The following is a 57,671-nucleotide window of genomic DNA, read 5'->3' as shown; positions in this document are numbered from 1 at the left end:
GATCGCCCGCGGGCTTCTGGTCCCGCCACGCACCTTTACCATCGATCTTGGCGTCGATGATGAACTGGCAGGTCTGGCCAGCACGGCCGGTGACTATGACATGCGCCAGGCTGATAAGGTCCTGAACCGGTCTGTCCTAAACGAAGCCGTGGTCGAGCATTGGAAAGACAAAGCGTCTGACCGACGTACAATCTTTTTCTGCGCCACAGTCGCACATGCCGAAGCCGTGGCAGAGGCCTTCATGGCTGAGGGGATTTCAGCTGCTGTCATCTCTGGTGACATGGCCAGTTCTGAGCGCAGCAATCTCATCGCGCAATTTGATCGCGGGGACATTCAGGTTCTCGCGAACTGCATGGTCCTGACAGAAGGTTTCGACAGCCAGCCCGTGGGCTGCATCGGCATACTGCGCCCCATGTTGCACAAGGGGACATTCATCCAGGCCGTCGGCCGCGGTCTCCGCCGTGTCGATCCTGAGCGCTATCCCGGCATCATCAAGACTGATTGTATTGTGCTGGATTTTGCCGGTGCTGCACTCCGCCACGGGTCCTTGGAACAGGACATCTCTCTCGACGAGGATGAAACGCCCGCAGGCGCACAGCCCTGGAAAACCTGTCCCTCTTGCGAGGCGGAACTGCCCCTTGGCGCTTCGATCTGCGATTTTTGTGGCCATGAATTTGCCCGTGCCATCAGCGAAGCACAGGTTCTGACTTCGTTCGAGATGACAGAAATTGCCCTGCTGGATAGATCGCCGTTTTCCTGGGTCGATCTGCACGGTGACGGTCAGGCCCTGATGGCCAGCGGCTTTGAAGGATGGGCGGGTGTCTTCCATGATGGAACGCTCTGGCATGCGCTTGGACGCCCTAAACACCGCTATATCCGTACCTTGGCTGTCGGCACCCGCATCCAAGCGCTCGCAGCAGCTGATGATTTCCTTCGGGGAACCGAAACCAGCAGTGCGGCCGCCAAGAGCAAGCGTTGGATCAACGATCCTGCCAGCCTGCGTCAGGTCGAACTTCTGCACAAAGCCGGGCTAACCGCCAGCGGCCTCGACTTCGGCCTCTCGAAATATGCCGCCAACTGCCACCTGAACTTCCGCTGGAACCAGGCGGCAATCAAAGCTGCGGTCCTGCAAGATATGCCTCGGAGCGCGGCATGAAACGCCCCAACCCACTGTCACCAGACATGATGTCGGCCGCCGAACGGCGCGCGGAACTCTGCCGCTTACTGGCAGTAGGGCTGGTCCGCCTCCGGCAGCAGAACATAGTGCAAATATCTGACGCAAATGGAGAAAGTTCGCTACACAACTCAGCCGACCAGAGCGTTCATGCAACTCCCACAAACAAGGAGATTGCATGACACAGCACGATCCCATCCCTGCCCGCTTGGTAGCGCTGAAGACCACGCCGACGCCCGACCTCAAGGCACAATGGCGCGAGTTGTTTGACACCGACCCACCGCCGTTCAACCGGCGCTACCTTGAGAGCCGCCTCGCCTACCGCATCCAGGAACTCGCCTATGGCGGGCTGAAGCCCGAGACGATCCGGCGACTTGAACGGCTCGGTGAGGAACTAGATGGCGGTGATCGCAAAAAAAGCCGCATCCGCGCCGACATGATGCCGATCACCGGCACGCGGCTGCTGCGCGAATGGCAGGGTGTGGAACATGTTGTGACAGTTACGATGGATGGGTTCGAATGGCAGGGGCGCCCCTATAAGTCGCTTTCGGCCATCGCGCGCGCCATCACCGGCACACGCTGGAACGGCTGGGTGTTCTTCGGCCTCAAGAGCCACAGGGGGCGGTCATGAACAAACCCGTTATTCGAAAACTCCGCTGCGCCGTGTACACGCGGAAATCCTCCGAGGAAGGGTTGGAGCAGGAGTTCAACTCACTCCATGCCCAGCGCGAAGCCTGCGAGTCCTACATCGCCAGCCAACGGTCCGAGGGCTGGGTGCTGGTCCGCGATCAGTATGACGATGGCGGCATCTCGGGTGGCACCTTGGAACGGCCGGGGCTGAAACGGCTGCTGGCCGACATCGAGGATGGGCTGGTTGATGTGGTGGTCGTCTACAAGATCGACCGCCTGTCCCGCTCGCTGATGGATTTCTCCAAGCTGGTCGAGGTGTTTGATCGGAACGGCGTGACCTTCGTCTCGGTCACCCAGTCGTTCAATACCACCACCTCCATGGGGCGGCTGACGCTGAACATCCTTCTGTCCTTTGCCCAGTTCGAACGCGAAGTGACGGCCGAGCGCATCCGAGACAAGGTGCGCGCCAGCCGGATGAAGGGCATGTGGATGGGGGGCTGCCCGCCGCTGGGCTACGAGGTCAAGGACCGGAAGCTGGTCGAGAACCCCGGCGATGCCGATCATGTCCGCTGGGTCTTTGCCCGCTTCATCGAGATCGGATCGGGCACAGAGCTGGCGCGCGAACTGGCCGAGCGGGGCGTCACGACCGCGCGCGGCCATCGCATCGACAAGAAGTTCATTTACCGGATGCTGAACAACCGGGTCTATATCGGCGAGGCGGTCCACAAGGGGACCAGCTATCCCGGCGAGCATGATGCCATCATCGACAAGGGTGTCTGGGACAAGGTCCACGCCATCCTGACCGAAAGCCCGCGCAAGCGCGCAGCGCGCACCCGTGCCGACACGCCCGCGCTGCTGAAAGGGTTGCTGTATGGCCCGGATGGCGCGGCCTTCTCTCCAACCCACACGCGCAAGGGCGGGCGGTTGTATCGCTACTATGTCAGCCAGACGGTGCTGAAGCACGGTGCAGGGTCATGCCCGGTCAGCCGCGTGCCTGCTGGCGAGATCGAAGCTGCCGTCATCAACCAGCTGCGCGCCGTGTTCCGCCAGCCCGAAATCGTCGCGGGCACATGGAAAGCGGCACGCGCACAGGACGGCGAGATCACCGAGGCCGATGCCCGTGACGCACTGACCCGCCTCGATCCGCTTTGGGATGAACTCTTCCCGGCAGAGCAGGCGCGCATCGCAGCACTCTTGGTCGAGCGCGTGGACATCGGCACGGATGGGCTGAATGTTCGCCTTCGCATGGACGGTCTGACCGGGCTGGCGCGCGAAATGATGGCTGATCTAGGTACGGCGGCATGACCCGCGCGAAGCCAGTGCCGGAAACGGTGACAGTGCACGTCCCGTTCCGCCTTGTTAAACGGGGTGGCCGCAAGGAGATGCAGCTGCCGGATGGGGCATCCAGCCACCGAAAGATGGACAACACGTTGGTCAAGGCGCTGGCGCGGGCGTTTCGCTGGAAGCGGATGCTCGAATCCGGCGAATTCACGACCATAGCCGAGCTCGCAGAACGCGAAGGCATTGCACCGACCTACATGACGCGCGTAATGCGGTTGACCCTGCTCTCGCCAGACTTTGTTCAGGTGATTCTCGACAGGACGCAGGGACCGGGTGTGACGCTGGCGCGGCTTCTGGAGCCATTTCCGATGGACTGGCGACAACAGCTGGAACACTTTGGCTAGCGAAACAATCTGGCGGCCACGATTGCGTTCGTGCCGCGCTGCATTTTTAAAAAGTGAGCGTTGCTGCATTTCAGCACAACTCCAAGTCAACCCGTGTGTTCACCGATCTCTGAAAGTCCGCCGCTAGAACGACTGACTTTCGAGACTGGCCGTGGCAGAATAGATTCTATGACCACACAGATGTTCACGCTTTATTCCGTGAATCTTGTTATTCCATCTAGATCGAAAGCTAGATATGGTACCATCAGAGAGGGTCAGCTCATGCACAAAACGCCGAGTAGTTTTAGTTTCATCGATCTGTTTGCCGGTATCGGAGGTTTGCGCGTTGGTTTCGAAGCTGCCGGAGGAACCTGTGTATTCACTAGCGAGTGGAACCGCTTCTCACAAGAAACCTACTCCGCAAATTTCGGCAACGAGCACGCGCTCACTGGTGACATCACGGAGATTCGGGAAGCGGAAATTCCTGCTCACGATGTCTTGCTTGCTGGCTTCCCATGCCAGCCTTTCAGCATCGCCGGGGTAAGTAAAAAGAACTCACTAGGCCGCGCTCATGGCTTTCTGGATGAGACCCAAGGAACGCTCTTTTTTGATGTCGTGAGAATCATTGCCCATCATCGCCCGCGCGCCTTCCTCTTGGAAAATGTCAAGAACCTGCTGTCTCACGACAAGGGTAACACCATGAGGGTCATCCTACATGCGCTTGACGAACTCGGCTACGAGGTGGATCACAAGGTGATAGACGCACGCTCATGGGTGCCACAACACCGTGAGCGCATCTTTATCTCGGGCTTCCGGCGCGATGTGCCTACGCGTTTCTGCCTCGACGATGTGGTGATCCCTCCAGGACCGAACCCGCGGCTTTCAGACATCCTTCACCCCGAAGACGGGTCCGAGATCGCCGAGCCTCCCTATACAGAAGGTCGGCTAGGACGGGTTGCGGACAAGTACACGCTGTCTGACAAGCTTTGGGCCTACCTCCAGAACTACGCCGCAAAACATAGAGCAGCCGGTAACGGCTTCGGCTTCGGCCTTTGTACTCCTGAAAGCGTCGCCCGGACACTCAGCGCAAGATACTACAAGGACGGATCCGAAATTCTGATCGCACAGCCAGGAAAGAATCCTCGGCGATTGACGCCACGCGAATGCGCACGCCTCATGGGCTTCGACCGCCCCGGCTCCAACCGTCCATGGGTCATCCCGGTTTCCGACGCACAGGCTTACCGTCAATTTGGCAATGCGGTTGCAGCACCGGTCGCGATTGCAATAGCTCAAGCCATGGCACCTTGGATCGAGAATACTGTCGCATTGAGGCCACGGAGAAACCAGAGTGCCTGAGAGACGATCACCGATGACGAGATCGGAAATGATGGCTGGGATTGGGCCAAAAAATACAAAGCCCGAGATGATTGTTCGCACGGGATTGCATGGTCTGGGGTTCAGATTCCGCCTCCACAGCCGCCATCTTGTGGGCAAGCCCGATCTCGTGTTGCCGAAATACGGGGCAGCAATTTTCATTAACGGTTGCTTCTGGCATGCCCACAAAGGTTGTTCCTATTTCAGGTTGCCGAAAACCCGGACTGAATTCTGGCGGGAGAAATTGGCAAAGAACGTCGAACGCGATCAGAAGACTACACAGGCGCTCATCGCGTCAGGGTGGCGAGTACTGACAGTTTGGGAATGTGCGACAAAGCGATTTTTCTCGGAGGATCTCTTGACTGAGATCGCCGAATGGCTGCGCGGTAAAGAATTCTCTGGCGAGCTGCCGAATAAAAGAGAGACTATTTGATTGAAAATTCCGGATTGCCGGAAGGACGCTACAGAGAGGAAGAGCGGGATGGATGATCTGATAAATGAACCGGATGCCCCGCGCCTAATATTCGGGCTGCGCGACACAGGTTACAATGTAAAGACCGCCGCTGCTGACATTATTGACAATTCAATTGCTGCCAAAGCCGACCACATCAATGTCGAGATTGTTCTTCACGAAGACGGAAGAAAACTGGTCTATTTTGGCGACAATGGTATCGGGATGGATGAAGAAACGATCCATCGCGCCATGCGATACGGCGCGCCTGTGCGCGAGAACCCTGAAAGCCTGGGGAAATTCGGCCTCGGGCTGAAGACGGCTTCAAGTTCGGTCTGCCTGAAATTCACTATTGTTTCGCGGGCGGCCACGGAGCAGCCCTTGGCAAAACTTGCGTGGGATCTCGACCATGTGAAGGCGCGCGGCAGGTGGGAAATGCTGCGCGAGCCGGTAACGACCGATGAAGAAGAAATGTTCGAAGAGCTCTGTGGAGAAACGGGAACCCTCGTAATCTGGGAAAAATGTGACCGGATCCTTTCCAAAGAGTACGAAGCTGGGGGGACAAAGGAACAAGCTGCAATCAAAAGGCTGTCTGACACCCTCAGCAAACACCTCTCTCTGGTCTACCACCGCTTTACCGACAAATCCGACAAGCGCGAGCGGGATATAGATATTTTCATCAACAGCTGCCCGGTCGTGCCATGGAATCCATTCTACCCCAAAAGGTCCGAGCAGGTTCTTCCAGAAAAGAAACAGACGCTATTGGTTGAGATGCCTGACGGATCGGAAGAACGTGCCACGATCCGCGCCTGGATCCTTCCCCACCGTCGCGACATGACGAAGGATGAGGAACGTGAATACGCCCGTATCTCGAACCGGGCTCAAGGCTTCTACGTATTCCGCGAGGGGCGATTAATCCAAGACGGCGGCTGGATGGATGTCTTCGGCGCGCCCGAACCTCACACTTCCCTTTTGCGGATCGAATTCGATTTCGGGCATGAGCTCGACGACGCTTTCAGAATTGATGTGAAAAAGTCCCGTATTCTTTTCCACCCTGATCTCGAGGACGGGCTCCAAACGCTTCTCCAGCCGATATACCGCGAGGCAGGGAACCGTTATCGGCGGCAGAGTCGAGCGCAGGCCAATGCGAAAAACAAGGTGGATCACGGTAGTTCCAATAAGAACATCGCGGCGACGACGAATGCAGCGAAGGCACTGGTGACGTCGGTGGACCCAGAAGGCCAATCTGCTGAGATATCCAACAACATGGGTCCGAAGATCCGGATCAAGTCACCGATCCAGAACAATGTAAGCCCCGATTACGTGCATGTTGAAGCCGTTGAATCGATCAATAGCGGGGAACTCTGGCAGCCAGCTTTCCGGAGCACCGGCAACGACGGGCATGTGCCCTCCGTTCTTCTGAACAAGCATCACGACTTCTACCAGAAAATCTATCAACGTGCCGCTGCCAACGGCTATGCAGTGGAAGGCATTGACCTTTTGCTTTGGGCATTCGCAGCGGCCGAACAGAACAATACAAATGATGAACTTGAGCCCATTTTCGAGGATATCCGCACAGAAATATCAAACAATCTCCGCAAGCTTTTGCGGAACCTGCCGGATCCTGAGCCAAGCGAACTGGCAGAAGATGATGGCGACTGATGCTGGCAGCGAAGCAGGAACTAATTGTCCGCGAACTTGAGGAAGGCACAGGCGCTGTAATAGCGGTAGCCATAGACAATGGCGGGCTGCGATCTGGTATGAAAATATGGTTCGCTGACCTTGACCAGCAGCACGGTCCCGTTGCCGAAATTAGACCCCGCGGCCTCAAAGCGCACCACGTCAATCTGACATTCGGAAATTTCTCTGGGCCCATTATCCGCCAGATTCGTCAGGCATCGGCCGAGGATCGACAGCTGGCTATGGCGCTTGTAGCATCCATTGACCAAGCTGCGGCACTTTCTTTGGGAGAGCAGGCGCTTGAAGATTGGACTGTCACCGATGGCTCCTTCCGTATGGATGCTACCATACGGCACGACGTTCGACCCGACACAGATGAAGCGGTCTCACTTACCTGCCGTGAAGTCATCGTACCCATGATGGCGGCGATGGCCGAACTCATCGGGTACGACATGGTCGAGGACGACGCGGTTGACGATGAGCCGGCTTTCGAGGGGGCAATAAAGCCTTCCGTCATCAATCGCCGTGAGCGCAACCCTCGCAACCGGCTTCTCTGCATTCGCTTGCACGGCGAGAGTTGCGCGGCTTGTGGACTCGAGCCCCGTCTGCGCTATGGCGAAATCGCTGGCGGCATAATCGAAGTGCATCACCTGGAGCCATTGGCAAATGTCGCGGCTCCCAGACCCTACGACCCCGCAACCGACCTCCTGCCTCTATGTCCCTCCTGCCATCGGGCGGCCCACACGCGGCGACCGGTACCTTGGGATATCGAAGACATCAGGTGCATGTTGGAGGAACACGGTGGTTGACTACACGAAACTCCCCGAGTCGTTTGCAAGTCTGAAAGAGGCTCCTCCTGGTGGTCATTCTATTTCGGAAAGACTTCTGGAACCGATCGTCCGCCTCGAGCGTGAGGAGAACCGAATCGTCGCGCGGTTGGGCGGCGTTAGGATAGTACGGGGCGAGCGGCATGAGTTCATGGCCCCTACCAACCGCCATAGCTGGGTGGTCGATGGTACGATACTTCGGCCCCTCCCACGCGATGCAACGCAATTGCTCGTGCAAAAAATCGGCGATGTCGATCCCACTGATATTCCATTCAGCACTGCAATCCGACTCATGAGGTCCGATGAGGACGGCATCGCTACCGAGCCGTCGGAAGCGATTATGAAACCGGGCAAGGAGGCTGCAGATTTAAAAAGCGATACGATCGGTATCGCGGGCTTGGAGGCGAAGCTATTTCCCTATCAGGCGAGGGGCGTTCAATGGATGTGGGAAACGGTCTCCCGAACTGGCGGACTGATTCTCGCCGATGAGATGGGCCTCGGTAAGACACTCCAAATCATCGCGCTGCTCATGATCGATCGGCCCGGGACCCAGGCACCGGCACTGATTGTCTGTCCCACCAGCCTCATTGCCAACTGGGTACGCGAGATTGCCAGGTTCGCGCCGACATTGGGTGTAGCTGTTCATAGAGGAGCGCACAGGACTGGGGTGGTTTCAGGGCTGCAAGGGTCCCAAGTGCTGATCACAACCTACGATACTATGGTAAATGATATTGCCATTTTTTCGAGCCTTGAATGGTCTTGGGTGATTTGCGATGAGGCCCAAGCAATCAAGAACCCACACTCGAACCGTCGCCAAGCAATCGCAACCATCCCCCGGAAACGGGCCATTCCTATGACCGGGACACCCGTCGAAAATAGCTTGGTCGACCTTTGGTCTTTGACGGATTTCGCCATTCCAGGGCTTTTGGGCAGCCTATCGGAGTTCGAGAGCAGTTTTCCCGATAGTCTCGACTCAGGTCAACGGTTGCAGCGTCTCACCGACCCAATCGTCCTAAAACGCCGGGTGGCGGATGTCGCCAGCGATCTGCCGGAAAGGATTGACGTGGATGTTCCGCTCGAACTCGACGACCGGCTGATCGACCACTATCGCGATGTACGTGACGCCACTATGGAGAGGTATCCCGTCGCGGGCGCCCTTGTTGCTACTCTACAGTTGCAGCTCGTTTGCGCTCATCCGTGGTTGCGCAACTCGGCGGAAACCGAAGAGGATGCGGCCATTGTCTCAGCCGCAGACATGCCTCTTATGACACCCAAGATGGAGCGAGCAGTCGCCCTTCTTCGTGAGGCGTTTGCCAATGGTCGAAAGGTCATTGTTTTCTCTCTTTTCAATCGGATCGGTGACCTCCTTAAGCAAGCGTGTTCCCATATGCCCGATACCCATTGGGGGGCCATAAACGGTTCAACCCCTCAGGAGGACAGGCAAACCATCATCGATTTATTCGCAGCTCACGAAGGATCGGCCTGCTTGGTCCTCAACCCAAAAGCGGCGGGGGCAGGTTTAAACATTACTGCAGCAACCGTTGTGATCCATTTCACCCCGGTGTGGAATCCCGCGCTTGAAGCCCAAGCGAGTGCACGGGCACACCGAAGAGGGCAGACCGAACCGGTCACTGTCTATCGGCTCTTCTATTTGGATACCGTGGAGGAAGTTATGATCGATCGGTCCGCCTGGAAAAACGACCTTGCGAACGAGACCGTGCCAGTCTCGACCCGTGACGCCGATGATCTCAAACGTGCCCTCGAAATTATGCCGGTGAAGTCATGAGCAGTGAAAAATTCAGAAAGCGACTGAGTGCCAATGATGTCGGAACGACCGGTGGACACCAAGGCGGCGTCTTGATCCCCAAAGGCGAGAAGGAACTTCTCGCAATGCTGCCGGCTCTTGATCAGGACGTAAAGAACCCTGACGCATGGATCGAGTGCATCGACGAAACCGGACACACTTTGAAATTCCGTTTCGTCTACTACAACAACCGCCTTCACGATCCGGGCGGCACCAGAAATGAGTACCGGATTACACACATGACGAGCTGGTTTCGGGACGTTGGCGCTAGGGAAGGTGACGAGTTCGAAATATCACGGGCTAGCTTCGGCAACCGGTATTCGATCGGGATCAGACCGAAAGACGCTGAAGAGCCTGAACCTGATCAAGGCGTTCGAATCCGTTTGACGGCCTGGCGGCGGGTCCATTGAAGGTGGCAGTCCTATCTTAGTGCTGTCGTGACAAGGAGGATATCCGGACCCTTGGAGATTCGTCCTCGTCCGCGTAGCCTTCCTCTCGGGCCCGCTCAAGAAGATCGAGTGCGATGACCGATTGTTTTTCCGACGGCAGCTTGGACGGGAAGAGGCTGCAAACCTTTAGTATGCCATCCTCCTTTGGACTGAATATCCTCTTGCCTCCGCCCCATTCCCTAAGCTGGTTCCAGAATTCACCTCCGGCCTCAATCACCGAAGTCTGGGCTTCGATGCCAGAAATTACTGCTTCTTCGCGACGGCCATCTCTCTGAACAGCGCGCGCCTGCTCTGGCTCGACGAGACAGTTCATAAACTCAGGCCCATAGTCGATATCAGCCCGCTGCAAGGTCGCCCAACACGCCTGTTTCTTTCCCCATTCCGTTATATTGTTCACGCCCGCTTCGGGGTGGGTGATTACTTCCACTGCCGCTTCGGCCGCGATCAATAATGCGTCACCTAGATCCCGCGATACCGATTGGCGCCGCCATACGGCATCAAGATCAATAACCTGGTCCCTTTCATCCGCGTCCGAGACCAATTTAGCGATAGAATAGGTAACAATGTTCGCGCGATATCCACCGGGATACCACGACTGTTTCGGAATTGTCTTTTCGAGATGCCGGAAGATTATCAGTTTAGAGACTAGGCGCCGATACCATGTCTCATCGAACTTCTTGTCACTCCGGTTCCATTCCGCCCCGATCATCTGGGCAAACTCGCCGAAGTTTTTCTGCGCGCCCTTGCTGACCGTATCAGGCCGCATGCGGAAACTCATCTCGACCTTCGCAAGGTCGGTTTTGACGAAGTATTGCGGTTTCGGGTTTTCAAGATCAAAACGCCGACGTTCAGCTTGGGATTTCTTGGCGCGTTCGACAAGGTACTGACCCCTTGCGCGCTCGTAGAACCATTTTGTCTCCCGGTTTGTACCTTCGGCGGCCGGAGCCAAAACTCGTCTCGAGTATTCTTCCATCCTCATATGGAACGGGTGGTTCGAGAAGAAATCCGCCGCGCTGACCTTGTTCTGACTGTTGGCGTATTTCGAGATGAACGGGACGACCTCTTCGGAAGCATCCGACGGAACAACTGTCAACTTCATTTGCACGTGGACCTGTTCGAGCGTTTCTGGCGAGATTTTCCGAGCCGCGTGGAGAGAAGCTGTGGTTTGACCACCATTTACTACCTGCAGGTTTGTCGCGGACACGATCCTGAGACCGTTCGATGTCTTCTCTACCTCGACACTGTCGGCCGTTGCCGACAGCCCGTTGTTATAGCTGAAGAACATTGCCGGTTCATCCTTGATGGTGTCCCGAATACCCCGGTTCACAGCGCCGCGCGCCTGAAGGAAGCTCCGAACGTTCGACTCCAAAAGCCGCGCCCCCCATTTGTCATAAATTTCAGCCAATTGATGGCCGCTGATCACAACAAGATAACTGTCGAGGTGTTCGCCGCTGCTCGAAGCAGCCAGTGCCGGGATGCTTGCGCCGAAATCTTCCCGAAAATTGACGATGATCTTTTCCCGAGCGTGTCCCGACGTCTCGTAACGATGGAAGCGTGTAAGATCCCAGATGTTGTAGGTGACTGGAATGCCATCAATCTTGCCCGCAAGAACCGCGTCTGTCCTGGCACTATAGGTCGCGTTGGTCATGAGAATGAGTTTGATCTTCGTAATAGATGACCACGCCGATGTAATAATCGAGGCGGCACCTGCTTCAGCACTCCCTTCGATCAGGTCCTCCCGGAAGGCTGCTCGACGCGCGGCAGCGACAAAGTTGATAAGGTGGCCGAAGGCCTTCTTGGCATCGCTTGCATTGATCTTCTCCGCCGCGTCTCCATCATGAAAATCGCTGACGATGACGCTAAGGATACCCTCGGACTCACGGGGGTCTCCGCCAATCCCGTCGAGCCTTACGGTCTTGCCCTGACTGCTGGCGAGAAACGTAACTCGGTCAGCGGTCGCAATTTCACCTTCTGCTTCCAGGAGGGCCGCCATCCGCTCGAAAAAGGCGTCAGCCTGTGAAATGCCACTTGCTGATGCTTCTGCGGCGACTTCCTCAATCAATGAATTATTGAATTCGACCAGTTCATCCAATTCGTTTCATCTCCCAATAACCGTCGAAGTTCGGCGCACCGGTTTCATTGCACACCGGAGACAAGCGCCTGTATGCAGGTTCCTGCATTCCCACTAAAATATCGTCGGCTTCAATATAGGGAAGGTCAAGCGTCGGATCCAACATCTACCAAGAAGGTGACCACCTCCCGAAGTCGCCTTGGCATCACAAAATTGCTTTGGACCATCCCATGGATAGAGCTTGCCAGAGTTCAGTTTTGTTTCCAAGAAACCTGAATGCAAGCGGCTGGAGAAACTGAACAAAAAGGTAGGTGGGGCGCTGTCGTCCTCCCTCCTTTGCGGATCTTGCGAGCGACCTGACCACAACGTCGAATTCTGCTCTTATTTTGACATCGTCACAACTGGCGAGGTTCGAACCGGGTCGCTTTAATGCGGTAGAGACCGAAGTCGAAGTGCTTAGCCGCACTTTAGGTAAACCATTTTGTATCAGAGACTTATAACCTGAACACCAAATCAGCGGAGTCATGAGGTCCGGAGAATACCGGCCCGGAGAGACCGCTTCTGACCATTCCTCCCCACCGGCCAGTGCTCAGCCCCTCCCGCATAACCCTCGAAAACAACGGAAAAATCCGGCCGCAGCCGGATCGGGAGAAACGTTTCTCAAGGGCAAGTGGCGGAGGAGGTGGGATTCGAACCCACGGTACGCTTTCACGCACGCCGGTTTTCAAGACCGGTGCATTCGACCACTCTGCCACTCCTCCGGGCGGGTCTGGACACCGCGATACTGTGGCAAGTGTGATTCTGAAACCCACTCTGCGCAGCGTTCTGCACAAGGCGGCTTTTCAGATGCGAATCGGTGATGTAACGTAACGGTAATACAGGCGCGGTCCATGCAACCGGATCGCACTCCGGCAACGTCCGGGATCGCAATAAAAACACCTGCGCGCATGACGCGTGGGGACAGAGTGCAGAGATGAGCAGTATGACCCCAATCCGCCAAACGTCCCGAATCCGCGCGTTAACCTTCGCGCTTGTTCCAGTCATCGCCCTTGCGGGCTGCGTCGAAGAAGGCGGAGGCGGGCTCTTCAGTTCCCGCAATGCCGATGCCGACGGTCCGGCCCCCATTGGCGCCACGCGCCTTGTGGAGCGCGACGTCGAAGCGCCCGAGATCTTCGAGGCCACGACCGAGGGCCTCTGGGACGGTCGCCCGTCCCTTGGCGGTGTCTGGGTCGCGCACCCCGATGTCACGGACCCCGAGCGGGTGATCATCCGCAACGACGAAAACGGCCGCTTCGTGATCGGCGCCCTGTTCCGGCGCGAGCGTGACAACCCCGGCCCCGACCTTCAGATCTCCTCGGATGCCGCCGCCGCGATTGGTGTGCTGGCAGGCGACCCCACGATGCTGAACGTCACGGCGCTGCGCCGCGAAGAAGTGGCCGCGACGGCGGATGCCGCCCCCGACAGCTTCGCGCCCGGCGCGGATATCGCTGCCTCTGCGGCGGCGGACACCATCACCTCGACACCGCTGGAGGGAGCCGACAGCACCATCGCAACTGCCGCCGCCGCTATTGATGCCGCAAGCCCTGCCGCGCAACCTGCGGTCGCACGCACCCCTGCGGCCAACGCGCCCGAGCAGGCCTATATCCAGATCGGCATCTTCTCCGTGCAAGAGAATGCGACCAACACCGGGCAAGCGCTGCGCAGCGTGGGCCTTGAGCCGACGATCTACGACCAGACCACCAATGGCCGACAGTTCTGGCGTGTCGTCGTGGGCCCCGCCGACAGCGCGGAAACCCGCGAAGCGATCCTGGCCAACGTCCGTGACCTTGGCTTTGACGACGCCTTTTTCGTTAGACGTTGACCCGTCCCGCGAAAAGCCTGCGTAAGCAGATTTTCGCGAGGCGCGGTATGGCACCTTGATGTTGCGCAGGTTTCGCCTTTAGCTGGACCCCTGTTGCACTTGAAACGCTTGAGGGGCCCATGCACATCGCATCTTTGACAAAACCCGCCGCGACCTTCCTCGCGGCGGTTTTCGTTTGTCTCTCTGCCCTTGTCGCCCCCGCGGTGGTTCAGGCGCAAGGGTACGAGACCCAGGCCCGCGCGGCCTATGTTTATGACCACGCCTCGGGCCAGGTGCTGCTGGCGTTGAACGCCGATGAGGCGCTGCCGCCCGCGTCGATGTCCAAATTGATGACGCTTCTGATGGCGTTTGAGGCGCTCCGCGATGGCCGCCTGTCGCTGGACACCCGCGTGCCGGTGTCCGAGCATGCCATGAGCTTTGGCGGCTCGACCATGTTCCTCAACACGCAGGACCGCCCCACGATCGAGGATCTGATCCGCGGGATCGTGATCGTGTCGGGCAATGACGCCTCTGTGGCCTTGGGTGAAGCGCTGTCGCCCGACGGCACCGAAGAGGGCTTCGCCACGATGATGACCCAACGGGCGCAGCAGTTGGGGATGATGAATTCCACCTTCAGGAATGCCTCGGGGTGGCCCGCCGAGGGCCACCGCATGTCGATGCGCGACCTGGGTATTCTGACCGTGCGACTTATCGAGGAGTTTCCCGAGTATTACGCCTACTTTCAGGAAACCGAATTCGATTATGAAAACCGCAGCCCCGCCAACCGCTTCAACCGCAACCCGCTTCTGGGCCTTGGCGTCGGCGCAGATGGCTTGAAGACAGGCCACACGCAAGAGGCCGGGTATGGGTTGGCCGGGTCGGCCATGCAGGGGGACCGGCGCGTAAGCTTTGTGATCACCGGCCTCAGCTCGGCCGAGGCCCGCGCGGCAGAAGCCGAGCGGATCGTGACATGGGCGTTCCGTCAATTCGTCATGCGCGACGTGGTAGAGCCGGGCGTGGAACTTGCCCGCGCGCCGGTATTCCTGGGCAGCCAGCCAACCGTGGGCCTCGCGCCTTCAGAAGGGATCGAGATGTTGCTTCCCGCGCTTCTGGATCCTGAGATCGAGGCGACATTGACCTACACCAGCCCCCTGCCCGCCCCGATCAGCGCCGGCGATGTCGTGGGCGAACTGCACGTCGTGCAAGGCGTGCATGGGTTCGAGGCCCGCGTCCCCGTCGTGGTGATGGAGGACGTCCCGCGCGGCGGCCCCATGGTGCGCATCGGCGCGGCCTGGTCCAACGTGATGGGGCTGATGTCCCGCAGGGGCGACGAAGCGCCCGCCTCCTGACGCGATCACCCAGCCCTGATCCCAGACACTCCCGTGCTGGCCCCGCGCCCTGCGGGCGCTTGCCTGCGCTTTGGGCGCTCCCCCTCTGACGTGGGACATGAGCGGCATCAGCGTCGCTTGCCCTCTCCCGTGCAGCGTGCAAAACCTACGTCACACACAGCAAGCCGAAGGCACAGAACCCGGATGCCCCCTCTTTTCATCAGCCTCGAAGGCATCGACGGCTCTGGCAAATCCACCCAAACGCAGGCGTTGGTTGAATGGTTGCGCGCCCAGGGCCGTGATCCTTTGCGCACGCGAGAGCCCGGCGGCTCGGACGGTGCCGAGGAAATCCGCCGCTTGCTGGTTGAGGGCAACCCGGACCGCTGGAGCGCCGAGACCGAGATCTTGCTGTTCACCGCCGCCCGTCGCGATCATCTGGAGCGTACAATCCGCCCCGCCCTGGCCGCCGGACGGGATGTTGTGACCGACCGCTTCGCCGACAGCACCCGCGTCTATCAAGGTGCCACACGTGGAGAGTTGCGTGGCTTGGTCGACCGCATCCACGCCGAGGCGATCGGGGTGGAACCAGACCTAACCCTGATCCTCGACATGGACCCGGAACTGGCCCTGTCGCGGGGCCTTGCCCGTGATAGCGGCGAGGACCGGTTCGAGGACTTCGGCCTGGCCTTCCAACAAAAGCTCCGCGCCGGGTTCCAGGCCCTGGCAGAAGAGGCACCAGGCCGCTGCCACCTCGTCGATGCCTCCGCCGAACCCGACAGCGTCGCCCGGGCTCTGGCCCAGATCGTCGCCTCCCACCTCACGCAATAGCCTTCCCGCTTTCGGCAACTCTCGCTCTCTTCATCTTGCCCCATGCAACTCAACGCCATTGCCCGGAAGGCGGCCAAGCCGCCGAAAGCAGGGCGTCCCACGCTCTCCGCACGCGTCACGGATTGAAGGCGGGCGCGACACCTCCCTCCCAAAATTGATATACCATTGATCTACCCTGCACCCCGCCCGCGCCCCATGCTACACCTGCCCCATGGCCGATGATGCGCTTCCCGAATCCGACCGCCTCGACGGCGCGCCGCACCCCCGCGACGCCGCCCGTCTCTTCGGCCATGCGGCCCCCGAGGCAGAGTTCCTGAGCGCCGCCACCTCGGGCCGCCTGCCCCACGGCTGGCTGCTGACCGGCCCCAAAGGCATCGGCAAAGCCACCTTCGCCTGGCGCGCGGCGCGGTTCCTTCTGGCCACCCCCCCGCCCGAGGATGACGGCATGTTCGGCGCGCCACCGCCGCCCGAAACCCTTGATATTGCAGCGGATCACCCTGTCGCCCGCCGCATGGCCGCGCTCAGCGAGCCCGGCCTGTTCCTTCTGCGCCGTCCCTGGGACCATGACGCCAAGCGGCTCAAGACCCAACTGACCGTGGACGAAGTGCGGGGCTTGAAAGGTTTTTTCCAGATGTCAGCGGGGGATCACCGCCGCGTGGTGATCGTGGACAGCGCGGATGAAATGAACCCCTCCGCCGCCAATGCGCTGCTCAAAGAGCTGGAAGAGCCGCCCGAGGGCGCGGTCCTGTTCCTGATCTCTCACCGCCCCTCGGGGTTGCTTCCCACGATCCGGTCGCGCTGCCGCACGTTGCGGTTCAACCCGCTCGGGGACGCCGATCTGGCCAGCGCCCTGCTACAAGCGGGTGCCGAGCCGCCCGAGGGCGTGGCGCTGGCCACGCTGGCCCAAGGCTCTGTCGGGGACGCGATCCTGCTGGCCGAACAGGGTGGGCCACAGCTTTACGCGGATATCGCCAAGCTACTGGGAACACTTCCCAATATGGACCGCCAGCTGGCGCTGCGCCTGGCGGAAGGCACTGCGGGCAAGGCCAATGAAGCGCGTTTCACGCTGACCCTCTCGCTGCTCGAAACCGCGCTGGCCCGTGCCGCGCGCGTCGGTGCCACCGGTCACTTGCCGGTCGAGATCGCCGGCAATGAAGCCGCCATGCTCACCCGCCTCGCGCCCACTGCGCACCACGCCCGCGAATGGGCCTCCCTCGCGCAGTTCCTGACTGCCCGCGCCCGGCGCGGCAAGGCCGTCAACCTTGACCCTGCGAGCCTTGTGTTTGATATCTTCCTCGACCTGGACCGGATGGCGGCCCGGCTGGCCGCATGAGACCCGAATGACACCTCCACAGATCGTCGACAGCCACTGCCACCTCGATTTCGACAGCCTCGCGGATGAGCTGCCCGATGTCGTCGCGCGCGCCGTGGACGCGGGCGTCACCCGAATGGTGACGATCTGCACACGCCTGAAGAACGCCCCCCAGGTTCAGACAATCGCGGAGGCCCATGCGCCCGTCTTCTGGGCCGGGGGCACCCACCCGATGTCCGCCGCCGAAGAGCCGATGGCGACCCTCAACCAGTTGGAAACGCTGGCGCAGCACCCCAAATTCGTCGGCATCGGAGAGACCGGGCTGGACTATCACTACACCTCTGACAGCGCGCAGATCCAACAAGACAGCCTGCGCCTGCATATCGAGGCCGCGCGCCGGACGAACCTGCCGCTTATCATTCATTCCCGTGACGCCGATGACGACATGGCCCGCATCTTGACAGAAGAGCATGCCAACGGTGCCTACACCTGCGTCATGCATTGCTTCAGCTCGTCCGCCGCGCTGGCCAGAACCGCCCTCGACCTTGGCTTCTACCTGTCGATGTCCGGCATCACCGCCTTCCCCAAGTCGCAAGCCCTGCGCGATATCTTCGCGCAAGCCCCGCTGGACCGCATTCTGGTGGAAACCGACAGCCCCTACCTTGCCCCCCCACCCCATCGCGGCAAACGCAATGAGCCCGCCTTCACGGCCCATACCGCCGCCAAGGCCGCCGAGACCTTTGGCCTCAGCTATGAAGAGTTTGCCGCGCAAACCACGGCCAATTTCGACCGTCTGTTCTGGAAGGCTGCCTGATGGCCGAGCTGCGCTTCACCATCCTTGGCTGCGGGTCGTCGGGCGGTGTCCCGCGTCTGGGCGGGCATTGGGGGGACTGCGACCCGACAAACCCGCGCAACGCGCGGCGGCGCTGTTCGTTGCTGGTTGAAAGGCAGGATGAAAACGGCACGACGACGGTGCTGATCGATACCTCCCCCGACCTGCGCGCGCAGCTTCTGGATGCGGGCATTGGGCGGCTGGATGCGGTGCTTTACACCCATGCCCACGCCGATCATGTCCACGGCCTCGATGACCTGCGGATGATCGTCTTCAACATGCGCGCACGCCTGCCCGTCTATGCCGACGGGCCGACCACGAACGATCTGCTCAACCGCTTCGGATATGCCTTCGTGCAGCCGCCCGGATCGGCCTATCCGCCGATCCTCGACATCAACGGGATTGACGGCGACGTGACCATCGAGGGCGCGGGAGGGGCGATCACTTTCACGCCCTTCGAAGTGACCCACGGCAACATCGACGCACTCGGTTTCCGCATCGCAGACGTCGCCTATTTGCCCGATGTCTCTGGCATCTCCGAGGCTGTCTGGCCCATTCTCGAAGGCCTCGACACCTGGATCCTTGACGCGTTGCGCCGCACCCCGCACCCAAGCCATAGCCATCTGGAGAACTCTCTGGCGTGGATCGCACGGGCCAAGCCGCGCCGGGCAGTGCTGACCAACATGCATATCGATCTGGATTATCAGACGGTTGCCGACGAGACGCCAGCGCATGTCACCCCGGCTCACGACGGCCTGACCCTGACCTACAGCATCTAGATGGGCGATCTACTTACCGTTGTCCTGCCAGTCTTCCTTGTTGTCGGCGCGGGCTACGTCGCGGTCTGGCGCGGCCTTTTCGCCGACAGCGCTGTGGATGGCCTTATGGTCTTCACCCAGAAGTTCGCGATCCCCTGCCTGCTGTTCACGGCGATTGCGACGCTCGACCTCGGTGCCGAATTCGATCTGACGCTGCTGGCCGCCTATTATGGCGGCGCGGGGGCGTGCTTTGTGCTTGGCATCTTCGGCGCTCGGCTGTTGTTTGACCGCCCGTGGCCCGACTGCGTTGCCATGGGTTTTGCCGTCATGTTCGCCAACACCGTCCTTCTGGGCCTGCCGGTGATGGAGCGTGCTTTCGGCCCCGCTTCGCTGGCGCCCAACTATACGATCATCGCCTTCAACGCGGGATTCTGCTTCCTGATCGGCATTACCACGATGGAAATCGTGCGGGCCGAGACGAGGGGCCTTGCGTTGGCAAAAACGGTAGCCGACGCGATTTTTCGCAACTCCCTGATGATCGGGATCATGGCGGGCTTTGCGATAAACCTCTCGGGGCTGAGCATCCCGGCAGTGGCTCAGGATGCGCTGGATCTGATGATCCGCGCCGCACTGCCCGCAGCTCTTTTTGGTCTGGGGGGCGTGCTCTATCGCTACAAACCCGAAGGCGACGCCGGCGCGATCGCGATGCTTTGCGTGCTGGCGCTGGTGATCCACCCCGCGATTACCTGGACCATCGGCACGCTTGGCGGGCTGAGCACCGGGCAGATGCGCAGCGCTGTCCTGACGGCCTCCATGGCGCCGGGGGTAAATGCCTATATCTTTGCGAACATGTACGGCGTTGCGCGACGTGTCGTTGCCTCCACAGTGCTGATTGGCACCGCGTTGACCGTGGTCAGCGCCTCCGTATGGTTGCTGATCCTGCCGTAGTCACCATCATGTCCCTATGCCGCCAAGGCTGCCCGCGCCTCGATCGCGCGCAGTGACGGGCGAGAGGTCGCACGACGGCTCAGGCGCTCAATTTCGGGGAACATCGCGAACAGCTCTGCCTCCGCCGTGGCCCCCAGTGAGCACAGCGCAACATCGCCGGGATGCAGGCTCTCCGCCTCCACCCCCTCTGCCAGCAGGGTTCGGTGACCGTCCAGAAGCACATGGAAATACGTGACCATGCCCCCTTCCACGACACGGACGCCGGGCCAGTCGAGGAAATGGGCGGCGGGCACCCAAACGGCCTCGTCGCCAAAAAACAACTCGGCCCGCCAGCCAGTCAACAACAATCGATGCTGGCGCGACAGGCGCAACGCGCGCGTGTTCCCGATCGCGCCGGGCGCGAATTCGATGGGCGCGAATTGTGCCTTGGCCGGAAAGGTCTTGTGCCCGATCCAGCGCACCGGCTCTGCCCCGTTTTCCTCGGTGTGAACAAGGTCCCCAACACGAAGGTCTTCGACCGCCACCTCGCCTTTGGGCGTGGTCATCAACGTCCCCTGCGCAAAGCAAATCGGCGTCGCATAGGTCGACGCGGCGATATTGGGGCCTTCCTCGTTGCTGATCACCGTCAGCGGCACACCGATAGGTGGAAACCCCCCTTGCGGGCCGATGAAGGCAAGGCCTTCAACGTTGCCATAGGAATTGCTGTCGCCAGACTGGCGGATATTGAACGCGACAAGCTGGTATTGGTTGCCAAGGGGATCCTCGACAATGACGGCATACTCGGCCTCCACGATCGAGTTCGCCGGGAAGGTCTGACCGCCAAAGGTTTCCGTGTTCACCAAGGTCTGGCTGGTATCACTATCCCCGAAGTTCGCGTCGTCGTCATCGATCTCGATCTCTTCCCACGCATTGGAATTGAGCGTGATAACCGCCCCGGAGCTGCTCACATTGGGCGGGGCCAGATGAACGCCGGACCCTTGGGTTTGGCCATCTAGCCCGCTGCCGCCGTTGGTACCGGTCACGGTAATCAGCTCTTCGGGGAGCATGAAGATCGAATAGGGCATGGTTTATCCAAAGTTGACGCGCGCGTCTGTCCGTACTGCCAGCTGAAGACGTCGCAACTTTGAAAGAAACTTGGCACAAAAGGGGCGGACATCCGCCCCGGATTGCGTCTCTAGTGTGGGGCGATACCGCGCAAGCGCTCAGAGCGTTGGCGGAGAAGCTCCACGACCGTCAGCAAGATGATCGAGATTGCCACCAGCACCGTTGCTGCCGCCAGGATGACCGGGCTGATCTGTTCTCGCAGGCCGGTGAACATCTGCCATGGCAACGTCTGCTGCCCGGCGGATCCCACGAAGATCACCACGACCACCTCATCAAACGAAGTGATGAAGGCGAACAACCCGCCCGAGATCACGCCCGGCAGGATCAGCGGCATCTGGATGCGGAAAAACGTCGTCACCGGGTTCGCCCCAAGGTTCGCTGCCGCCCGTGTCAGGGATCGGTCAAAGCCCACCAGCGTGGCCGTGACGGTGATGATCACGAAGGGAATGCCCAGGGCCGCGTGGGCCAAAACCACGCCCATGAACGTGCCTTGCAACCCGATGCGCGAATAAAAGAAATACATCCCCGCCGCCGAAATGATGAGCGGCACGATCATCGGAGAAATCAGGATCGCCATGATCGCGCCCTTAAAGGGCACGTGGCTTTGGCTCAGGCCAATCGCCGCCAGCGTGCCAAAGCCCACCGACAGAAGCGTCGCCACCGGCGCGATGCGCAGCGAATTGCGCATGGGCGTCATCCACTCCTCGCCCTCAAGGCCCGACAACTTGCCGACAATCAGCCCCACGATCGCAAGGATCAGGATCGGAAAGAAGTTGGTCGTGCCCTTCCAAAGCTTCAGAACCAGCGTGATCGCCACGCCGAGGCCAAGACCGATCAGCAGGCCGTACCAGGGATACCCCCCGGTGCCGAAGAAATCCCGATAGTGGCGCAGGCTGTAGGCCTCGGGGTCAAGCGCCAGCATGCCCGGTGTGAAGGTGAAGAAGTCCTCGGCATTGAACGACAGCGGGATGATCGTGATGATCGGCGCGATCAGGAAAAAGAAGATCAAGCCGCAGATCACGCGAAAGCCATAGAACCAAAGGCGCTGGCCGAACGTGGCATAGGGGGGAAGTTTCGTATCCATGATCTTATCCCAACTTCACGTTATCGATGCCGACGATGCGGTCGTAGAGCCAGTAGAGCACCATCACCAGCGCCAGCAGGATCGAGCCAAGCGCGGCCGCGAGACCCCAGTTGAGGCTCTGACTGATGTGATAGGCGATCCGGTTGGAGATGAACGTGCCGGTGCGGCCGCCCACGATTTCGGGCGTGATGTAATAGCCGATGGCGAGGATGAACACGAGGATGCACCCCGCCCCGATCCCCGGAATGGACTGCGGGAAATACACGCGCCGGAACGCGGTGAAGTTGGTGGCGCCCAGGCTTTTCGCGGCCCGCACGTAGCTGGGGGGGATGGTCTTCATCACCGAAAACAGCGGCAGGATCATGAACGGCAGCAGAATGTGCGTCATCGCGATGATGGTGCCAAGCTGGTTGTTGATCAGCGCCAGCCGGGCGTCATCGGCCACGATGCCGAGCCACACGAGGATATCGTTGATCACGCCTTGTTGTTGCAGCAACACTTTCCAAGCAGAGGTCCGCACCAGAAGCGATGTCCAGAAGGGCAACAGCACAAGGATCAGCAATAGGTTCGACGACTTCGACGGCAGGTTCGAAAGCAGATAGGCAATCGGGTAGCCCAGAAGCACGCACATCAGCGTAATCATCCCAGACATGAAGATCGTGCGCCAGAACAGCAGCAGGTAGATGCGTTGCTCTTCGGGCTGCGCCTCGATCCCGTCGGGTGTTAGGCGCAGGTCGATGGAGGTCAGGAAATAGCCGGCGGTGTAGGGGTCCGAGAATGCCTCGATCGTGGCCCAGACGTTGGTATCGCCCCAATCGTCATTGACCTCCAGCCATTGCTCGCGCGGGGTCATGCCGGTGAAGGCGTCCACTGCGGTATCAGCCTCGATCAAAAGGTCGGCCATGGGGCCGTCGTAGCCAGAGACGTCACTGCGGCTGAGGTCGCGGTACAGCGCCATGTAGACGGTGAACCAAGGCTCTTCCGCCGTGGGGTTGTCGTCGTCTTCCTGCTGCACCGTGCGCGCGAAACTGCGATAGGCGTCGGCGGTCTCGGGCAGGGTTTCCATTGCAGAGACGGACAAGCGGAACGGCAATCCGGGGCCATCCGCCCCGGTGGCGTCCGCGACCCAATCGGGCGCGCCCATCAGGGCGGCCCATGTGGCGGGCTCTTCCCACGCCTCGTTTAGCGCGATGAACTGATCGGCGTAGTCTTCACCGATCTCATCCACACCGCGCCCCGATTGACGAAACAGCGACGACATCCCTGTCGTCTCGTAGTTCAGGCGCGAGCCCAGGCGCGTGTGATTACGCCGCTCGGCGGCTTCCATGAAATCATAGGCAAGGGCCGCGAACGTGTCGTCATTCGGCAGATCGGCTGGATCCCAGTCCTCCAACGCCACAACAGTGCGCGGCAGGGTTTCAGAGGTGATCTGGTTCTCGACCGAGCGGAACAGCATGTCGACGATGGGCGCGATGAAGGCGACCATGATGAAGATGAGAAGCGGCGCGATCAGCATCAGCGCGCGCAGCTTCTGGGCGCGCAGCGCACGGCCAAGGCTGCGCTTCAGGGGCGTGCCATCAGCGGCAAGGACGGGTCCGTTGTCGGTGTCCGTGGCGGTTGCGTCTGTCATCTACACGCCCTCCACGACAAGGATCACGCTATCGGCGGTGCGGCGGCGGATCTCGGCAACTTCTTGATATTCGGGATCATTGTAGGCGGCGAGTGCCGCATCGTAGCTGTCGAATTCAAAGACGACATGGCGCTGAAACGTCTCGCCTTCCAGCACTTCGGCTTTGCCACCCCGGACAATCGGACGCGCGCCGTGGCCAAGCAGGATCGGCGTGTCACGCTCGATGTATTCCTTGTAGGCCTCGGGGTCGTTCACCGTGATATGGCCGATGATGTAGCCTTTGGGCATGTCGTGCCGCCTTCGTATTTGGGAGTTGGACGGGCCACCATTGCGGCCCGTCCGATATCGTCCACAGACCGGGCGTCACGCCCGGGGTCAGTCGCTTACTGCGCCAACCATGCCTGGAAACGAGCGTCCATGTCATCGCGGTAGTCTGCCCACCACTCGTAGTTGAACAGGAACGTCCGCGTGGCGTTGGCCGGATCGGTCGGCATGTGCTGCGCCATCTCGATGCCAAGGTCGGCGTGCGTGCCGACCAGCGGTGCGGAAGACGCACGGGCCGGACCGTAGGAGATCCAGCGCGACTGGTCCGCCAGACGCTGGGTGTCCGTGGCGAAACGCACGAAGTCGAGCGTCCGGGCCAGGCGATCCTCGGGCAGGCCTTCGGGGATGATCCAACCGTCAAGGTCGAACACCTGGGCGTCCCAAAGCATCGCAACGGGCTGGTCCTGCTCTTCGATCAGCGAGAACAGGCGACCATTGTAGGTGGACCCCATGACGACTTCGCCATCGGCCAGAAGCTGGGGCGTATCGGCACCGGCGTTCCACCAAACGGTGGTGTCCTGGATCGTGTCGAGCATGGCGAAGGCTTGCGCGACGCCTTCTTCGGTTTCCAGCACGTCATAGACGTCTTCCATCGCAACGCCGTCACACATCAGCGCCCATTCGAGGTTGCCGATCGGGCGACGCTCCAGCGACCGCTGGCCCGGGAAGGTCTCGGTGTCGAAAATCGCGCAGATGTCGGAGGGCGTTGCGCCATTCCACTCTGCCACGTCCGTGCGATAGCCCACGGTCGTGGAATACACGATCTGCGGGATGAAGCAGTCGGACACGATCAGGTCGCCAAAGTCTTCGGACGCGGGCGTGCCATCGGGCGCGGGTGCCAGCATTTCGTCATGGTCGATTTCCATCGCCAGGCCTTCGTCGCAAAGACGGATGGCATCGGCGGCCACAACGTCCACGAGGTCCCAGGTGATGTTACCGGCCTCATTCATGGCACGCAGACGCGCCACGGCCTCGGCAGAGGATTCATCCCAGATGATCTCCAGGCCATCGTTCATGGCGGCATAGGGATCGGAATAGGCGTTGATCTGGCTTTGCTGGTAGGCGCCGCCCCAGGACACGAGGGTCATGGAACCGGCCATGTGGCCGTCGGCCATAGCGCCGGTGGCGGCCATGCTGGCGCCAGTTGTCAGGAGCATAAGGCTCTTGAGATTCATGTGGTCTCTCCTTGGTTGAACTTCGGTCGGGAGTTGTCCCCCGAGGTTTTTGGCCAGCGTCCGCCCATATCTTCCGAACGGGCGCAGGCAAGCTTATGCATCAAGTGCGCGGCAATCCTGTGGACGCCAACCAATCTCGATGCGCTCCCCCGGTTTCAGCCTGCGCTGATCGGGGGCATTTCGTGTCTTGATGATGAAGTCATCGATCCCGGCAACCCGCAGACGGGTTCGATAGATGTCGCCCATGTAGACGAACTCCAACACTTCGGCCTTCAACGTATGGGCGCCAGGTGTCAGACGGCTGGAGTCCATCTCGACCCGCTCGGGCCGGATGGAGACTTGCGTCTTCTCACCCACCTGACTGACATTGACCGGCAGCGCATCAATGATGGAGCCATCGGTCAGCGTCACTTCGCACATGTCGTCCGCCATCTTGGAAACGGTGCCTTGCAGCGTGTTATTTTCACCAATGAACTGCGCCACGAAGCTGTTTTGCGGCTGCTCATAAAGTGTATCAGGCGCGGCCAACTGCTGGATGCGGCCATCGTCAAAGACCGCAACGCGGTCGCTCATGGTCAGCGCTTCGGTCTGGTCGTGGGTCACGTAGACCGTCGTAATCCCCAACTCATGGGCCAGATTGGTGATCTCGAACTGCAACGTTTCGCGCAGCTGCTTGTCGAGCGCGCCAAGCGGTTCGTCCATCAGCACCAGCTCCGGCTCGAACACCAAGGCCCGGCTCAGTGCGATACGCTGCTGCTGACCGCCCGAAAGCTGCGCGGGACGGCGATTGATGAAATCGCCCATCTGCACCATGTCGAGCGCGCGCTTGATCTTGCCCTCACGCTCAGACTTGGCCATGCCGCGCACTTCCAGCGGGAACGACAGGTTCTCCCCCACCGTCATGTGCGGGAACAAAGCGTAGTTCTGGAAAACCATGCCGATGCCGCGCTTGTGGGGCGGGATGTTGTTGATCGGCTTGCCGTCCAGCGTGATTTCGCCGTGGGTGGCGGTTTCGAACCCGGCCAGCATCATCAGGCACGTCGTCTTGCCTGAGCCCGAGGGCCCAAGCATGGTCAGGAACTCGCCACGACCAATGTGCAGGTTGAGATCCTTGACGACGAGAATCTCGCCGTCATAGCTTTTCTGGACGCGATCGAATGATACGAACGCTTGAGATCCGTCTGAGGTCAAACCTCACTCCTTGTTGTTTTGCTTTAGTGTCTCCGGTCCACCGACCGCGCCCAAGCTTATCTGCACATAGCCTAGACGCAGCTTGCGCCGGGTTTCAACCAATTGGTGCGCTGATACCTCAATCAAAGGCGGATTTCCTGTGATTACGGACATAATTCGGCAATCTACGTCCTAATTGGCCCCCATCTAGGCAGTCTGGCCAGTTCTTGTGCTGATGGCAGACTTCGCATAACCCTAAACGGGCCGCCTTGTGATCCGTGAAATGGGGCGCAACCGAAGACGGCATCCCTGCCGCCCAACCGTCCCGACTGCTTGGATCCGCCCGCCGTGCCTGCCTCGTCCACGCCCGAAGCCCGCAACGATCTGGACCACTCTGCCAAGCCGCGCCGCCTGCTGCGTCGGCTCTGGCGCGAACATGTCGCCCGGTTCTGGCCCATCATCGCAGTGGCCGTCGTGTTGATGAGCGTCGAGGGTGCCGCGATCGGGGCCTTCGCATGGTTGGTGCAACCGCTTTTCGATACGCTGTTCAGCGCAGGCTCGATGGAAGGGGTCACGTGGGTGGCGCTGACCGTTGGCGGGCTATTCGCGATCCGCGCCACGGCGGGGTTCTTGCAGCGCGTCCTGATGGTCGGCGTCGGCCTGAAGGTGATCACCCAGATCCAGACCCGGCTGGTGCAACATTTCCTCACCCTCGACATGAGCTTTTTCCAAAGCAACGCCCCCGGCGCCTTGATCGAGAGGGTGCGCGGCGACACCGCCGCCCTGCAATCGCTGTCGTCCTCGGTGCTGGTGTCGCTGGGGCGCGATAGCGTCACGCTGATCTCCTTGTTGGTCGTGATGCTCTGGACGGACTGGCAATGGACGCTTTTCGCGCTTGTCGGTCTGCCCGTTCTGATCCTGCCACTGCTGGCGGTGCAGGCCTTCATCCGTCGCACCGCCATCGCCGCCCGCGCGGCCGCCGCGCGGCTCTCGACCCGCCTGGATGAGCTTTTTCACGGCGTCCAGACAATCAAGCTCAACCGTCTTGAGGGCCATGAAGCCACCCGTTTCCGCGATGAAATCCGCCACTTTCTGCGGCCGTCGATCAAGGCGCAGATCGGTGTCGCCGCAAACCCCGCCATGATCGATATCATCGCCGCAGCGGGCTTTGTGGCCGTCCTCTATTTCGGGGGCCAGGACATTATCGCCGGCGACAAGACGGTGGGTGAGTTCATGTCTTTCTTCACCGCGTTGGGCCTGTTGTTCGAACCGCTGCGCCGTCTGTCCTCCATTGCGGGACAGGTGCAAGCGGCGGGTGCATCCCTGGAGCGGATCTACGCGGTGTTTGAGACCAAGCCCACAATCCTGCCCCCCGCAGCCCCCCGCCCGCTAACCCCCGGCGACATCACCTTCGAAGACGTCCACTTCGCCTATGGCGATGCGCCGGTGCTTCACGGTCTGTCCTTCACAGCCAAGGCCGGTGAAACCACGGCCCTTGTCGGCGCATCCGGGGCGGGCAAGACCACCGTTTTCGCCGCCCTCACGCGCCTTTTCGACCCACAATCAGGTGTCATCCGCATTGGGGACGTCGCGGTCGGCGAGGCGGACATCACGGCCCTTCGCGACACGATTGCCGTCGTCGGGCAGGAAACCGCCCTGTTTGACGAGACCATCGCCGCCAACATCCGCATGGGCGACCTGAACGCGCCGGATGCCGCCGTGCTGGATGCCGCGCGCAATGCCTCCGTGCTGGAATTCACCGAAGGCCTGCCCCAAGGGGTCGAAACGGCCGTGGGCCCGCGCGGATCGAACCTGTCCGGCGGGCAACGTCAGCGCGTCGCCATCGCGCGCGCCATGTTGAAAAGTGCGCCGATCCTGCTGTTGGACGAGCCGACCTCGGCGCTTGATGCCCAGTCCGAAAAGCTGGTGGGCGCGGCCCTTGATCGCCTGGCCAAGGGGCGCACCACGCTGGTGATCGCCCACCGCCTGGCCACCATCCGCGCGGCCCACAAAATCGTTGTGTTGGAGGCGGGCCGCGTGATCGAGGAAGGCACCCACGACGCGCTTCTGGCCAAGGGCGGCGCATATGCGCGCCTCTACGAAATGCAGATCAGCGGCCAGACCTAGGGCGTCTCGAAAAGCGCGCGCAACGCCGCTTCGCGCGAGGCCAACGCCCCGTCACGCATCACAGCCAGCACCAATTTGCGCTCCAAACCGTCGGGGGCGGGCAGCGTGCGCACGCTCCGCGTCAGATACCGCTCCACATCCGGCACCGGCAGCAGCGTGAACCCCAACCCCGCCGCGACGCATTCCATGATCGCCTCCAGATCATCCAGCACGATGGACCGCACGCCTTCCGGTCGCGCCTGATCCAGCATCGCCCGCGCGATCAGCTTGCCGATGCCCGTGTCCGGCATGAAGTGGAAGAACGTGTGATGCGCCATCAACCCCTCCAACCCGCCCGCCATCAGATCATCGTGGGCGGCAAAGACGAAGGGCTCGCGTCGCAACACGCTGGACGACAATCGCGGCGGCAAGCCATCCGCGTCCGTGACGACAGCGGCATCAATCTGGCCATTCAGGACCTTTTCTTGCAACACCGCCGACAGGCCCGTCTCAACCGCGAAATTCGCCAGCGGTGCCGCTTCTTGGGCAGCCCTCAGGAAATCCGGCAACAGCCGTACCGCCGCCGTTGTCACGAAGCCCAGTTTGAAATGCCCCACCAAGGCGTCGCTGGGGCGACACAGCTCCAACAGCCTGTCCTCCCGGGCCAGCAACACGCGAGCCTCCGCCACGACAGCCGCGCCCAGGGGCGTCAGCCGAGGCGGGCGGTGGCTGCGGTCAAACAGCGCGACGCCCAATTCTGCCTCCAGCGCTTTCATCTGCATCGACAGCGCGGACAGCGTGATCCCCAGTTGTTCAGCCGATTGCACGAACGACCCTTCAGACGCGATTTTGACAAGGGTTCTTAGCGCGCGCGTTTTCATAAATTCAATAGTCCTGAATGTAAGATCAAATCTTATACGATGGAAATGAACTACCAAGGCCCATATGGTCAACCCATCACGCATCCGTGATCACGACCGGAGCCCGTTATGACAGACCCGCTGCTTGCCGCCGCCAAAGACCTTGCCCCCACCTTCGCCAGCCGCGCTGCCCATTGGGACCGCTCGCGCAGCTATTGCTGGAGCAATATCACGGACCTTGTGGACGCAGGCCTGATGGGCATGTCGATCCCGAAAGCCTACGGCGGCCAAGGTGCCAGCTTTCTGGACGTCGCCATGGTGGTGGAGGAAATCGCCAAGGCCTGCACCCTGACCGCGCGGGTGGTGGTAGAGGCCAACATGGGCGGCATAAGCGCCGTAATGGCCTATGGCACCGAAGAGCAGAAAGCCTTCTGTGCCCCGATCGTTCTGGCTGGCGACAAGCCCGCCATCTGCATCACCGAGCCCGAGGCCGGATCTGCCGCGACCCAGATGCAGACCACCGCCCAGAAACGCGGCAAGACCTACGTTCTGAACGGGCGCAAGCACTGGATCACCGGGGGCGGCGTGTCCAAACTGCACCTGATCTTCGCGCAGGTGCTGGCCGAGGATGGCACCCCCCAAGGCATCGGCGGCTTCATTGTTCACGTGGACCACGCCGCGCCGCCCAAGGGCTTCACCGTCGTGAGACGAGAGCACACCATGGGCCTTTGTGGCATGCCCGAAGCCGAACTGGCCTTCGACGATCTGGAAATCGACGCCAAGTGGCTGCTTACGCCCCCTTCCGGCCTCAAGCGGGGCTTTGCCGATCTGATGACGGCCTATAACTCGCAACGTGTAGGCGCAGGCACCATCGCGCTCGGCGTCGCCGCAGGGGCGCTGGAGCACGCCAAGCGCTACCTGCTGGAGCGTCAGCAATTCGGCCGCCCGCTGGCCGAGTTCCAGGGCCTGCAATGGATGGTCGCCGACATGGACACGCAGGTCCACGCCGCTCGCCTGATGCTGCACGATGCCGCCCGCTGTGACGGGACCTTTCCCGACATGATCAAGGCCGCCCGCGCCAAGCTGTTCGCCTCCGAAATGGGCATAAAGGTCGTCAACGACGCCCTGCAAATGTTCGGTGCGCGCGGTTATGGCGATCAAGAGCCGCTGGAGCGGATGTACCGCGACGTGCGCATGTTCACCATCGGTGGCGGCACGGCGCAGATCCTGCGCACGCAGATCGCGGGCGCGGCCCTTGGCATCAAGGTGCCCCAGACCCGTGACGGCTACGGCACGCCTTCGCAGCAAATCGCGGCGGAATAGCTACGCGTCCTTTGACACGAAAAACCGGTTCTCGATCCAGCGCGCGCGGATTTGTCCGGCCCAGGCAGCGTGCACCTGATCTTCGGGCACGCCCTCCCTTTGGGCCAGCAGCGCAAGGGCTGCGCCCACGCGGCCCACCTCCTGCATCGCGCTCAACAGTCCGTAGTGCAGCCGCGAGATCGGGAAAGACGACGTCACATAGTCATACCGCGCAATCGCGACAAAGCTGTCGACCATCGGCGGCAGGCTCGGCTCTGCCTGATCGGTCACGCTGTGGTAGTATTGCGCCACCGGGAACCGATAGGCCCCGATGACAAAGCAGGGCTGTAGCACCAAGTCCGCATCGGGTGTGTCGACGGTTGGCCAGTGCTTCCCCTCATGGCCCGGCGCATCGAACAGCACGAACAACGCCCGCTCGTACCGCGCCAGATCAAGCATGAAATCCACCCATGCCTCCGGCGCGTCCGCGTCGGGCCGCGAGGCTTCCAGGAAGGCCGGAAACCGACGCCCCAATTCGTAGAGCGTGTAACTGTCGGACGGCGCTTCGGCCAAATAGACACGGGCGAACTGATCAAACAACGCCGCGCCCAAGGCATGGCGCGAGGCGGGAAACTGCTCGGCCAGACAGGCGCAAAGCCGGGTGATGTAGCTGCGCTGGTAGATCCCCAAACGCGCCCCAGCCGACAGGCGATTGGACGGCACCAAATGCTGCGCCACCTCTGCCGTCCGCACACCTTGCGGGTCGATCAGGGCGTTTTGCATCCACACCTGCATGTCGCGTAGCGAGGTCATGCGTCCAACTTTGAGTGGCCGCACACGGAAGAGACGATGTGATCCACCGGGTTGGACACCCGCGCAGGGCCGACCGCCGGATCTTCTGCATAAAGATGCAGGGCCTCCACCTCGCCTGCCATGAAGGCGCGCGCCTTCAGCACCTCGGCGTGCAGGTCTTCGAAAGCGGGCACGTCGCCGTCCCATTCCAACAGGGTCGAGGCCCCGCCCGTGCGCCGCCAGGCCAGTCGAAACAGCTCCCACACGCCTCGGGTCACGGGCTTGTCGTGGGTGTCCAGCAGGTAGTCCCCGCAATGGGTGTGGCCTGCCAGATGCATCTGCACCACGCGGTCGAACGGGATTTCTTCAAGGTAATCAAGCGGGTCCGTGCCGTCGTTGAAGCACGAGACATAGACGTTGTTCACATCCAGCAGCAGCCCGCAGCCCGTGGCATCCGACAGCGCCCGCAGGAACTGCGGCTCGGGGATATCGGAGTTCTGGAACGCCGCATACGTCGACGGATTCTCCAGAACCAAAGGCCTGCCCAACACGTCTTGCACATGATGCACCCGCGCGACCACGTGGTCCAAGGTCTCCTGGTTCAAGGGCAGCGGCAGCAGGTCGTGGCTGTTGATGCTAAGCACGCCAGTCCAACACAGATGATCGCTGACCCACCGCGCCTGCACGTCATCGGCCAGGACCTTCAGCTTGGACAGATAGCTTTCGTTCAGCGGATCGGTGCTGCCAATGGACATCGACACCCCGTGCAGGACCATGGGATAGTGCTCGGCGATCTGGCGGATTACCCAGCCGGGGCGACCGCCGGAGTCCATGAAATTCTCGGAAATCGCCTCGAACCAATCCACATCGGGACGGGTATCCAGAATGTGGTTGAAGTGCTCATTGCGCAGGCCCAAGCCCAAACCCAGCTTGGGCAGGGCGCTGACCTGGGCTGCGGCATCCACACTCAAGCGCAGCTTCCCGCGCCGCTCATGCCGCTGGACCCGCAGGCGGTCATCCCTTCGCCGCTGGCGTTGGCGATCCATTCGATGGTGGGACCATGGGCGAAAAGCGCGGTATCTGCCGGGTAATTCTGCCCATCCGCAGGCGGCGGCACCGTCCCGCCGCCCGAGGCCGGAAGCGTCGGCCAGACCGCGCCGTTGAAATGCGCGCGCGCCTGTTTCCACACGCTCTTCTTGCGGTTATCCCCCTCGGTAATGAAGCGTTCCGCGTTGATTGGTGTGGCGCAGGACCCCGTCGTTTGACAGGCATTGCCGCCGGGCACATTCAACTCGTCCTGCGTGCCATATAGCCCGCAGCCGCCCTGCCCCTGGCAGTCGTTTTTCACGTGGCAGGTGTGGTCCGATACCAGCGGTGCGGCCGGGTTCGACGGATTGTACCCCAACGAGGTCGCGCACCACCCCTGTCCCGCGCAATCATTGTTCAGCGTCCGGCCCTGGTTCTTGCACGAATTCAAGCCCATGCAGGCATGACGCACCCAATTGCCCGCGCCCGCGGCATGGTCAAGCTGCGCATCTTCTGGGGGTGTGGCGGGGAACTTCTGCGTTCCCTGATAGGTCGGATGGGCCGCACCGATGGGCGTCTCGGGCAGCGCGGGGCCTGCATTATTTTCATCAGGGGTGACGGCGGGCACATCAGGCACAATGAGGAACGCAGGCAGCGGGGATGGCACCACCCCGGTGTCGCCCCTCCAGAACGGTGACACATCGGGCAAAGCCGCGATGTCATCAAGGTTCCAGCCAAACGCCTTGTACCCATGCAGGGTATTAGCCTTGGCCTTGCACGTAACCACCAGCGCCTGCAATTGGGCAAAGGCGTTTTCGCGCGTCGTGCCGGTCGGGAATGGGTTCTCGAACGTCGGCACGATTGCGCGGCCGCGATCCTGCACGTGCCGCAGATCCTGATAGAACTTGTCCATCACCCAGATCATCGACTGGTGCATCGTCTTGTTGAAATAAAGCTTCTGCTGCGCCGTTGGCACCAGCAGCGTCGTCTCGGACATGATCAGCATGTATTGGAACAGCCCATTGGCCACATCGACGACGGACCGGGCGGCGGTGTGATAATCGCTGGCCTTGGGATTGGTGGGGAAGTCATAGACGAACCGAGCCCCCAGATCGATGATCTGCGGCGCAATCGTGGCAGGTGCGGGCAGACCTGCGACTTGCGGTGGCGTCTGCATCTGGGCCGGGTAGCCGTCAAGCTGCGCGCAAAGCGACCAGAACTTGTAGTAGTGCGACTCCTCCAGATCGTCGCGCTCGACAAAGTCGGTGAAATCGGCTCCCTCCCCTTGCTCGCAAATGGTGTTGATGGCCGAGATCGCGTCATTAGCGCTGGCAATCCTGAACAACGCATCATCGCCTTCATGGTCGTGATTGTCGTCATTCTCGAACTGCGCCACGGTCGAAACCGCGACCTGTGCAGGCGGCGCGTCGGTGCCCACAACGGGCGGATTGTCGAAGGTGAACCACTTGTTTCCCGACGACAGCGTATCGATGCTACTGGCCGAGTAATTGTCGCTGCCGATCTGGGTGGCGCCGGTCTTCTGGAACACGGCATCGTCCATCGATGCGCCGCTGTTGCCGAATTGGATCAGGGCTTTGGCGTAGTCGTAGACCTCTCCGATGGTGGCCCAATCAGGGGCCAGGGGGTCCACCACAACGGATACGGAATCCTTCTTGCCCGGATACTCGATCCGCATGAAATGATGCAATTGCTCAAGGCTCAGCTTCGCCAGGGGGATCTCCAGCGCGTTGCCCGTGATCGTCTCCACAGGCAGCCCGCCCGGGGTGCGCCCGGTCTGCGGCGTCAACGTGCTCAGCGCGGGCAGGACAATCCCGCCGGTATTGCCGAAGGTCAGCCCGTCGTAGATCTGCGGCAGGGTCTCTCCGGCATCGAGCATGGAGGTCAGCAGGTTCATTGCCAGCGACATATGCAGCATCTCTTCGACGGCGACGCTCATGATCACCGCACCCGCCTGGTTGCCGTAAAGCGACCCAGCCAGCGGGAAGGCCTCGGACGGCGGCACGGGCTGGGTCGGCTCGGTCGCCGGATCCTTGCGCCCCGGCTTCCGACACACGGAATAGTAGGTGTAGAGGTAGATCGGGATCGTCGCCATCTCCAGCTTGATCGCGGCGCGCAACACCGTCTTCAACTCGGCCACCGCCTCGGCCTGGGTCATGGCCTTGATCGCTTGCAACGTTTGCGCGGGCACGGATGTGGGATCAGACGTCATCATGAAAATACCTCCTGAAAAATTGGCTTCAGACTTGCAGAGAGGCGTGTGACTTGGCCAGTGATTTCCAAGGCGTGCCGCGTTTCACGGCGCGCGCGCCTGAGGACACCGGTAATTCACGGATCATGGGGACATCGAACCAAACGAGCGCAGATCGCCGGATAGAACTGATTTTACGGCAATTTGCAGCGCACAGGCCCAAGGGTCGCGGCCCGGCGACGCCCCGGACTTGCCCAAAGGTTGATCAAACGCGCCACAGGATATGCCTATCGGATCAAGGACAGTCGGTCGGGCCATAATGCTCGGCCGCGACTGGATAGCCGGGAAACAGTGACACTAAGGAGAGGAAGGGCCTGGGAATTGCCCGGCCTCAAGTAGCGCAAAGCGCGGTAGGCCAATGAAAATGGTGCGCTCGGCGAGACTCGAACTCGCACGGGTGTTACCCCACAGCGACCTCAACGCTGCGCGTCTACCAATTCCGCCACGAGCGCACGTGATCAGGTAGTGCGCGGTCTCTAGCGGCTTGAAGAGACCTTGTGAAGGGGGTCCGAGGGCCGGAGCCACAGTTTTTTCACCCTACGCAGCACCGCCGCCCACCCATGGCAAAACGGCGAACCCCCAAGGGGTCCGCCGTCCATGTCAAAGCCTGCGATGTCGGCTTACTGATTGACCTGAAAGGTCGGCAGCGCATTCTGCGCGGCGGGCGCTGCCGGGGCTGCGGCGGGCACCGGCACCGGCTGACCCCCAAGGGTCATGGCCACGGCTTGGCGGATCAGCGGCAAGCGACCGGCGTCAGCAGGGTTGAAGACGGAGGGCGCACCGGCCTCCACAGCGGTCAGCGAGATGTCGTACCAGGCGCGGGCGGCATCGCCATTTGCCGCGATCCCGAAGCCCTCGCGCAGATGGTGACCCAGCAACTCGCCATAGGCAGGCTCGCCCGTGGACACCAGGATCAGGGCCGAGCCCAGCGCCATCTCCATATCATCGGCGTCGTAGCCCACGCCAAGGCACACGCGGGCGGTCCCGGCCAGTTCAGCTTGCGGGATGCCGGTGCTGTAGGCAAAGCCCTGCGCCGAGCCAAGCGCCTGCTGCGGCGTCATCGTGTCCAGCACCGCCGTTTGCGCGGCAATGGCGTCCGAGAAGCCCTCGCACTGCACGGTGATATCGGCAAGCGTCAGGTTCGGGATCGCTTGGGTCAGGTCCTGGCCCTGGCTCACGGCACCGGCGCGTGCGACGCAGAACTGCTCGGACAGCGCGAAGCCGGGGTTTGACAATGTGCCAAGCGTCATCATGCCACCATTGGCCTGCCCCTGCAGGGCCACCGCGTCACAGCGAGAGGACAGCGACGGCGCGGTCGAGGCGCCCGCGAAAAGGTTCGGGATGGCACCGCCCGAGGTCGCCGCAACGACCTGAACCGGCCCATTCGTGCCGGGCGCGGGAACGACCGTGGTCGTGGCCGGGTTGACGATGACCGTCGTGGTGGCGGCGGTTGCGCCCGCAGGCACCACGGTGGTGGCCGGCAAAGGCGTGGCCGGGGCCAGGGTGCCTGCCAGATGTTGTGCATAAGCATTCAACAGCGGCTGCCCTCGCAAGCCGGTCTGGGCGGCGCCACCGTTGTTGGCCCACTGATAGGCCTGGATCAGATGCAGGGCCTGGGGCTCGGGGAACGAGCGGCCGTTGACCGGGTAGCCCTGGAAGGCCTGGTAGCGCTCTACGGCGCTGCGGGTCGCGGGGCCGACCTGGCCGTCGACGAAGCCCGCGTCAAAGCCGAAATAATTAAGCGCGGTCTGCACCTGACGCCCGGCCTCCGTGGCGGGAATGGCGGGGCGCACCACTCGGGGCTGGCTGGGGCGCGCCGGCTGCGTCTGCGGCTGTTGCGGCACGATAACGCGGGTGCGGGGCTGCTGGCTTGCAGCGCCGATCGCCACGCCGATCGCGCCGCCCAAAAGCAGGCCGCCGATCACGTCGCGGGCGTCTTGCGCCTGTGCAGGGGCCGAGGCCATGGGGGTCAGTGCAATGGCAGCGACCAGCGATGAGGTCATCAAATATTTGGCAAACATGAATAAATTCTCCGCAGACAAGAAAGGGGTATTCCACTGCCAAGAACCGTAGCAGGACTTTTTCTGATTCGCGGATAGGGGAATACCCTACCTTTCAGATAATCTGCCGCCCCGCCTGTCCCGCCTGCCCAAGCCGCCCCGTCCGACGCAACCACAGCACCAGGATCGTGCCGACCGCGAGCGCAAGCATGACCCAAAAGCCCATCATCTCGGCATCCCCGAACAGCACCGCATTCAACCGCCGCCCCGGCAGCAGGGTCAGCACCCCCGTGATCCCAAGCGCCTGCCAATAGAGCGCCCGCATCTCAGCCTGGTGCGCGGCAATATCCCGCCGGAAGATCGCCCGCATCCCACGCGTCAGGGAATACAGCGTCCAGATCACGAACGCATGGATCGGCCCAAACGGCCCCAAAAGCGGCAGGACCGCCGCGGGGATGAAAATCGCGGATATCGCCAGCGTCGCCATCGCCAAGACCCACATGCGCCCGACAAGCCGATGCAGCATGTCTCGGCGCGCGCGGTAAAGGGCAACGGGGCCGATCAGGATCGCAACCGTGGCGGCGACAACATGAACCTGCACGGCGAGCGGCGCGGTCACTATCGGGTCGAGTGTCATGGGAACCTCCGTGGTCAGGGATACGGGTTGAGCTTGCACGCCCGCTCTGGCACGCTTCCCCCGATCCGGCGCAACCACGCCTACGCAAATGACCCCGAGAGTACCGTGAACACCCCGTCCCCGTCATCCGCGCTTCGTGAATTGCGGACGCACTTCAGCAATCCGAAGGTCGCCCTGGCCCTGGCCGCCATCGGCGCGGTTTTGGCGTTGATGGGCCCGTTCGGCACCGGTGACGTCATGGCGTGGGGGCCGCGTATCGCTTATTGGCTCATCGTGCCCGCCGTCACCTATGCCATCGGCTACGGGCTTGGCGTCTTCCTGGCGCCGCGCCTGCACGGCGCGTTCACCGCCACCATCGCCCGCACCGCTCTTGCGTTGATCAACAGCGCTGTCATCACCGCCGTCGTCTTTGGCTTGAACTACCTGGTCTTCGCCCTTCGCCCCACGGTGCTGGACGTGGCAATCGTCTTTGGCATCACGCTGCTGATCTCGTTCCTGATCGAGCTTTTGCCGAATGGCCCCTCCGAAACGGCCCCGCCCGACCCTCCGGCCATCCTTGACCGCCTGCCGCTTGACAAACGCGGGGCGCTGGTCGCCCTGTCGGTAGAGGATCACTACGTCCGCATTCGAACCACACGCGGCGAAGAGATGGTGCTGCTGCGCCTTTCAGACGCGATCCGCGAGGTCGGCGACACGCCCGGCCTTCGCGTCCACCGCTCGCACTGGGTGGCGACGGCGCAGATCACGGCAGCCACGCGCCGGGGCGATGGCGCCGTGTTGAGCATGACAAAGGGGCAGGACATTCCTGTCAGCCGGTCACAGATGGCCACCATCCGTGACGCGGGGCTGTTGCCCCGATGACCCAGCAAGAGCACCCCCATGGTTGAATGGATCACCTCGGACGCCCCCGTCCCCTACGACATCGCCGTGACCGAGATGGAGGCGCGCGCCAACGCCATCGCGCGCGGCGAGGCAGGGGAAGCGGTCTGGCTGCTGGAGCATCCCGCCCTCTATACCGCCGGGACCTCGGCCAGGCCCGCCGACCTGATCGACCCCGACCGCTTTCCCGTCTTCCAGACGCGGCGCGGCGGGCAATACACCTACCACGGCCCGGGTCAGCGCGTGGCCTACGTGATGCTGGACCTCAACACCCGCGGCCGCGACGTGCGCGCTTATGTGCAGAAGCTAGAGGCGTGGGTGATCGGCGCATTGGACGCGTTCAACGTGCACGGTGAAATCCGCGACGGCCGCGTCGGCGTCTGGGTCGCGCGCCCCGAAAAACCACCCCTCCCCGACGGTTCCCCGCGTGAGGACAAGATCGCCGCCATCGGCGTGCGCCTGCGCAAATGGGTCAGCTTCCATGGCGTTTCCATCAACGTGGAACCGGACCTGAGCCATTTCGACGGCATTGTGCCCTGCGGGATCAACGGCCATGGCGTGACAAGCCTTGTGGATCTGGGCCTGCCGGTGACGATGGATGACCTGGATGTGGCGCTGAAACAGCGCTTCACGACCGTCTTCGGCTCGGCAGAGCCTTGACCGAAGACCAGAACCGGAAGCCCGCCGATCGCCCCGCCCCGCATCATGGGCGCGATGGGCTGCATGCGCGGCACCGCGCCCGCGCGCAGTGACGGGCACCCTTCAGCGGCGCTCTTGCTCTTCGACGAAATTGATCGCCTGATGCACAAGGGGCAGCGCGCGTCCATCGAACGTGCCGCCCCCGTCGGTGATCGGCGTTTGGCCGGGCCAGGTGTCCAGTGCGGACCTGAGGTCTGGATAATCAAACATCTCCGACAACAGCGGGTGTCGCGCCGCCCGCTCAACCGCGGCGCGGACGTCGTCCAGCTCGCGGGTGAACTTCAGATGCCAATCCGGGGCTTGGCGGCCGATATACCGATCTTTGTATAGCACCTGGTCCGGCAATCGATTTGCCATCATACGGGTGATCAACCAGCGGGTCTGACCGTTGCGGGTGAACTGATCCGCCGGCACGCCCAAACTCCACTCCACCAACCGGCGGTCGGCAAACGGGTCGCGCAATTCGATCCCGTGCATTGCGGCGAAACCTTGGTTCATTTCCCCCGTCAAGGCGGACTGATGATGCTTCAGCAAGACCAGCCACTTGTCTTTCGAGCTTTGGTAAGGCCCGCCAAGGGTGCGCCCGATCCGCTTTTCCCACCGCGCGACCGAGCCGAACTGATCCAGCACATCCGATGTGACAACCGATTGCAGCAGGTCCGCCGACCGCAGGCCAAGGGCGCGTTGGCGCGCCTTTCGGATCACGCGCGGGGTGCGTGACAACACCGCCCAATTGGCAAGATGCCGGGCAATGGCCTTGGCCGAGCGGGGCACGGACCCCTTGCGACGCGCTCGGAACTCGCGCGCGAAATGCACCAAGCGCCCGGACATTAGCTGTTCGATGAACAGATCATCCCCGCGTCTGGAGAACGTCATATTGCCGAAGGTGCCATCCAGCAGGGCCGTGACGCCCTTGGCCTTGGCGGCCTGACCAATCGCAGCATACCAATGCGCATTGTTGTAGGCCGGAAACAACGTGTCGCTACACCGGAAATAGTCGCCGGAACCATAAGACAGCTTAAGCCCTGCACAATCCACGTAGTTAAGCGTAATCCCCGGCTGACGCGCGGCAATTGCTTCAACGAACGGCGTCTCATTCCCGTAAACATGTGCCTCAAGTCGTCCATCCCACGCCGCTTCCGGGATGGAGGTGAAGGTCTCCAACGTCTTGCCAGCCGCCATAAGCTGACCCGCTGCCTCGACGGCAGCCGATGACGAATCCAGCCCGCCGCTCAGGAAGCTGCCGACGGGCCCGCCACTGCGCAACCTTGCCTGCACCGATTGCGACAGCAACTCTGATGCCGCCTCCACATACTCTGCGTCGCTGCGGTATCTGATCGGTTTGATGCGCGCCTCGATGTCATAGAAACGGTCCCGCTGGGTTTTTGTTGGCCCCACAGTCAGGATCGTTCCGGCAGGCACCCTCGAAATACCCTCGAACAGGGTTTCATCCTGGACGACAAACATCCGTCCAACCGCTTCGGCCAGCTTTCGGCGATCCACGACGCGGCGAATGTCCGGGTGGGCCAGAACGCCCTTGGGCATCGAGGCGATGACAAGGCGCGTGTCGGTCAGGTGATAGCTCAGGCAGCGTCGCCCAAAGGGATCGACCGCAGCGGTGATCTGGCGATTTCGCGCGTCCCAGTGAAGCACGGCGAAATCGCCAACCCAATGGCCCAGCGCCTCTTGCCCCCATCGAAGCCAGCACGCCTGCGCGATGGCGGAATCGGGCAAGGTGCCCGCCTCTTGCGCGCCCATGCCAAGACGCTTGGCAAGGTCTTCCCGGTTATCGAGGCGGCCGTCGAACAGGAATACCGTGTCACTCGGCGCATGGTGCAGCGGTTGGGCGTCAGCCCGCGCCTGTGGGGTGTTGGTAAGATGAGCATAGGCGAACGCTGCGGGCCCGGACACCAGAGTGCGCGACCATTCGGGGCCGTGGGGCTTCAACGCATCGGCAATGCCCTCAATGATGGCGGGACCGGCGCCCGTGCCATTGCGTTCGAACACCGCAGCGATCCCGCTCATGGGACGGGACCTGTCGCGGACGCCGCCACCCTGCCCTTGCGCGCACCCGGTATCCCAAGTGCCTTGCTGACACGCATTCCCCAACCCTCCGTTTGCAATCGCTCCACCACAGTCGGCGCGTTCCCCGGCAGACAGTTACCCGACATTCGGCGTTTTTTTTGCTTTCGGATGCGCCGAAACTGCTGTACCCCGTGTCTCATCGAGATGGACTGTCAAGACAACCGAAAAGAGAGCCAAAAGCAATGAATTCCAAGACAGAGCAGACGCAAGGCGCCACCGAAACGCGCCAAGCATACGAGACACCGGTTGCCCTAAAAGTTGGTCGCATTGACGACGTTGTCGAAAGCGCCAGTGGCTCCAATACCGACGGTATCACTTACTCTTCCTGAACACGGCCTGCGCCACGCGCGACAGTCGTGATGTCGGCAACCCGGCCAGCAGTGCCGTGCCCGCCTAGGTCCGTGAAGATTGGTGTCGGTCTTGCGCCGCGGGAAATCTGATCGGATAGGCGGCGGAAACCTCTGGATCATCCCCCAGAACCTGGCCGTGTAGTTCAATCCACGCGTGGCCGATGACCTTGCCGCTTGCCTTCCTGTAGCCAATCCGTAGCTCTGCGGGATGCCCACAGCGATGCAGATACCAATGGGCAAGTAAGGCACGGCGCAGGCACTTGCGGTCTTTCCCAAGCACCTTGTCACTGGCGAGGCGGCTCAAGCGCATGATGTATTGCGGGTCCAGATCAAGCGGCGTACCGCGCCAGCGGCTTAGTCGCGCCGATGTCCGAGAGTAGCCAAAAATCCGAAGGTGAGCCTCGATCAGAAGCGCCATGCAAGACGCCTCCAATACCAGGCGTCTCTGGGCCGGGGTCAGCGCCCGCAGTCTGGCAAATGCCCGCACAAACTGCATTGACGTAACCATCCGTTTATTGATTTCAGCATGTATTCCATGACACCGCTTACCACTTACCCCGGCAGGAGGGAATGACACTGTGCTTGACTACAAACGGTTCTCGATACCGGACGGCTTGATCGCGTCTTCGTCTGCCGACGGCATGCTGATCCTGAAAATGGACACCGATGAAGTCTATGAACTCAACCCGGTGTCCGGTGCCTTCTGGGAGGCGATCGATACCCATGATGGGGACGCGCAACGCATCTTTTCCGATCTTCGCAACAGGTACGAGGTTGAAGACGACAGGCTGAAGGAAGATCTGGAGAAGCTGATCACTTTCCTGGTCTCAGAGGGTCTTCTGAATGCCGAGTGATCCCGTGCGCGTCTGCGGCACAAGGCCCGTGCGATGGGTGGACAGCGCCGTTGCCTGACCGGACCTACCGCGCATTGGGGTACACGATACAATCCGACGTGGAACTCGAAGGCCTCCCCGAGGGCACTGCACCGGCGTCGCGCGACACGCCCCTCAGGTTTACCGTTCAGGGCAAGCAGGTCGCATGGCCCCCCGCTGGCGGAACCGTCACCTCCCCTGCTCACCTTGACCCACACGCGCCCCTGCCCGCCAACACGCTTGTGCTTTACGAACACGATCCTGACACATGGGATTGGTTCGCCGCTTTTGACGGCTTGCCCACCACCTCTGTGCGCTGCAATCTGGCTGACAGGTCCATCACCTTCACCTGCGCTGAGGCTCTGGATCCCTTCCGCGTCTCGTATCACCTGATCAGCCCCGTGTTGCCTTTCTGGTGCCGACGCGACGGGCGATTGACCCTGCACGGGGCGGTGATCGACATTGGGGGGGAGGCGGTCATCGTGCTGGGGGAAAAGGGCATGGGCAAATCCACGATCTGCGCCGCCTTCATCCAGAAGGGATGCGCGATCCATTCCGAGGACGTGGCCGCGATATCTGCGGACCTCGCGTCGGTCTATCGCGGCAGCAGCGTGCTCAGGATCGAGGCAGACACCGCAAGCGCCATCCTGGGCGATGGCATTCGCTTGCATCAGCCCGCGTTTTCCAAGCCTCTCTTGAAGACAGATCGAAGCACTGCACCCCTCGGACGTGACAGCCTTCCAATCCGCGCGATCCTCGAGCTTGCGCCCTTCTCGGACGTCCCCTGCCCCGGCCTAAGCCGCGTGGGCGGCCACGGGGCGAAAATGTCCCTCCTGCGCCACCTCAGCTCAAAAGCGTACCCCGTTCCGACCGCGGTCAAGAAGCACGAGTTCATTGCCGCAACGGCGCTGGCTGACAGGATCCCGGTTTTCCGGATCGAACGGCCGCGTGATCTTGCGGCGCTTGGCGACACTGTGGACAAGGTCATCGCTTGTCGTGACACGATGGGGGACGTGTCCCATGTCCAATAAAGGGTTCGGAGAACGCATCGACGGCCGCGTCTGGTGGGATGTCCCGACCAAGCGCAAGAAAACCCTGGAGGGGTTCGAAGCGGCCCGCGCGGCGTTCCAGACGCGGCGCTACTTTCTGGAAGAAACCCAGACACAGGAACCTACCCCTGCCGAGGGCGCGCGCGGCCTGCAACGTGCGTTTTGCCGCCATTGGCAGTCGCGCTGGGTGAAATCCTATACCTCCGACGCAAGCGTCGGGCCGGTCGCCAAGGCCGAGATCCGCAAACGCCAGGGCGCGGCCTTCGAAAAGCGCAACACGCGGATGATCCGCAAAAGGCTTGGGCAGGCTTTTGATGGGCTGACCGCCGGCGAGACCTTCGAGCTGAACCGCGATTTTGCGCGCCCCTTCAGTTTCATGACGGCGGCAGACCTTCTGGGGCTGGATCTGGAACCGGACCTCTGTCACCGGGCCGCAGAGGCGGGCGACCTGCAAATTGCCCAGGAAAGCGCCCCGGAAGACAAATACCCCTCGTATCGCGCCCTGCAATCCCTGCATCGCGCGATCACCACCTGCCTTGATACGGGCGGCGTGGCCGACGGCGGGTTGATGGCATGGCTCCTTGATCTGGAACAGGCGCGCAACCTGGATCGCGACTTCAGCGTGATGAGCGCGGCAAACCTGCTTGCAGGCTCCGTCACGCTGGGGACGGCCTTGGCGATCTGCCTCGACCAAATCCTGAAATCGCCCGCGCTGCTGCAATGCCGCGAAGCCGATCTGCCCCAATTGATTGATGAAATCCTGCGCCTCGCCCCTCCGGCGCGCAACGTGCGGCTGATGGGCCAAAGTGCCGAAGAGGGCACGCCGGAACTGCTGTCCTTCAACGTCGCCCGCGCGAACCGTGATCCGGCGGTATTCTCTTGCCCCCACGAGATATCCTTCGACCGCCCCCCGCATCAGCATCTGTCGTTTGGTAGCGGCGCGCATATCTGTGATGGCGTCAAGCTTGTCCGCCTGTCCCTCAAACTCGCGATCCCTGAAATCATCCAGCGCGCGCAGGGCCTGAAGGTGTGGGAGGTTGAGAAGATGATTTTCCACGCCCGCTTCACGGATCTCACCCCGTCGGAAATGACCTGAGGGGACGGCGCGATGCAGCAATCCCTCTCCACCGTCTTCAGTGTCCTTGCACCCGTGACGGGCAAATCGTTTCCGGCATCGGTGATCGCGGATGCACAGCGCATCGCCGACGTCATGCCACCGGTCGCCAAGGGCGGGTTTGAATTCGATCTCCTGGCCCCCCTCACATCCGTGGACGTGCTTCAGTGCTTTGATGTCGAGGGTGGGGGAATGCGGGCGCTTGCAACCTACCTACCCACATCGCGCATCGCACCGGGCCGCGCCTTGAGCTGCCTGGAGGGGCTGGCAGACACTCTGTCACCAACGGCCCAGGGATGGCGCGCGAAGACCGCAAGCGTCTGGCTCGAGGTCGACGCGCACACCTTCACCCCGGACTGCTGGCAGCCTTCCGTGTTTCTGGAATTCCACAAGGACGCACGGCTTTGTCAGCAGGATCTGATCGACGCCCTGGGCGCCCTGTCTCTCGTGGATCTGGACGCAAAGGTGCAGGTGCTACGCACCATCATGGCAAACCTGGAAGGCGACGCGCATGTTTCCCATCTTGGTGCGATGCTGTCGCGCGATGACACGCCGCTTCGCATCAACATCAAGCGCCTGACGCGCGGGTCTTTCGAAGGTCTCCTTCGTGCGTTGGGCCTGCGGGTATCCTCTGCCCCCATCGCCACGATCATCGACGACGCCTATCGCACCACGCTGTGCCTGGATGTCACGGACAGACCCTTGCCACGGGTGGGGGCAGAGTTTCGGTTCTCCGCCTTCCCAGCGCGTGAACGGGGATGGAAATCCCTGACAGAGCGTGCCGCATCACGTCCCCTTGCGCCTGACTCCTGGAACGCGATGGAAAGCTGGCAGGCAGAGCTTGCGCCCCACGATATGGCAGGGATCTGGCCAGACACGATGATCCTTGCGGATCTTGCGGGCGGCGACGACAACGGCAACGGCAACGGCAACGGCGATTATCTGGCGCTTGAAGCCATTCCCAGCCACATCAAGGTGACGGTGCAGGGCGACAGGCTTGTCTCCGCCAAGGGCTATGTCGGGTTTCAACCGACATGGCGCAGGTTCGGGGCGTCCCGCGATCCCGCACGCCATCTTGCACCCAAGGCCGCTGTGGTGTCTCGGGCGCATGACCAAGACGACGCGCTACGCGATGCCATGAACAGGGGGCTCCGGTTCCTGCTGAAGGAAAGATGCCAGAACGGCCTGTGGCGGGATTTCGACTTCGCGCAACGCTACAGCGACGAATGGGTCACCGGATACGTCGGAACGCAAGTGGCCGCCGTCGGCTCGCCAGAAGCGTTACAGGCGGCGCGCGGCGCATGGGATCAATTGCGGCACAGACGGCCGCCCGGCGCGGGATGGGGATACCAGCAAAGCACGCCGCCGGATGCCGACAGCACCGCCTGGGCGCTGACCTTGGCGCGCGACTTGGGCCAAGACACCTCGGACCACGTATCGCGCGGCTACAGCTTTCTCGAAGCGCACCGCGGTGACAACGGCGGGTTCAAGACCTATTCCGACGCAGAGCTGGCACGACTGGGTCACAGCCTGCCCGACACGCAGGCCCACCGGGCCTGGCGGTTTGAACAGATCGAGTTGACGGCCTCCGCGGCCCGTGCGGGACTTGACGTCGCGGTCACGGACCTGTTGCGCGTGCAGCAAGCCGACGGATCATGGGCGGGCTCGTGGATGGAGACGTCCGAATATGCAACGGGACTGGCGACAGAGGCCCTTTGCGGGCAGGACCGTCTTGACGCCGGGGACGCCATCGACCGCGCGATCCATTGGGCGGCGCGCCACCTGCCCGCGCAGCACAACAGCTTCAAACTGGCTTGGTTGCTCCGCATCTTGGCTTCTGGTCCCCGGGCCGATGCCGCAGCACACGACCTGGACGCGGCGATTGAACGCCTTTTGCAAACGCAACAGGCAAACGGCTCCTGGCCCCCCGGTTGCAACATGATGGTCCCGTTACCGTCCGGCTCGAACGACCAGACCCGGATTGAAAGCTACCTTGATTGCCACGGCACGTTCACCACAAGCACGGTGGTCGGAACGCTCGCCCTTCTTGTCTCGGAAGGGTGCTAAGGGATCATGTCGATACACGCGGCGATGAAATATCTTGATGGCATAGCGCAAGGAAAGTTCGATACCTCGGCACTCTCGGCGGCACAGGGCAGCTTGAACCTCGACCCTGTTTTGGCCTTGGCTGCGCAAGAGGGGTTCGTGTTCTCGGCTCAGGATCTGAGGCGGGCCTACATCCAACGACAACGGCTGATGATGTTCCGGCACAACCACGACACATAGGCGGGCCTTTGGACCGGCAGACAGGGCATCGAATAGACGCGCGACCCCCGTCAACGCCCTGAACATCCGCGAAACACGCAGTATAGTGCCACTTCGCGCCCATCCCGACGCGCACTGCGCCAATTTTACCCACCACAAAGATCACGTCCGCGCGAGTTGTCGCGTTGATCCGGCCCGTGTCGCGCACTACACCTCATCTGGACGTAGAGTTTCGGTGCCGGATTCTGGTGCCGTGCGTGTATCAAGACGCGCATCAAAGACGCGAACAGGAGACGACCATGGCAGACGCCACCCTCACAGGGCATGACGGCCACGACCGGCCGGGGTTCTTTACCCGCTGGTTCATGTCGACCAACCACAAAGACATCGGCATCCTTTATCTGTTCACCGCAGGCCTTGTCGGCCTGATCTCGGTGGCCTTCACCGTTTACATGCGGATGGAGCTGATGGAGCCGGGCGTACAGTACATGTACGACGCCTTTGTCGGGTCGACCGACAGCATTACCGGCATTTTTGATCGCCTCTCCGAGGCCCTGGCCACGGCCGGAGGGGGCACGAACACCTTCGCCGAACCGCTCGCCGCGATGCAGGCGCAGATCCTGGCCTCCGGCACGGATGCCATTGAAATCACCGGCGGTCTGCGGGCCGACGTCGTCAATGGGTTCGAGGCGATGCTGGCAACGGCAAACCCTGCGGAAGCCCAAGCCCTGTTGGGCACGATGGACCAGTTGGACGGCAACCCCGACGGTCACCTGTGGAACGTTCTGATCACGGGCCACGGCGTCCTGATGATGTTCTTCGTCGTGATCCCGGCGCTGTTTGGCGGCTTCGGCAACTACTTCATGCCGCTGATGATCGGCGCGCCGGACATGGCGTTCCCACGTCTGAACAACCTGTCCTACTGGATGTATGTCGCCGGTACCGGCCTTGCGTTCTGCTCGGTCATGATCGACGGCGGCGCGGGTCCGGGCTGGACGTTCTATCCGCCGATCTCGGCCCAGGGTGTCGAGACATCGCGCGCCGTGGACTTCGCGATCTTCGCCGTCCACGTCTCGGGCGCGTCCTCGATCCTCGGCTCGATCAACTTCATCACCACGTTCCTGAACATGCGCGCACCGGGCATGACGCTGCACAAGGTGCCGCTGTTTGCCTGGTCCGTGTTCGTGACCGCCTGGTTGCTTCTGCTGTCCCTGCCCGTCCTGGCAGGCGCCATCACGATGCTGCTGACGGACCGGAACTTCGGCACCACCTTCTTCGATCCCGCCGGTGGCGGTGACCCGATCCTGTTCCAGCACATCTTCTGGTTCTTCGGTCACCCCGAGGTCTACATCGTGATCCTGCCCGCCTTCGGCATCATCTCCCACGTCGTGGCGACCTTCTCCAAGAAGCCGATCTTCGGCTACCTGCCGATGGTTTACGCGCTGGTGGCAATCGGTGGCCTGGGCTTCGTCGTCTGGGCACACCACATGTACACGGTCGGCATGACCCTGACCCAGCAGGCCTACTTCATGGTGGCCACGATGGTGATCGCGGTGCCCACGGGCATCAAGATCTTCTCGTGGATCGCAACGATGTGGATGGGCTCGATCAGCTTCAAGACGCCCATGATGTTCGCTATCGGCTTCATCTTCCTCTTCACGCTGGGTGGCACGACGGGCATCATCCTGTCCCAGGCCGGTGTGGACCGCGCCTATCACGACACCTACTACGTCGTGGCGCACTTCCACTACGTGATGAGCCTTGGGGCCGTCTTCGGTATCTTCGCCGGGGTCTACTACTGGATCGGCAAGATGTCGGGCCGCCAATACCCCGAATGGGCCGGTCAGCTGCACTTCTGGGTGTTCTTCATCGGTACGAACATCACGTTCTTCCCGCAGCACTTCCTCGGCCGCCAGGGCATGCCGCGCCGTTACATCGACTACCCGGATGCCTTCGCGCTCTGGAACTATGTGTCGTCGATCGGTGCGTTCATCTCGTTTGCGTCGTTCCTCTTCTTCATCGGCGTGGTGTTCTACACCCTGCGCGCCGGTGCCCGCGTGACCGAGCCCGCCTACTGGGGTGAGCATGCGGACACGCTGGAGTGGACCCTGCCCAACCCGCCCCCGGAGCACACGTTTGAAGAGCTTCCCACGCGTGAGATGTGGGACAAGCAACCGGGCCACTAGAGCCAACAAGACTTTTGAAAGCGGCGCTCCGGATCGGGGCGCCGTTTTTCTTTGGGCCCTGTGCCGTGGCCGAAGTGGGTTTCCCCGCCTGTCGGCGGCGACCGCGCCGGGGGGCCAGCCCCCCGGACCCCCCGGGATATTTGAAGAACGGGGAATGAAGGGCGAGGGGCAAAAGGCGGAGGTACGAGAGGCGTCTGCGGCGGTCCGTCCCTTGTCGTACACAGGCAACGCCTTATCCTATGCGTTGCAAAGAACCCGAGACCTGACATGCCCATCCAAACCGCCCCTGCCCCCTCAGATACCCCCCGTGGCACGCCGCGCCTGTCCCTGCGCTTGACGCCCTACAAGAGCCTCACGCCCGAGGGCTTCGTCTGGTTCATCGCGGTGACGGCGGCGCTGATCTCTCTACCGCTGTTCTCGATTCTCGGCACCTCGGTCTTCTGGGCGCTGTTGCCGTTCCTGATCGCCGCCATCTGGGGCATTTGGGCCGCCCTGCGTCGGTCATGGCGCGACATGGATCTGTTTGAAGACGTGATGATCTGGGACGACCTGATCCGCGTGGAGCGGCATGAGCGCAAGCGCGACACGAAGGATTGGGAGGCCAATCCCTATTGGGTCCGCATGGTCCTGCACGCCAAGGGCGGACCGGTGCCGAATTACCTGACGCTCCAAGGCGGCCCGAGAGAGGTCGAGTTGGGTGCCTTCCTGACGCCTCTGGAACGGGTGGAGCTGAAGCGTCTTCTGGACCGCAATCTGAGGGTCTGAGCCAGCTTCCCCGCGTATCCGGCCGCACATCCGGCCGCGCGTCGGGCCGCGCATCAAACGACAAAAGCGGCCGGGGGCGGGGCGGAGGGAGGTTAAAATAACCTTAACGGAAATGCGTATATCTTGGCTTATCAAGGCCTTAGCAGGGGTGCTCAAGCTTGAGCACCCCTGCCCCCCCTGATCGGCCCCGCAGTCAGCTCAGCCGGTCTTTCACCCGGGGCCCCACCGCGCCGAAGTCCATCCGACCGGCATATTTACCCTTCAGCGCCCCCATCACGCGGCCCATATCACGGATACTGTCGGCCCCCGCCTCGGCGATCGCGGCGTCGACGGCTTTGGCGACCTCCTCATCGGACAACTGGCGCGGCAGGAATTCCTCGATCACACCGATCTCGGCCTGTTCCTTCTGGGCCAGTTCAAGCCGACCGCCTTCCTCATAGACCCGAGCGCTTTCCTGGCGCTGCTTGACCATCTTCGCCATGATGGCCAGCACCTCGGCATCATCCACGCCGTCGGCATTTCCCTTGGCGCGCGCCGCGATGTCCTGGTCTTTCACGGCGGCATTGATCAGACGCAGCGTCGACAGGCGCACCGTGTCCTTCTCGCGCATCGCGTTCTTGATTCCGTCGGTGATCTTGGTTCGCAAGCCCATGGTCGTACCCCATGTGTGTGAAGGTTCAGGCCGCTTAGGTATGCGATCCCCCCCGATACGACAAGGTGCGCCTTGACCCGGGCACCGCCCCCCCCTACACCACCGAAAGTTTGCCCCGCCCCTGCCATATTCCGGAGCCGTCCCCATGTCCGATCATCCCACCGCCTGCCTCGTCCTCGCCGATGGCACCATCTTCTACGGCAAAGGGTTCGGCGCCACGGGCATGCGCGTGGCCGAGCTGTGCTTCAACACCGCGATGACCGGCTATCAGGAGATCATGACCGACCCGTCCTATGCGGGCCAGATCGTGACTTTCACCTTCCCCCATATCGGCAACACCGGCACCAACACCGATGATGACGAGACAGCCGATCCCGTGGCCGAGGGAATGGTGGTGAAATGGGACGTGACCGAGCCGTCGAACTGGCGCGCCCAGGCGCATTTGGTTGATTGGTTGGCAAGCACCGGTCGGGTTGGCATCGGAGGCATCGACACAAGGCGGCTCACCCGTGAGATCCGGCAACAAGGCGCCCCCCACGTGGCGCTGGCCCATGATCCCGACGGCAACTTCGACATCGAGGCGATGGTCAAAGCCGCCCGTGATTTTAGTGGCTTGGAAGGTGTGGACCTGGCCAAGGACGTCACCTGCGCCCAAAGCTACCGCTGGGATGAAATGCGGTGGGCCTGGCCCGATGGCTACACGAAACGGGAAGGCCCCGCCCCCAGGGTCGTGGCACTGGATTACGGCGCGAAGCGCAACATCCTGCGCTGCCTTGCCAGCGCCGGCATGGACGTCACCGTAATGCCCGCGACGACAACCGCAGAAGAGGTGCTGGCCCAATCGCCCGATGGCGTGTTCCTGTCCAATGGCCCTGGTGATCCCGCCGCTACGGGCGTCTATGCCGTGCCAACGATCAAGGGTGTGTTGGCAGCCGACATCCCCGTTTTCGGCATCTGCCTTGGGCACCAGATGCTGGCGCTGGCCCTCGGGGCCAAGACGGTGAAGATGAACCACGGCCACCACGGCGCGAACCATCCGGTGAAGGACAATACCACCGGCAAGGTTGAGATCACCTCGATGAACCATGGCTTTACCGTTGACAGTCAAAGCTTGCCAGCGGGCGTGTCCGAAACCCACGTGAGCCTCTTTGACGGCTCCAACTGCGGCATCGCCGTGGAGGGCAAACCGATCTTTTCCGTCCAGCACCACCCCGAAGCAAGTCCCGGACCACAAGACAGCTTCTACCTGTTCGAGCGTTTTGCAGACGCTGTCAAAAGCCGCACAAAAACAACTGCTTGACGATCAAAGTTCCCATTTTACCCAACCTGTTTACGATTTCTTAACCTGTTCCGTCGAACAACGGTACGGCACGGTTAATGCCAGATGGCACGGCCTGATCGAAGGAGTTGTAATACGTGGACGGGGACACTCCCCACGTCACTCGCCCCCCAGGGGGTCGCACCGCCAGCGCCACGCAGGCGGCCGTGGATACCTTGCGCACCCCGCCGGGACTGGTTCTGCCCAAACCACCAAGGGATGAGGCCTCGGATCTACGGGGCCTTTTGCTCATGCGGGGTCTTGTTTCTCCGGCTGAAATGGAAGCGGCGCTGGGGGCCGTTCGGGGCACACCGCTGTCGTTGGGACAGATTCTGACGGCACAAGGCGCGATCAGCGAGGCAGAGCTTCTGTCCGCCTTGGCGCAGGTCTACAACGTCGGTATCGCAGATCTGTCCGGTGAACCACCTGACCCCTCCCTTGCCAAATACTTGCCCGCCCACGCCGCCATCACCACAGAGGCGGTGATCTGGAAGCGCGCGGGCTCTGCCCTTGTCATCGCGACCTCACGTCCCGACCGCGTCCAAACCCTTCGGGCTTTGCTACCGGACGGCCAGCGCATCGTGACGGTGCTGGCCTCGCGCAACCAGATCACCGAAGCGCAGCGCGGCCTTTACGGCGCGCATCTGGCCCGCGAGGCCGAGGGCCGGGCACCGGCGCGGCATTCTTGCAGGTCATGGCGGGGCGGCCCCTTGGGCCTTGGCATTCTGGCGGCGACGATCCTTGCCCTGACGGCGTTTCTGCTGGCCCCCGTCATTCTGGCCAAGGTCTTCTTCGGTCTGGCGATCTTCGTGTTCATCGCCAATTGCGCTTTGAAATTCGCCGCCTTCGCGCAATCGGTGCGCGGCGCGACGCAAGCGCCACCGCAACCCGCGGCCACGGCGCAATTCCTGCGTAATCCGAACGTCTCGATCATCGTGCCCTTGTTTCGTGAACCCGAGGTCGCGGGCGCATTGGTGGATCGTCTGCGTCAGATCGATTACCCCCGTGAACGTCTCGACGTGATCCTTGCCGTGGAAGAGGATGACCCCCTTACCCTGACCGCCCTGCAAGCGGGCACCCTGCCTGCGTGGATGCGCGCCGTCGTCGTGCCCAGAGGCAGCCCACAGACCAAGCCGCGCGCACTCAACTATGCGTTGAACTATGCGCGCGGCGATATCGTGGGCATTTACGATGCCGAGGACCGGCCCGAGCCGGATCAGATTCACCGGGTCGTCCAGCGCTTTGCCGAAGTCCCGCAAGATGTCGCTTGCCTGCAGGGACGGCTCGACTACTACAATGCCCGCCACAACTGGCTGAGCCGCCTGTTCACCGTGGAATATGCAGCGTGGTTCCGGGTGCTGTTGCCCGGCGTGCAGCGCATGGGTCTTGTCGTGCCCTTGGGGGGAACAACCGTTTTCTTGCGCCGAAGCGTGTTGGAAGCCGTGGGCGCCTGGGACGCGCACAATGTGACCGAGGACGCGGAACTTGGCCTGCGGTTGGCGCGCGCGGGCTATCAGACCGAAATCGTGGAAACCACCACCTTTGAAGAGGCAAACGCCGCCACCCTGCCGTGGATCAAGCAGCGGTCGCGTTGGCTGAAGGGCTACCTGATGACCTACGGGGCCGCCATGCGCCGCCCCGGGGTGCTGCTCAACGAATTGGGGGCTTGGCGCTTTTTCTGGCTTCAGATCCAGTTCGGCGGCGCTGTTCTCGGGTTCCTTACCGCGCCTTTATTGTGGAGTTTTACGCTCAAGCCCTTCGGGGTCTGGCACCCCCTCGACAGCGTGTTGTCGCCTGCGGCTTATGGGGCCTTGGCGGCAGTGATGCTGACCGGGCTCTTCGGATCCATCGCCATTTCGCTCTATGCTTGTCGCGCCAAGCATCTGCGCCACTTGCGCCCGATCTCCCCCTTGGTGGAACCTTACTACCTGTTTGGCACCATTGCCGCCTGGATCGGTCTGTTCGAGTTGATGGCCAAGCCGTTCTTCTGGGCCAAGACAACCCATGGCGGCTTTGGCGCAAACCAGGCCGAGCCCGAGGATCAGCCCCGCTGCGCCTCTTCGCGCAGGCGGACCTGAAACGCCGTCGAAAGATGCGACTTCAAGGCGTCTGCCGCGCGATCCCCGTCGCGTGCGGCAATGGCATCCACAATGGCGGCATGTTCCACCATCGCATCATCCCCGCGGCCAGCAGCCGCCAGAGAGGTTCGGGCCATCAGGGCCATGGACCGGTAAACAAGGTCCAATTGCTGCACCAGGTAGCGATTGTGCGACGCAAGATGGATTTGGTGATGGAAGCGTCGATTGCTGCGGGCCAAAGCCTCTGGATCACCCAGAAGGGCTCGGTCCTGCTCAACCATATCGCGCAGCACGGCGACTTCTTCCGTGGCCGCATGCTGTGCTGCCAGCCGCGCGGCCAGCCCCTCCAATTCCTGGCGGACGGCGTAAAGCTCGGCCATTTGTGCATGGTCCAGCGACGCCACGATCAGCGACCGCCCATCGCGGGTCAGGAGCGATTGCGTTTCAAGCCGTTGCAGCGCCTCTCGGATGGGTGTTCGGCTCACGCCGAACCGATCAGCCAACTCGCTTTCTACCAAGCGCGACCCAGGGCGATAGATACCGCTATCAATCGCCTCCAGGATCATTGCATAAGCGTCTTTTTGTGGCGCATCAGTCATCGCAAAATTGTTCCCTTATCAAGGCCATAGACGCTACGGCGCAGACCGCCGCCTGTCCAGTCACTTGCAAGGACTCGGTGCCGCGCGTAGGGGAAAGGGATGGCTCAACTGACCGACATCGACACTTGGGTATTTGACCTCGACAATACCCTCTACCCGCCTGACATGGCGCTGTTTCCGCAGGTGAATGCGAAAATGGCGGCCTATGTGCGCGACACCCTTGGTGTGTCCCAGGCCGAGGCAGACGCCCTGCGCCACCACTACTATACCGTGCATGGTACAACGCTGGCGGGCCTTATGGCGCACCACGACATTGACCCGGCTCCCTACCTCGTGGCGGTGCATGATATCGACTTCACCGTCCTCTCGCCCGATCCACAGCTGGCCGCAGCCATCGCCGCCCTGCCCGGCCGCAAGATCATCTACACCAACGGCACCGCCCCCTACGCCGAGACCGTGGCCGAGGCCCGGGGTCTCGGCGGGCTGTTCGATGCGATCTACGGGGTGGAACACGCCGACTATCATCCCAAGCCCTCGGCGCTGGCGTTTGACACGGTCTTCGCCAAGGACGCCCTCACCCCCAATCGCGCCGCGATGTTCGAGGATGAGGCCCGCAACCTCCGCGTTCCCCATGCCCTGGGGCTCACGACGATCCATGTGTCCCCCACGCCAGCACAAGACGACTTCATCCACCATGGCACACAGGATCTGACGCAGTTCCTGCAACGGCTGCCTTACTGACCACCGCCGTCGTTGTCGCGCAGGGCGATAGGTGCTGCGGGTCGGTGAGCGGGGCCGTGTTCGTCGCCTTCCAACGCCCGCCCGAGACAGATGGTCGCTTTCCCCTTGGCGTGACACGACCTACATCTGAGTCATGACTGACGTGAAAGACATCGACATCTTCATCTCCGGTGGCGGCGTTGCCGGCCTGGCAGCAACCATTGCCTTCGCGCAGGCGGGATTTTCGGTGCTCTGCGCCGACCCCTCCCCCCCAATCACGACCCGAGAGGACACGGGCGCGGACCTGCGCACCACGGCCTTCCTGCAACCCGCCCAGGCCTTTCTCGACAAGATCGGCCTTTGGTCCGCGTTCGCGCCCCATGCCACGCCCTTGCAAGTCATGCGCATCGTCGATGCGGGCGGTGATTTGGCCGCGCCCCGCGCCACCCATGATTTCAACGCCGCTGACATCTCGGACCGGCCTTTCGGATGGAACCTGCCCAACTGGCTCTTGCGCCGAGAGATGGTCGCGCACCTGAAGACCCTTCCCAACGCGACATTTCTGCCCGGCACGGGAACGGCCCATGTCCTGCCCCGAGAGGCCGAGGCGCGCGTAACCTTGAGCGATGGAACGCGGTTGCGCGCCAAGCTGATCGTCGCCGCCGACGGCCGCGCCTCTCCGGTGCGCGAGGCGATGGGCATCGACGTCAAGACAACCCGCTATGGGCAAAGGGCGCTGGCCTTTGCCGTCACGCACCACGCCCCCCACGACAATATCTCGACCGAAGTGCACCGCACCGGCGGTCCCTTCACGCTGGTGCCCCTGCCGGACCATGAGGGCAAGCCGTGCTCGGCCATTGTCTGGATGGATCGCGGGCCAGAGATTGCCCGTCTGACCGCCTTGCCCGAAGCCGAGTTCGAGGCGGAAATGACCGCCCGCTCCGCCGGCCTCTATGGCCCGCTGACCCTCGCCTCACGCCGCACGGTCTGGCCAATCATCAGCCAGATTGCCGAGCGTATGGTGGGTGAGCGCGTCGCATTGGTGGCCGAGGCGGCCCATGTGGTGCCGCCCATCGGCGCGCAGGGGCTGAACATGAGCCTCGCCGATATCGCAACGCTGTTGGAAATCGTCTCCAAGCACCCGGAGGACCCCGGCGCGGCCACTGGCCTTACGCAATATTCCCGCGCACGGCACACTGAAATCAAGGCGCGTGTGACCGGCGTGGACGCGCTCAACCGCGCCTCCATGGCCGATGCGCAAGGCCTGCGCGACATGCGGTTGCGGGCGTTGAATAGCCTCTACTCCGTGGCCCCCGTCCGGCGCATTCTGATGCGCGCGGGGCTTGGGGCCACGGGCTAGATCGCGACTTTAGCCGAAGATCTCATCAATCGGGCCTTGCAGGCGTGAAAGCGCCGCGTCGACATCATAAAGCTTGTCGAGGCCGAAAAGGCCAAGGCGGAAGGTCATGAAGTCTGCAGGCTCATCGACTTGCAGGGGCACACCAGCGGCGATCTGCATGCCGAGGGCTGCGAATTTGGCGCCGGATTTGATCTCGGGGTCATCGGTATAGCTGACGACCACGCCGGGAGCGCCGAAACCATCGGCTGCCACGGACTGCACGCCCTTGGCCTTCAGCATCGCGCGAACGCCGTTGCCCAAGGCCCATTGCGCGTCTTTCAGCTTCTCAAAGCCGTAATCGCGCGTCTCCAGCATCGTGTCGCGGAACACACGCAGGGCGTCCGTGGGCATTGTGGCAAGGTAAGCATGGCCGCCGCCTTCATAGGCCAGCATGATCTTGTGCCAGGCCTTCAGATCACCCGCGAAGGAGTTTGACGTCGTCTCTTCCATCCGGGCCACAGCACGCTCGGACATCATCACAAGGCCCGCACAGGGTTGCGCCGACCAGCCCTTTTGCGGGGCAGAAATCAACACGTCGACGCCGGTTTCCTTCATGTCGACCCAGGCACAGCCCGACGCGATACAATCCAGCACCATAAGCGCGCCAACCTCATGGGCGGCGGCGGCCAGCGCTTTGATGTAGTCATCCGGCAGGATGATGCCTGCGGAAGTCTCCACATGGGGGGCGAAGACGATGCCGGGTTTGGCTTCCCGGATCTTGGCGGTGACTTCGTCGATCGGAGCTGGCGCGTAAGGCGATTGCGGCGCATTACCCGCAGGGCGCGCCTTCATAACCGTCACGTCCCCCGCGAACCCGCCTGCGTCCAGGATCTGCGACCAGCGGAAAGAGAACCAGCCGTTGCGCACGACAAGGATATCTTCGTTTTGCGCGAACTGGCGGGCCACGGCTTCCATCCCAAAGGATCCGCCCCCCGGAACGAGGGCCACGGCGTCGGCGTTATAGACCTCTTTTAGCATGGAGGAGATGTCCGTCATCACGGTGCGGAAGCTGGCGGACATGTGGTTGAGGGACCGGTCAGTGAAGACGACCGAGTATTCCAGCAGGCCATCGGGGTCGATGTTGTCGAGAAGCGCGTTCATGGGTGTGATCCTCCGTTTGAATAAAGAGATACGGGGGCCGCGCGGCGGGGTAAACCCCGCCCTACAGCGGGCCGGGGCGTTGTTCCTCGGA

51 protein-coding genes and 2 tRNA genes (2 of these 53 running past the window's edge) are annotated in these 57,671 nt (G+C 61.9%); 32 read left to right on the top strand and 21 right to left on the bottom strand.

The genetic code is table 11. The features are described 5' to 3' along the window. From KUL25_RS21460 to KUL25_RS21415, 10 genes are all read left to right on the top strand, one after another. A protein-coding gene (locus KUL25_RS21460; RefSeq protein ID WP_257894752.1) for a DEAD/DEAH box helicase crosses the window boundary here: on the top strand, window positions 1-1,156 show its 3' portion. 527 nt of this gene lie to the left of the window's left edge; 1,156 of the gene's 1,683 nt are visible here — the last part of the coding sequence; its start codon lies off the left edge, out of view; its stop codon occupies window positions 1,154-1,156. Window positions 1,157-1,352: 196 nt separating this feature from the next. Beyond that, window positions 1,353-1,805: a DUF2924 domain-containing protein gene (locus tag KUL25_RS21455; RefSeq protein WP_257894751.1), complete on the top strand. Its 453-nt coding sequence runs from the start codon at window positions 1,353-1,355 to the stop codon at window positions 1,803-1,805. Continuing rightward, window positions 1,802-3,109, top strand: coding sequence for a recombinase family protein (locus KUL25_RS21450; RefSeq protein WP_257894750.1), 1,308 nt, complete (start codon window positions 1,802-1,804; stop codon window positions 3,107-3,109). Before KUL25_RS21455 ends, KUL25_RS21450 begins: the two co-directional genes overlap by 4 nt. Continuing rightward, window positions 3,106-3,489, top strand: coding sequence for a hypothetical protein (locus tag KUL25_RS21445; RefSeq protein ID WP_257894749.1), 384 nt, complete (start codon window positions 3,106-3,108; stop codon window positions 3,487-3,489). Before KUL25_RS21450 ends, KUL25_RS21445 begins: the two co-directional genes overlap by 4 nt. A 168-nt stretch (window positions 3,490-3,657) precedes the next feature. After that, the gene (gene dcm / locus KUL25_RS21440; protein WP_282563194.1) at window positions 3,658-4,824 is read left to right on the top strand and encodes a DNA (cytosine-5-)-methyltransferase; all 1,167 of its coding nucleotides are present in this window, start codon (window positions 3,658-3,660) and stop codon (window positions 4,822-4,824) included. Window positions 4,825-4,837: 13 nt separating this feature from the next. Continuing rightward, window positions 4,838-5,275 carry a very short patch repair endonuclease gene (locus tag KUL25_RS21435; protein ID WP_257894748.1) on the top strand — a complete coding sequence of 146 codons (438 nt, stop codon included), beginning with the start codon at window positions 4,838-4,840 and terminating at the stop codon, window positions 5,273-5,275. Between the two features lie 48 nt (window positions 5,276-5,323). Next, window positions 5,324-6,955: an ATP-binding protein gene (locus tag KUL25_RS21430; RefSeq protein WP_257894747.1), complete on the top strand. Its 1,632-nt coding sequence runs from the start codon at window positions 5,324-5,326 to the stop codon at window positions 6,953-6,955. Further along, complete coding sequence (locus KUL25_RS21425) at window positions 6,955-7,782, top strand: HNH endonuclease (protein ID WP_257894746.1); 828 nt, start codon at window positions 6,955-6,957, stop codon at window positions 7,780-7,782. The genes KUL25_RS21430 and KUL25_RS21425 overlap by 1 nt, the downstream gene beginning before the upstream one ends. Next, entirely contained in the window at window positions 7,775-9,586 is a 1,812-nt protein-coding gene (locus KUL25_RS21420) for a DEAD/DEAH box helicase (RefSeq protein ID WP_257894745.1), read from the top strand. Before KUL25_RS21425 ends, KUL25_RS21420 begins: the two co-directional genes overlap by 8 nt. Beyond that, window positions 9,583-10,014, top strand: coding sequence for an EcoRII N-terminal effector-binding domain-containing protein (locus KUL25_RS21415; protein ID WP_257894744.1), 432 nt, complete (start codon window positions 9,583-9,585; stop codon window positions 10,012-10,014). Before KUL25_RS21420 ends, KUL25_RS21415 begins: the two co-directional genes overlap by 4 nt. Window positions 10,015-10,030: 16 nt before the next feature. Here KUL25_RS21415 and KUL25_RS21410 read toward each other — a convergent pair whose 3' ends face one another. Together KUL25_RS21410 and KUL25_RS21405 are read right to left on the bottom strand one after the other, a co-directional pair. Beyond that, window positions 10,031-12,145: an AIPR family protein gene (locus KUL25_RS21410; protein WP_257894743.1), complete on the bottom strand. Its 2,115-nt coding sequence runs from the start codon at window positions 12,143-12,145 to the stop codon at window positions 10,031-10,033. A gap of 650 nt (window positions 12,146-12,795) precedes the next feature. Next, window positions 12,796-12,885: transfer RNA gene (locus KUL25_RS21405), tRNA-Ser, on the bottom strand. 212 nt (window positions 12,886-13,097) lie between these two features. Here KUL25_RS21405 and KUL25_RS21400 point away from each other — a divergent pair. The 7 genes from KUL25_RS21400 (at window position 13,098) to KUL25_RS21370 (ending at window position 19,970) form a co-directional block, all read left to right on the top strand. After that, the gene (locus KUL25_RS21400; RefSeq protein WP_257894742.1) at window positions 13,098-13,985 is read left to right on the top strand and encodes an SPOR domain-containing protein; all 888 of its coding nucleotides are present in this window, start codon (window positions 13,098-13,100) and stop codon (window positions 13,983-13,985) included. A gap of 119 nt (window positions 13,986-14,104) precedes the next feature. Next, on the top strand, window positions 14,105-15,313 hold the full coding sequence (locus tag KUL25_RS21395; RefSeq protein ID WP_257894741.1) for a D-alanyl-D-alanine carboxypeptidase family protein: 1,209 nt from the start codon (window positions 14,105-14,107) through the stop codon (window positions 15,311-15,313). 183 nt (window positions 15,314-15,496) lie between these two features. Further along, window positions 15,497-16,120 (top strand): dTMP kinase, encoded by a 624-nt coding sequence (gene tmk, locus KUL25_RS21390; protein WP_257894740.1) that lies wholly within the window; start codon window positions 15,497-15,499, stop codon window positions 16,118-16,120. A gap of 211 nt (window positions 16,121-16,331) precedes the next feature. Continuing rightward, window positions 16,332-17,453: a DNA polymerase III subunit delta' gene (locus tag KUL25_RS21385; protein WP_257894739.1), complete on the top strand. Its 1,122-nt coding sequence runs from the start codon at window positions 16,332-16,334 to the stop codon at window positions 17,451-17,453. Between the two features lie 7 nt (window positions 17,454-17,460). Beyond that, the gene (locus tag KUL25_RS21380) at window positions 17,461-18,246 is read left to right on the top strand and encodes a TatD family hydrolase (RefSeq protein ID WP_257894738.1); all 786 of its coding nucleotides are present in this window, start codon (window positions 17,461-17,463) and stop codon (window positions 18,244-18,246) included. Further along, a complete protein-coding gene (locus KUL25_RS21375; RefSeq protein ID WP_257894737.1) occupies window positions 18,246-19,043 on the top strand; it encodes an MBL fold metallo-hydrolase in 798 nt (265 codons plus the stop codon). Before KUL25_RS21380 ends, KUL25_RS21375 begins: the two co-directional genes overlap by 1 nt. Next, window positions 19,044-19,970, top strand: coding sequence for an AEC family transporter (locus tag KUL25_RS21370; RefSeq protein ID WP_257894736.1), 927 nt, complete (start codon window positions 19,044-19,046; stop codon window positions 19,968-19,970). 14 nt (window positions 19,971-19,984) lie between these two features. Here KUL25_RS21370 and KUL25_RS21365 read toward each other — a convergent pair whose 3' ends face one another. The 6 genes from KUL25_RS21365 to KUL25_RS21340 all read right to left on the bottom strand — a co-directional run bounded on the left by KUL25_RS21365 (window position 19,985) and on the right by KUL25_RS21340 (window position 26,478). After that, entirely contained in the window at window positions 19,985-21,034 is a 1,050-nt protein-coding gene (locus tag KUL25_RS21365) for a Hint domain-containing protein (RefSeq protein ID WP_257894735.1), read from the bottom strand. Window positions 21,035-21,144: 110 nt separating this feature from the next. Then, window positions 21,145-22,158, bottom strand: coding sequence for an ABC transporter permease (locus tag KUL25_RS21360; protein ID WP_257894734.1), 1,014 nt, complete (start codon window positions 22,156-22,158; stop codon window positions 21,145-21,147). 4 nt (window positions 22,159-22,162) lie between these two features. Continuing rightward, window positions 22,163-23,788, bottom strand: a complete 1,626-nt coding sequence (locus KUL25_RS21355; protein ID WP_257894733.1) for an ABC transporter permease — start codon at window positions 23,786-23,788, stop codon at window positions 22,163-22,165. Next, window positions 23,789-24,076, bottom strand: coding sequence for a DUF1330 domain-containing protein (locus KUL25_RS21350; RefSeq protein ID WP_068355639.1), 288 nt, complete (start codon window positions 24,074-24,076; stop codon window positions 23,789-23,791). It lies immediately after the preceding gene. Between the two features lie 95 nt (window positions 24,077-24,171). After that, a complete protein-coding gene (locus KUL25_RS21345) occupies window positions 24,172-25,287 on the bottom strand; it encodes an ABC transporter substrate-binding protein (protein WP_257894732.1) in 1,116 nt (371 codons plus the stop codon). A gap of 93 nt (window positions 25,288-25,380) precedes the next feature. Further along, window positions 25,381-26,478 carry an ABC transporter ATP-binding protein gene (locus tag KUL25_RS21340; RefSeq protein WP_257894731.1) on the bottom strand — a complete coding sequence of 366 codons (1,098 nt, stop codon included), beginning with the start codon at window positions 26,476-26,478 and terminating at the stop codon, window positions 25,381-25,383. 327 nt (window positions 26,479-26,805) lie between these two features. On the opposite strand from KUL25_RS21340, the gene KUL25_RS21335 reads away from it, so the two are divergent. Continuing rightward, window positions 26,806-28,584 (top strand): ABC transporter ATP-binding protein, encoded by a 1,779-nt coding sequence (locus KUL25_RS21335; protein ID WP_257894730.1) that lies wholly within the window; start codon window positions 26,806-26,808, stop codon window positions 28,582-28,584. Here KUL25_RS21335 and KUL25_RS21330 read toward each other — a convergent pair. Then, complete coding sequence (locus KUL25_RS21330) at window positions 28,581-29,444, bottom strand: LysR family transcriptional regulator (protein WP_257894729.1); 864 nt, start codon at window positions 29,442-29,444, stop codon at window positions 28,581-28,583. The genes KUL25_RS21335 and KUL25_RS21330 overlap by 4 nt on opposite strands. A 108-nt stretch (window positions 29,445-29,552) precedes the next feature. On the opposite strand from KUL25_RS21330, the gene acdA reads away from it, so the two are divergent. Then, window positions 29,553-30,746, top strand: a complete 1,194-nt coding sequence (acdA, locus tag KUL25_RS21325) for a 3-sulfinopropanoyl-CoA desulfinase (RefSeq protein WP_257894728.1) — start codon at window positions 29,553-29,555, stop codon at window positions 30,744-30,746. Here the strand turns inward: acdA and KUL25_RS21320 are convergent, their stop codons facing one another. From KUL25_RS21320 to KUL25_RS21295, 6 genes are all read right to left on the bottom strand, one after another. Then, window positions 30,747-31,538, bottom strand: coding sequence for an HvfC/BufC N-terminal domain-containing protein (locus KUL25_RS21320; protein ID WP_257894727.1), 792 nt, complete (start codon window positions 31,536-31,538; stop codon window positions 30,747-30,749). Next, entirely contained in the window at window positions 31,535-32,482 is a 948-nt protein-coding gene (gene bufB, locus KUL25_RS21315) for an MNIO family bufferin maturase (RefSeq protein ID WP_257894918.1), read from the bottom strand. Before bufB ends, KUL25_RS21320 begins: the two co-directional genes overlap by 4 nt. Window positions 32,483-32,484: 2 nt before the next feature. Continuing rightward, window positions 32,485-34,776: a ferritin-like protein gene (locus tag KUL25_RS21310; protein ID WP_257894726.1), complete on the bottom strand. Its 2,292-nt coding sequence runs from the start codon at window positions 34,774-34,776 to the stop codon at window positions 32,485-32,487. Between the two features lie 401 nt (window positions 34,777-35,177). Beyond that, a tRNA-Leu gene (locus KUL25_RS21305) sits at window positions 35,178-35,264 on the bottom strand. A 168-nt stretch (window positions 35,265-35,432) separates the two neighbouring features. Then, window positions 35,433-36,833 carry a peptidoglycan-binding domain-containing protein gene (locus tag KUL25_RS21300; protein ID WP_257894725.1) on the bottom strand — a complete coding sequence of 467 codons (1,401 nt, stop codon included), beginning with the start codon at window positions 36,831-36,833 and terminating at the stop codon, window positions 35,433-35,435. A 94-nt stretch (window positions 36,834-36,927) separates the two neighbouring features. Continuing rightward, window positions 36,928-37,449, bottom strand: a complete 522-nt coding sequence (locus KUL25_RS21295; RefSeq protein WP_257894724.1) for a DUF2306 domain-containing protein — start codon at window positions 37,447-37,449, stop codon at window positions 36,928-36,930. 27 nt (window positions 37,450-37,476) lie between these two features. Here KUL25_RS21295 and KUL25_RS21290 point away from each other — a divergent pair, with 27 nt between their 5' ends. Further along, window positions 37,477-38,310 carry a LytTR family DNA-binding domain-containing protein gene (locus KUL25_RS21290; RefSeq protein ID WP_257894723.1) on the top strand — a complete coding sequence of 278 codons (834 nt, stop codon included), beginning with the start codon at window positions 37,477-37,479 and terminating at the stop codon, window positions 38,308-38,310. Between the two features lie 18 nt (window positions 38,311-38,328). After that, on the top strand, window positions 38,329-38,988 hold the full coding sequence (gene lipB, locus KUL25_RS21285) for a lipoyl(octanoyl) transferase LipB (protein WP_257894722.1): 660 nt from the start codon (window positions 38,329-38,331) through the stop codon (window positions 38,986-38,988). A 102-nt stretch (window positions 38,989-39,090) separates the two neighbouring features. On the opposite strand, the gene KUL25_RS21280 is transcribed toward lipB, so the two are convergent. Together KUL25_RS21280 and KUL25_RS21275 are read right to left on the bottom strand one after the other, a co-directional pair. Next, window positions 39,091-41,052 (bottom strand): asparagine synthetase B family protein, encoded by a 1,962-nt coding sequence (locus KUL25_RS21280; protein WP_257894721.1) that lies wholly within the window; start codon window positions 41,050-41,052, stop codon window positions 39,091-39,093. Between the two features lie 453 nt (window positions 41,053-41,505). Further along, window positions 41,506-41,958: a lasso peptide biosynthesis B2 protein gene (locus KUL25_RS21275; RefSeq protein WP_257894720.1), complete on the bottom strand. Its 453-nt coding sequence runs from the start codon at window positions 41,956-41,958 to the stop codon at window positions 41,506-41,508. Window positions 41,959-42,040: 82 nt separating this feature from the next. Between KUL25_RS21275 and KUL25_RS21270 the strand changes: the two genes are divergently transcribed. The 7 genes from KUL25_RS21270 (at window position 42,041) to KUL25_RS21240 (ending at window position 49,713) form a co-directional block, all read left to right on the top strand. Beyond that, window positions 42,041-42,316, top strand: coding sequence for a PqqD family protein (locus KUL25_RS21270; protein ID WP_068354120.1), 276 nt, complete (start codon window positions 42,041-42,043; stop codon window positions 42,314-42,316). A 50-nt stretch (window positions 42,317-42,366) separates the two neighbouring features. Continuing rightward, complete coding sequence (locus tag KUL25_RS21265) at window positions 42,367-43,365, top strand: phosphoenolpyruvate carboxykinase (ATP) (protein ID WP_257894719.1); 999 nt, start codon at window positions 42,367-42,369, stop codon at window positions 43,363-43,365. Then, window positions 43,355-44,479, top strand: a complete 1,125-nt coding sequence (locus tag KUL25_RS21260; protein WP_257894718.1) for a cytochrome P450 — start codon at window positions 43,355-43,357, stop codon at window positions 44,477-44,479. The genes KUL25_RS21265 and KUL25_RS21260 overlap by 11 nt, the downstream gene beginning before the upstream one ends. 12 nt (window positions 44,480-44,491) lie before the next feature. Further along, the gene (locus KUL25_RS21255; RefSeq protein ID WP_257894717.1) at window positions 44,492-46,564 is read left to right on the top strand and encodes a prenyltransferase/squalene oxidase repeat-containing protein; all 2,073 of its coding nucleotides are present in this window, start codon (window positions 44,492-44,494) and stop codon (window positions 46,562-46,564) included. 6 nt (window positions 46,565-46,570) lie between these two features. Continuing rightward, complete coding sequence (locus KUL25_RS21250; RefSeq protein ID WP_257894716.1) at window positions 46,571-46,783, top strand: hypothetical protein; 213 nt, start codon at window positions 46,571-46,573, stop codon at window positions 46,781-46,783. Between the two features lie 278 nt (window positions 46,784-47,061). Further along, window positions 47,062-48,948 carry a cytochrome c oxidase subunit I gene (locus tag KUL25_RS21245; protein WP_257894715.1) on the top strand — a complete coding sequence of 629 codons (1,887 nt, stop codon included), beginning with the start codon at window positions 47,062-47,064 and terminating at the stop codon, window positions 48,946-48,948. A gap of 267 nt (window positions 48,949-49,215) precedes the next feature. Then, window positions 49,216-49,713 carry a DUF2244 domain-containing protein gene (locus KUL25_RS21240; protein WP_257894714.1) on the top strand — a complete coding sequence of 166 codons (498 nt, stop codon included), beginning with the start codon at window positions 49,216-49,218 and terminating at the stop codon, window positions 49,711-49,713. Window positions 49,714-49,906: 193 nt separating this feature from the next. Here the strand turns inward: KUL25_RS21240 and KUL25_RS21235 are convergent, their stop codons facing one another. Continuing rightward, window positions 49,907-50,365 (bottom strand): GatB/YqeY domain-containing protein, encoded by a 459-nt coding sequence (locus tag KUL25_RS21235; protein WP_257894713.1) that lies wholly within the window; start codon window positions 50,363-50,365, stop codon window positions 49,907-49,909. Window positions 50,366-50,510: 145 nt separating this feature from the next. Here KUL25_RS21235 and carA point away from each other — a divergent pair, with 145 nt between their 5' ends. Continuing rightward, window positions 50,511-51,665 (top strand): glutamine-hydrolyzing carbamoyl-phosphate synthase small subunit, encoded by a 1,155-nt coding sequence (gene carA / locus KUL25_RS21230; RefSeq protein WP_257894712.1) that lies wholly within the window; start codon window positions 50,511-50,513, stop codon window positions 51,663-51,665. A 269-nt stretch (window positions 51,666-51,934) separates the two neighbouring features. Then, a complete protein-coding gene (locus KUL25_RS21225; protein ID WP_257894711.1) occupies window positions 51,935-53,761 on the top strand; it encodes a glycosyltransferase in 1,827 nt (608 codons plus the stop codon). Here KUL25_RS21225 and KUL25_RS21220 read toward each other — a convergent pair. Beyond that, window positions 53,725-54,360: a GntR family transcriptional regulator gene (locus tag KUL25_RS21220; RefSeq protein WP_068362481.1), complete on the bottom strand. Its 636-nt coding sequence runs from the start codon at window positions 54,358-54,360 to the stop codon at window positions 53,725-53,727. The two genes, KUL25_RS21225 and KUL25_RS21220, sit on opposite strands and share 37 nt — an antisense overlap. A 99-nt stretch (window positions 54,361-54,459) precedes the next feature. On the opposite strand from KUL25_RS21220, the gene KUL25_RS21215 reads away from it, so the two are divergent. Further along, window positions 54,460-55,101 (top strand): pyrimidine 5'-nucleotidase, encoded by a 642-nt coding sequence (locus KUL25_RS21215; RefSeq protein WP_257894710.1) that lies wholly within the window; start codon window positions 54,460-54,462, stop codon window positions 55,099-55,101. Between the two features lie 133 nt (window positions 55,102-55,234). Next, entirely contained in the window at window positions 55,235-56,440 is a 1,206-nt protein-coding gene (locus KUL25_RS21210) for a UbiH/UbiF family hydroxylase (protein WP_257894709.1), read from the top strand. A gap of 9 nt (window positions 56,441-56,449) precedes the next feature. Here the strand turns inward: KUL25_RS21210 and KUL25_RS21205 are convergent, their stop codons facing one another. Together KUL25_RS21205 and KUL25_RS21200 are read right to left on the bottom strand one after the other, a co-directional pair. Continuing rightward, entirely contained in the window at window positions 56,450-57,580 is a 1,131-nt protein-coding gene (locus tag KUL25_RS21205) for an aminotransferase class V-fold PLP-dependent enzyme (RefSeq protein WP_257894708.1), read from the bottom strand. A 61-nt stretch (window positions 57,581-57,641) separates the two neighbouring features. After that, window positions 57,642-57,671, bottom strand: partial view of an Lrp/AsnC family transcriptional regulator gene (locus KUL25_RS21200; protein ID WP_068362469.1) — the final stretch only. The gene runs 426 nt beyond the window's last position; the window shows 30 of its 456 coding nt (coding positions 427-456); the start codon falls outside the window, past its right edge — the gene reads right to left on this strand; it ends in the stop codon at window positions 57,642-57,644.

Origin of the sequence: Gymnodinialimonas phycosphaerae, from assembly GCF_019195455.1 — a bacterium.
Taxonomy (GTDB): domain Bacteria; phylum Pseudomonadota; class Alphaproteobacteria; order Rhodobacterales; family Rhodobacteraceae; genus Gymnodinialimonas; species Gymnodinialimonas phycosphaerae.
Note: the sequence above shows the minus strand (reverse complement) of the source record. Positions and strands in the feature narration are given on the sequence as shown.

Bases quoted from the DNA above. Each gene is read 5' to 3' on its own strand.
- KUL25_RS21455 (WP_257894751.1), top strand. From the start codon at position 1,353: ATGACACAGCACGATCCCATCCCTGCCCGCTTGGTAGCGCTGAAGACC.
- KUL25_RS21450 (WP_257894750.1), top strand. From the start codon at position 1,802: ATGAACAAACCCGTTATTCGAAAACTCCGCTGCGCCGTGTACACGCGG.
- KUL25_RS21445 (WP_257894749.1), top strand. From the start codon at position 3,106: ATGACCCGCGCGAAGCCAGTGCCGGAAACGGTGACAGTGCACGTCCCG.
- dcm (WP_282563194.1), top strand. From the start codon at position 3,658: ATGACCACACAGATGTTCACGCTTTATTCCGTGAATCTTGTTATTCCA.
- KUL25_RS21435 (WP_257894748.1), top strand. From the start codon at position 4,838: ATGACGAGATCGGAAATGATGGCTGGGATTGGGCCAAAAAATACAAAG.
- KUL25_RS21430 (WP_257894747.1), top strand. From the start codon at position 5,324: ATGGATGATCTGATAAATGAACCGGATGCCCCGCGCCTAATATTCGGG.
- KUL25_RS21425 (WP_257894746.1), top strand. From the start codon at position 6,955: ATGCTGGCAGCGAAGCAGGAACTAATTGTCCGCGAACTTGAGGAAGGC.
- KUL25_RS21415 (WP_257894744.1), top strand. From the start codon at position 9,583: ATGAGCAGTGAAAAATTCAGAAAGCGACTGAGTGCCAATGATGTCGGA.
- KUL25_RS21400 (WP_257894742.1), top strand. From the start codon at position 13,098: ATGAGCAGTATGACCCCAATCCGCCAAACGTCCCGAATCCGCGCGTTA.
- KUL25_RS21395 (WP_257894741.1), top strand. From the start codon at position 14,105: ATGCACATCGCATCTTTGACAAAACCCGCCGCGACCTTCCTCGCGGCG.
- tmk (WP_257894740.1), top strand. From the start codon at position 15,497: ATGCCCCCTCTTTTCATCAGCCTCGAAGGCATCGACGGCTCTGGCAAA.
- KUL25_RS21385 (WP_257894739.1), top strand. From the start codon at position 16,332: ATGGCCGATGATGCGCTTCCCGAATCCGACCGCCTCGACGGCGCGCCG.
- KUL25_RS21380 (WP_257894738.1), top strand. From the start codon at position 17,461: ATGACACCTCCACAGATCGTCGACAGCCACTGCCACCTCGATTTCGAC.
- KUL25_RS21375 (WP_257894737.1), top strand. From the start codon at position 18,246: ATGGCCGAGCTGCGCTTCACCATCCTTGGCTGCGGGTCGTCGGGCGGT.
- KUL25_RS21370 (WP_257894736.1), top strand. From the start codon at position 19,044: ATGGGCGATCTACTTACCGTTGTCCTGCCAGTCTTCCTTGTTGTCGGC.
- KUL25_RS21365 (WP_257894735.1), bottom strand. From the start codon at position 21,034: ATGCCCTATTCGATCTTCATGCTCCCCGAAGAGCTGATTACCGTGACC.
- KUL25_RS21360 (WP_257894734.1), bottom strand. From the start codon at position 22,158: ATGGATACGAAACTTCCCCCCTATGCCACGTTCGGCCAGCGCCTTTGG.
- KUL25_RS21355 (WP_257894733.1), bottom strand. From the start codon at position 23,788: ATGACAGACGCAACCGCCACGGACACCGACAACGGACCCGTCCTTGCC.
- KUL25_RS21350 (WP_068355639.1), bottom strand. From the start codon at position 24,076: ATGCCCAAAGGCTACATCATCGGCCATATCACGGTGAACGACCCCGAG.
- KUL25_RS21345 (WP_257894732.1), bottom strand. From the start codon at position 25,287: ATGAATCTCAAGAGCCTTATGCTCCTGACAACTGGCGCCAGCATGGCC.
- KUL25_RS21330 (WP_257894729.1), bottom strand. From the start codon at position 29,444: ATGAAAACGCGCGCGCTAAGAACCCTTGTCAAAATCGCGTCTGAAGGG.
- acdA (WP_257894728.1), top strand. From the start codon at position 29,553: ATGACAGACCCGCTGCTTGCCGCCGCCAAAGACCTTGCCCCCACCTTC.
- KUL25_RS21320 (WP_257894727.1), bottom strand. From the start codon at position 31,538: ATGACCTCGCTACGCGACATGCAGGTGTGGATGCAAAACGCCCTGATC.
- KUL25_RS21310 (WP_257894726.1), bottom strand. From the start codon at position 34,776: ATGATGACGTCTGATCCCACATCCGTGCCCGCGCAAACGTTGCAAGCG.
- KUL25_RS21300 (WP_257894725.1), bottom strand. From the start codon at position 36,833: ATGTTTGCCAAATATTTGATGACCTCATCGCTGGTCGCTGCCATTGCA.
- KUL25_RS21295 (WP_257894724.1), bottom strand. From the start codon at position 37,449: ATGACACTCGACCCGATAGTGACCGCGCCGCTCGCCGTGCAGGTTCAT.
- lipB (WP_257894722.1), top strand. From the start codon at position 38,329: ATGGTTGAATGGATCACCTCGGACGCCCCCGTCCCCTACGACATCGCC.
- KUL25_RS21280 (WP_257894721.1), bottom strand. From the start codon at position 41,052: ATGAGCGGGATCGCTGCGGTGTTCGAACGCAATGGCACGGGCGCCGGT.
- KUL25_RS21275 (WP_257894720.1), bottom strand. From the start codon at position 41,958: ATGCAGTTTGTGCGGGCATTTGCCAGACTGCGGGCGCTGACCCCGGCC.
- KUL25_RS21260 (WP_257894718.1), top strand. From the start codon at position 43,355: ATGTCCAATAAAGGGTTCGGAGAACGCATCGACGGCCGCGTCTGGTGG.
- KUL25_RS21255 (WP_257894717.1), top strand. From the start codon at position 44,492: ATGCAGCAATCCCTCTCCACCGTCTTCAGTGTCCTTGCACCCGTGACG.
- KUL25_RS21250 (WP_257894716.1), top strand. From the start codon at position 46,571: ATGTCGATACACGCGGCGATGAAATATCTTGATGGCATAGCGCAAGGA.
- KUL25_RS21245 (WP_257894715.1), top strand. From the start codon at position 47,062: ATGGCAGACGCCACCCTCACAGGGCATGACGGCCACGACCGGCCGGGG.
- KUL25_RS21240 (WP_257894714.1), top strand. From the start codon at position 49,216: ATGCCCATCCAAACCGCCCCTGCCCCCTCAGATACCCCCCGTGGCACG.
- KUL25_RS21235 (WP_257894713.1), bottom strand. From the start codon at position 50,365: ATGGGCTTGCGAACCAAGATCACCGACGGAATCAAGAACGCGATGCGC.
- carA (WP_257894712.1), top strand. From the start codon at position 50,511: ATGTCCGATCATCCCACCGCCTGCCTCGTCCTCGCCGATGGCACCATC.
- KUL25_RS21225 (WP_257894711.1), top strand. From the start codon at position 51,935: ATGCGGGGTCTTGTTTCTCCGGCTGAAATGGAAGCGGCGCTGGGGGCC.
- KUL25_RS21220 (WP_068362481.1), bottom strand. From the start codon at position 54,360: ATGACTGATGCGCCACAAAAAGACGCTTATGCAATGATCCTGGAGGCG.
- KUL25_RS21215 (WP_257894710.1), top strand. From the start codon at position 54,460: ATGGCTCAACTGACCGACATCGACACTTGGGTATTTGACCTCGACAAT.
- KUL25_RS21210 (WP_257894709.1), top strand. From the start codon at position 55,235: ATGACTGACGTGAAAGACATCGACATCTTCATCTCCGGTGGCGGCGTT.
- KUL25_RS21205 (WP_257894708.1), bottom strand. From the start codon at position 57,580: ATGAACGCGCTTCTCGACAACATCGACCCCGATGGCCTGCTGGAATAC.